This is a genomic window from Arthrobacter sp. USHLN218 (assembly GCF_037144715.1).
Classification (GTDB): domain Bacteria; phylum Actinomycetota; class Actinomycetes; order Actinomycetales; family Micrococcaceae; genus Crystallibacter.
Genome location: NZ_JBBCYT010000010.1, coordinates 54,584 through 110,955 on the forward strand (window position 1 = coordinate 54,584; position 56,372 = coordinate 110,955).

The 56,372-nt window shown below is 68.9% G+C and carries 52 protein-coding genes, 3 tRNA genes and 1 riboswitch (2 of these 56 running past the window's edge); of the genes, 31 read left to right on the forward strand and 24 right to left on the reverse strand.

From position 1 onward, the window contains the following. Nucleotides 1-322, reverse strand: partial view of an NCS2 family permease gene (locus tag WFH44_RS19160; protein WP_336715934.1) — the 5' portion only. It extends 1,139 nt beyond the left edge of the window; 322 of the gene's 1,461 nt are visible here — the first part of the coding sequence; it begins with the start codon at nt 320-322; the stop codon falls past the left edge of the window. Nucleotides 323-398: 76 nt separating this feature from the next. On the opposite strand from WFH44_RS19160, the gene WFH44_RS19165 reads away from it, so the two are divergent. After that, nucleotides 399-986 (forward strand): copper resistance CopC family protein, encoded by a 588-nt coding sequence (locus WFH44_RS19165; RefSeq protein ID WP_336715935.1) that lies wholly within the window; start codon nt 399-401, stop codon nt 984-986. Between the two features lie 6 nt (nt 987-992). Here WFH44_RS19165 and WFH44_RS19170 read toward each other — a convergent pair whose 3' ends face one another. After that, nucleotides 993-1,535, reverse strand: a complete 543-nt coding sequence (locus WFH44_RS19170; RefSeq protein WP_336715936.1) for an FAD-dependent monooxygenase — start codon at nt 1,533-1,535, stop codon at nt 993-995. Between the two features lie 129 nt (nt 1,536-1,664). Here WFH44_RS19170 and WFH44_RS19175 point away from each other — a divergent pair, with 129 nt between their 5' ends. Continuing rightward, nucleotides 1,665-2,681 carry a universal stress protein gene (locus tag WFH44_RS19175; RefSeq protein WP_336715937.1) on the forward strand — a complete coding sequence of 339 codons (1,017 nt, stop codon included), beginning with the start codon at nt 1,665-1,667 and terminating at the stop codon, nt 2,679-2,681. Nucleotides 2,682-2,723: 42 nt separating this feature from the next. Here WFH44_RS19175 and WFH44_RS19180 read toward each other — a convergent pair whose 3' ends face one another. The 3 genes from WFH44_RS19180 to WFH44_RS19190 all read right to left on the reverse strand — a co-directional run bounded on the left by WFH44_RS19180 (nt 2,724) and on the right by WFH44_RS19190 (nt 5,931). Next, nucleotides 2,724-4,301, reverse strand: a complete 1,578-nt coding sequence (locus WFH44_RS19180; RefSeq protein WP_336715938.1) for a C40 family peptidase — start codon at nt 4,299-4,301, stop codon at nt 2,724-2,726. A 335-nt stretch (nt 4,302-4,636) separates the two neighbouring features. Then, entirely contained in the window at nt 4,637-5,569 is a 933-nt protein-coding gene (locus tag WFH44_RS19185; protein ID WP_336715939.1) for a cation diffusion facilitator family transporter, read from the reverse strand. 2 nt (nt 5,570-5,571) lie between these two features. Continuing rightward, a complete protein-coding gene (locus tag WFH44_RS19190) occupies nt 5,572-5,931 on the reverse strand; it encodes a metallopeptidase family protein (protein ID WP_336716050.1) in 360 nt (119 codons plus the stop codon). 128 nt (nt 5,932-6,059) lie between these two features. On the opposite strand from WFH44_RS19190, the gene WFH44_RS19195 reads away from it, so the two are divergent. The 15 genes from WFH44_RS19195 (at nt 6,060) to WFH44_RS19265 (ending at nt 16,118) form a co-directional block, all read left to right on the forward strand. After that, nucleotides 6,060-6,132 (forward strand) — tRNA-Glu (locus WFH44_RS19195). Between the two features lie 83 nt (nt 6,133-6,215). After that, nucleotides 6,216-6,289: transfer RNA gene (locus WFH44_RS19200), tRNA-Asp, on the forward strand. Between the two features lie 56 nt (nt 6,290-6,345). Then, nucleotides 6,346-6,418 (forward strand) — tRNA-Phe (locus WFH44_RS19205). Nucleotides 6,419-6,577: 159 nt separating this feature from the next. Beyond that, the gene (locus WFH44_RS19210) at nt 6,578-7,144 is read left to right on the forward strand and encodes a hypothetical protein (protein ID WP_336715941.1); all 567 of its coding nucleotides are present in this window, start codon (nt 6,578-6,580) and stop codon (nt 7,142-7,144) included. Nucleotides 7,145-7,286: 142 nt separating this feature from the next. Then, on the forward strand, nt 7,287-7,835 hold the full coding sequence (locus WFH44_RS19215) for an Asp23/Gls24 family envelope stress response protein (protein WP_336715942.1): 549 nt from the start codon (nt 7,287-7,289) through the stop codon (nt 7,833-7,835). After that, a complete protein-coding gene (locus tag WFH44_RS19220) occupies nt 7,832-8,023 on the forward strand; it encodes a DUF2273 domain-containing protein (protein ID WP_262107706.1) in 192 nt (63 codons plus the stop codon). The genes WFH44_RS19215 and WFH44_RS19220 overlap by 4 nt, the downstream gene beginning before the upstream one ends. Continuing rightward, entirely contained in the window at nt 8,020-8,397 is a 378-nt protein-coding gene (locus WFH44_RS19225; RefSeq protein WP_336715943.1) for a hypothetical protein, read from the forward strand. Before WFH44_RS19220 ends, WFH44_RS19225 begins: the two co-directional genes overlap by 4 nt. Next, a complete protein-coding gene (locus WFH44_RS19230) occupies nt 8,394-9,014 on the forward strand; it encodes a hypothetical protein (RefSeq protein ID WP_336715944.1) in 621 nt (206 codons plus the stop codon). The genes WFH44_RS19225 and WFH44_RS19230 overlap by 4 nt, the downstream gene beginning before the upstream one ends. Further along, on the forward strand, nt 9,011-9,622 hold the full coding sequence (locus tag WFH44_RS19235; RefSeq protein WP_336715946.1) for a hypothetical protein: 612 nt from the start codon (nt 9,011-9,013) through the stop codon (nt 9,620-9,622). Before WFH44_RS19230 ends, WFH44_RS19235 begins: the two co-directional genes overlap by 4 nt. A 211-nt stretch (nt 9,623-9,833) precedes the next feature. Then, the gene (locus WFH44_RS19240; RefSeq protein ID WP_336715947.1) at nt 9,834-11,189 is read left to right on the forward strand and encodes an ABC transporter substrate-binding protein; all 1,356 of its coding nucleotides are present in this window, start codon (nt 9,834-9,836) and stop codon (nt 11,187-11,189) included. A gap of 88 nt (nt 11,190-11,277) precedes the next feature. Beyond that, the gene (locus WFH44_RS19245) at nt 11,278-12,243 is read left to right on the forward strand and encodes a carbohydrate ABC transporter permease (protein WP_336715949.1); all 966 of its coding nucleotides are present in this window, start codon (nt 11,278-11,280) and stop codon (nt 12,241-12,243) included. Next, complete coding sequence (locus tag WFH44_RS19250; protein WP_336715951.1) at nt 12,240-13,202, forward strand: carbohydrate ABC transporter permease; 963 nt, start codon at nt 12,240-12,242, stop codon at nt 13,200-13,202. The genes WFH44_RS19245 and WFH44_RS19250 overlap by 4 nt, the downstream gene beginning before the upstream one ends. Beyond that, complete coding sequence (locus WFH44_RS19255; protein ID WP_336715954.1) at nt 13,199-14,215, forward strand: LacI family DNA-binding transcriptional regulator; 1,017 nt, start codon at nt 13,199-13,201, stop codon at nt 14,213-14,215. Before WFH44_RS19250 ends, WFH44_RS19255 begins: the two co-directional genes overlap by 4 nt. Before the next feature lie 165 nt (nt 14,216-14,380). Then, the gene (locus tag WFH44_RS19260) at nt 14,381-14,824 is read left to right on the forward strand and encodes a YciI family protein (RefSeq protein ID WP_336715956.1); all 444 of its coding nucleotides are present in this window, start codon (nt 14,381-14,383) and stop codon (nt 14,822-14,824) included. A 25-nt stretch (nt 14,825-14,849) separates the two neighbouring features. Next, nucleotides 14,850-16,118 carry an RNA polymerase sigma factor gene (locus tag WFH44_RS19265; RefSeq protein ID WP_336715958.1) on the forward strand — a complete coding sequence of 423 codons (1,269 nt, stop codon included), beginning with the start codon at nt 14,850-14,852 and terminating at the stop codon, nt 16,116-16,118. 44 nt (nt 16,119-16,162) lie between these two features. Here the strand turns inward: WFH44_RS19265 and WFH44_RS19270 are convergent, their stop codons facing one another. From WFH44_RS19270 to WFH44_RS19315, 10 genes are all read right to left on the reverse strand, one after another. Next, complete coding sequence (locus WFH44_RS19270) at nt 16,163-16,990, reverse strand: hypothetical protein (protein WP_336715960.1); 828 nt, start codon at nt 16,988-16,990, stop codon at nt 16,163-16,165. 2 nt (nt 16,991-16,992) lie between these two features. Next, nucleotides 16,993-17,796 (reverse strand): exodeoxyribonuclease III, encoded by an 804-nt coding sequence (locus WFH44_RS19275; RefSeq protein ID WP_336715962.1) that lies wholly within the window; start codon nt 17,794-17,796, stop codon nt 16,993-16,995. 63 nt (nt 17,797-17,859) lie between these two features. Next, nucleotides 17,860-18,684 carry an ammonia-dependent NAD(+) synthetase gene (gene nadE / locus WFH44_RS19280; RefSeq protein WP_336715964.1) on the reverse strand — a complete coding sequence of 275 codons (825 nt, stop codon included), beginning with the start codon at nt 18,682-18,684 and terminating at the stop codon, nt 17,860-17,862. A 120-nt stretch (nt 18,685-18,804) separates the two neighbouring features. Then, on the reverse strand, nt 18,805-19,800 hold the full coding sequence (locus tag WFH44_RS19285) for a sugar phosphate isomerase/epimerase family protein (RefSeq protein WP_336715966.1): 996 nt from the start codon (nt 19,798-19,800) through the stop codon (nt 18,805-18,807). 36 nt (nt 19,801-19,836) lie between these two features. Beyond that, complete coding sequence (locus tag WFH44_RS19290; protein ID WP_336715968.1) at nt 19,837-21,057, reverse strand: Gfo/Idh/MocA family protein; 1,221 nt, start codon at nt 21,055-21,057, stop codon at nt 19,837-19,839. Between the two features lie 57 nt (nt 21,058-21,114). Continuing rightward, nucleotides 21,115-21,963 (reverse strand): sugar phosphate isomerase/epimerase family protein, encoded by an 849-nt coding sequence (locus WFH44_RS19295; RefSeq protein WP_336715970.1) that lies wholly within the window; start codon nt 21,961-21,963, stop codon nt 21,115-21,117. 51 nt (nt 21,964-22,014) lie between these two features. Next, a complete protein-coding gene (locus WFH44_RS19300) occupies nt 22,015-23,238 on the reverse strand; it encodes a substrate-binding domain-containing protein (RefSeq protein ID WP_336715972.1) in 1,224 nt (407 codons plus the stop codon). Next, the gene (locus tag WFH44_RS19305) at nt 23,238-24,353 is read right to left on the reverse strand and encodes an ABC transporter permease (RefSeq protein WP_336715974.1); all 1,116 of its coding nucleotides are present in this window, start codon (nt 24,351-24,353) and stop codon (nt 23,238-23,240) included. The genes WFH44_RS19300 and WFH44_RS19305 overlap by 1 nt, the downstream gene beginning before the upstream one ends. After that, complete coding sequence (locus WFH44_RS19310) at nt 24,350-25,387, reverse strand: ABC transporter permease (protein ID WP_336715976.1); 1,038 nt, start codon at nt 25,385-25,387, stop codon at nt 24,350-24,352. Before WFH44_RS19310 ends, WFH44_RS19305 begins: the two co-directional genes overlap by 4 nt. Beyond that, nucleotides 25,384-27,030: a sugar ABC transporter ATP-binding protein gene (locus WFH44_RS19315; RefSeq protein WP_336715978.1), complete on the reverse strand. Its 1,647-nt coding sequence runs from the start codon at nt 27,028-27,030 to the stop codon at nt 25,384-25,386. Before WFH44_RS19315 ends, WFH44_RS19310 begins: the two co-directional genes overlap by 4 nt. A gap of 116 nt (nt 27,031-27,146) precedes the next feature. Here WFH44_RS19315 and WFH44_RS19320 point away from each other — a divergent pair, with 116 nt between their 5' ends. After that, nucleotides 27,147-28,343 carry an ROK family transcriptional regulator gene (locus WFH44_RS19320; protein ID WP_336715980.1) on the forward strand — a complete coding sequence of 399 codons (1,197 nt, stop codon included), beginning with the start codon at nt 27,147-27,149 and terminating at the stop codon, nt 28,341-28,343. A 3-nt stretch (nt 28,344-28,346) separates the two neighbouring features. Here the strand turns inward: WFH44_RS19320 and WFH44_RS19325 are convergent, their stop codons facing one another. Then, the gene (locus WFH44_RS19325) at nt 28,347-28,766 is read right to left on the reverse strand and encodes a VOC family protein (RefSeq protein WP_336715982.1); all 420 of its coding nucleotides are present in this window, start codon (nt 28,764-28,766) and stop codon (nt 28,347-28,349) included. Between the two features lie 144 nt (nt 28,767-28,910). Between WFH44_RS19325 and pyrE the strand changes: the two genes are divergently transcribed. The 8 genes from pyrE to WFH44_RS19365 all read left to right on the forward strand — a co-directional run bounded on the left by pyrE (nt 28,911) and on the right by WFH44_RS19365 (nt 36,770). Further along, nucleotides 28,911-29,477 (forward strand): orotate phosphoribosyltransferase, encoded by a 567-nt coding sequence (pyrE, locus tag WFH44_RS19330; protein WP_336715984.1) that lies wholly within the window; start codon nt 28,911-28,913, stop codon nt 29,475-29,477. Between the two features lie 25 nt (nt 29,478-29,502). Further along, complete coding sequence (locus WFH44_RS19335; RefSeq protein WP_336715985.1) at nt 29,503-30,513, forward strand: thioesterase domain-containing protein; 1,011 nt, start codon at nt 29,503-29,505, stop codon at nt 30,511-30,513. A 70-nt stretch (nt 30,514-30,583) separates the two neighbouring features. Further along, the gene (hrpB, locus tag WFH44_RS19340; RefSeq protein WP_442892937.1) at nt 30,584-33,265 is read left to right on the forward strand and encodes an ATP-dependent helicase HrpB; all 2,682 of its coding nucleotides are present in this window, start codon (nt 30,584-30,586) and stop codon (nt 33,263-33,265) included. A gap of 112 nt (nt 33,266-33,377) precedes the next feature. Then, complete coding sequence (locus tag WFH44_RS19345) at nt 33,378-34,019, forward strand: TrmH family RNA methyltransferase (protein WP_336715988.1); 642 nt, start codon at nt 33,378-33,380, stop codon at nt 34,017-34,019. Nucleotides 34,020-34,274: 255 nt separating this feature from the next. After that, nucleotides 34,275-34,472 carry a hypothetical protein gene (locus tag WFH44_RS19350; protein ID WP_336715990.1) on the forward strand — a complete coding sequence of 66 codons (198 nt, stop codon included), beginning with the start codon at nt 34,275-34,277 and terminating at the stop codon, nt 34,470-34,472. A gap of 84 nt (nt 34,473-34,556) precedes the next feature. Continuing rightward, the gene (fbaA, locus tag WFH44_RS19355; protein ID WP_264796153.1) at nt 34,557-35,603 is read left to right on the forward strand and encodes a class II fructose-bisphosphate aldolase; all 1,047 of its coding nucleotides are present in this window, start codon (nt 34,557-34,559) and stop codon (nt 35,601-35,603) included. 2 nt (nt 35,604-35,605) lie between these two features. Continuing rightward, nucleotides 35,606-36,025, forward strand: coding sequence for a DUF3151 domain-containing protein (locus WFH44_RS19360; protein WP_336715991.1), 420 nt, complete (start codon nt 35,606-35,608; stop codon nt 36,023-36,025). Between the two features lie 118 nt (nt 36,026-36,143). Then, complete coding sequence (locus WFH44_RS19365; RefSeq protein ID WP_336716052.1) at nt 36,144-36,770, forward strand: thymidine kinase; 627 nt, start codon at nt 36,144-36,146, stop codon at nt 36,768-36,770. A 64-nt stretch (nt 36,771-36,834) separates the two neighbouring features. Here WFH44_RS19365 and WFH44_RS19370 read toward each other — a convergent pair whose 3' ends face one another. Then, nucleotides 36,835-37,689 carry a DUF72 domain-containing protein gene (locus WFH44_RS19370; RefSeq protein ID WP_336715992.1) on the reverse strand — a complete coding sequence of 285 codons (855 nt, stop codon included), beginning with the start codon at nt 37,687-37,689 and terminating at the stop codon, nt 36,835-36,837. 176 nt (nt 37,690-37,865) lie between these two features. Between WFH44_RS19370 and WFH44_RS19375 the strand changes: the two genes are divergently transcribed. The 4 genes from WFH44_RS19375 (at nt 37,866) to WFH44_RS19390 (ending at nt 41,889) form a co-directional block, all read left to right on the forward strand. Beyond that, on the forward strand, nt 37,866-39,155 hold the full coding sequence (locus WFH44_RS19375; protein WP_336715994.1) for an adenylosuccinate synthase: 1,290 nt from the start codon (nt 37,866-37,868) through the stop codon (nt 39,153-39,155). Between the two features lie 172 nt (nt 39,156-39,327). Next, nucleotides 39,328-40,134, forward strand: a complete 807-nt coding sequence (locus WFH44_RS19380; RefSeq protein ID WP_336715995.1) for a carbon-nitrogen hydrolase family protein — start codon at nt 39,328-39,330, stop codon at nt 40,132-40,134. A 346-nt stretch (nt 40,135-40,480) separates the two neighbouring features. Then, nucleotides 40,481-41,026 carry an RNA polymerase sigma factor gene (locus WFH44_RS19385; protein ID WP_336716054.1) on the forward strand — a complete coding sequence of 182 codons (546 nt, stop codon included), beginning with the start codon at nt 40,481-40,483 and terminating at the stop codon, nt 41,024-41,026. Next, a complete protein-coding gene (locus WFH44_RS19390) occupies nt 41,023-41,889 on the forward strand; it encodes a hypothetical protein (RefSeq protein WP_336715996.1) in 867 nt (288 codons plus the stop codon). The genes WFH44_RS19385 and WFH44_RS19390 overlap by 4 nt, the downstream gene beginning before the upstream one ends. 95 nt (nt 41,890-41,984) lie before the next feature. Here the strand turns inward: WFH44_RS19390 and WFH44_RS19395 are convergent, their stop codons facing one another. From WFH44_RS19395 to sfnG, 4 genes are all read right to left on the reverse strand, one after another. Further along, a complete protein-coding gene (locus WFH44_RS19395; protein ID WP_336715997.1) occupies nt 41,985-47,849 on the reverse strand; it encodes a peroxidase family protein in 5,865 nt (1,954 codons plus the stop codon). A gap of 169 nt (nt 47,850-48,018) precedes the next feature. Then, a complete protein-coding gene (locus WFH44_RS19400) occupies nt 48,019-48,519 on the reverse strand; it encodes a CoA-binding protein (RefSeq protein WP_336715999.1) in 501 nt (166 codons plus the stop codon). Beyond that, nucleotides 48,516-49,991, reverse strand: coding sequence for an O-acetylhomoserine aminocarboxypropyltransferase/cysteine synthase family protein (locus WFH44_RS19405; protein WP_336716001.1), 1,476 nt, complete (start codon nt 49,989-49,991; stop codon nt 48,516-48,518). Before WFH44_RS19405 ends, WFH44_RS19400 begins: the two co-directional genes overlap by 4 nt. Further along, on the reverse strand, nt 49,992-51,173 hold the full coding sequence (sfnG, locus tag WFH44_RS19410) for a dimethylsulfone monooxygenase SfnG (protein WP_336716002.1): 1,182 nt from the start codon (nt 51,171-51,173) through the stop codon (nt 49,992-49,994). A gap of 117 nt (nt 51,174-51,290) precedes the next feature. Next, nucleotides 51,291-51,390, reverse strand: a riboswitch (SAM riboswitch). Nucleotides 51,391-51,882: 492 nt separating this feature from the next. Here sfnG and WFH44_RS19415 point away from each other — a divergent pair. Then, nucleotides 51,883-52,716, forward strand: a complete 834-nt coding sequence (locus tag WFH44_RS19415) for an endonuclease domain-containing protein (RefSeq protein WP_336716003.1) — start codon at nt 51,883-51,885, stop codon at nt 52,714-52,716. 237 nt (nt 52,717-52,953) lie between these two features. Here WFH44_RS19415 and acs read toward each other — a convergent pair whose 3' ends face one another. The 3 genes in view from acs to WFH44_RS19430 are tightly spaced (each overlapping or abutting the next) and all read right to left on the reverse strand, a layout consistent with a single transcriptional unit that may run on beyond the window. Further along, entirely contained in the window at nt 52,954-54,945 is a 1,992-nt protein-coding gene (acs, locus tag WFH44_RS19420) for an acetate--CoA ligase (protein WP_336716005.1), read from the reverse strand. Further along, complete coding sequence (locus WFH44_RS19425; RefSeq protein ID WP_336716006.1) at nt 54,936-55,859, reverse strand: ABC transporter permease; 924 nt, start codon at nt 55,857-55,859, stop codon at nt 54,936-54,938. The genes acs and WFH44_RS19425 overlap by 10 nt, the downstream gene beginning before the upstream one ends. Then, nucleotides 55,859-56,372, reverse strand: partial view of an aliphatic sulfonate ABC transporter substrate-binding protein gene (locus tag WFH44_RS19430; RefSeq protein WP_336716007.1) — the 3' portion only. The gene runs 536 nt beyond the window's last position; 514 of the gene's 1,050 nt are visible here — the last part of the coding sequence; its start codon lies off the right edge, out of view — the gene reads right to left on this strand; its stop codon occupies nt 55,859-55,861. The genes WFH44_RS19425 and WFH44_RS19430 overlap by 1 nt, the downstream gene beginning before the upstream one ends.

The following is a 56,372-nucleotide window of genomic DNA, read 5'->3' on the forward strand; positions in this document are numbered from 1 at the left end:
TCACGGCGATGAACGCGTTGACACCCAGGCCGGTGGCAAGTGCGAAGGGGTACTTGGACCAGACGCCCATGATGATGGTGAGCACGCCGGCCACCAGCGCGGTGACGGCGGCGACCCGGGCTCCGCCGAGCTCGTCGCCGTTGCCGTCCGCGCCGCCGAGGATCAGCGGGTTCAGCACCACGATGTAGCTCATGGCGAAGAAGGTGGCGAGACCGCCGCGGATTTCGCGGGAGAAGTTGGAGCCCCGCCGGGTGATCTCGAAGTAGTGGTCGATCTTGGCGGGTACGCCTGACCTGTGGCGCACCGTTCCCTGTAGGGGCATCGGAGGTGTTCCTTCACAGTGGTTGGGGGTTGGAAGTTCCCCTGAATCTTAACCCTCGTCGTAGGGTGGAGGCGTGATGAAGAGTATTCCCGCTGCTGCCCGGTACCTGCTGGCAGCTCTCCTGGCTGCCGCCGTCGTGCTTTTTCCTGCTGCCGCCGCACAGGCGCATGATGAACTGGCGGGCCATGCCCCGGAGCAGGGCGAAACGCTGGACAAGATGCCCGACGCCGTCACGCTCGACTTCACGGGAGTTCCCGTCGCGCTGGGGTCCGTGGTGCAGGTCCTGGACAGCTCCGGCACCGACTGGGCCGACGGCGACGTGCAGATCCTGGACAAGCGTGTTACCCAGCCGGTCAAGGACGGCGCCCCGGCCGGCGGCTACACCGTCAACTGGCGCGTGGTCTCCTCCGACTCGCATCCGATCGAGGGAACTTTCGGGTTCACCGTCGGCGCGGGCAGCACGGCCGGCGCCTCGACCGCTCCGGGCGCGGGTACGCCGCAGCCGCTGGAGACCGGCGAGGCTAATACGGTCAAGGAGCCGGGCACCGAGGTGGCCGGCCAGTCCGTGCCGTGGAGCGTGGTCGTCATGGCCGGCGTGCTGGTGGTGCTCGCGGTGGTTATCGGCGTGATGGCGAAGCGCCGCCTGGGCCGCGGCGAGGAGTAGCGGGGCTCAGGCCAGCAGCAGGCGGCCGCCGGCGATGGAGTCGCTGACTACCTTGGCCTGCCGGATGATCTCGCGCGTGCTCGGGGCGAGCAGTTCCGTCACGCCCACCAAGTAGATGCCGAGCGCCTTGAGCGAGGCTACGATGTCCCGCCCCGAGGAGATGCCGGCGCTGCGCAGGAAGCGGCGCACCTGGTTCTGCGGGCAGTCGGTGATGACCAGCGAGTCGGCCCGCAGCACGCCCAGTTCCGTCTGGACTACCCACTGGCTGCCGGCGCCGCCGCGCTTGACGGTCCGGGCCACCGTGCTGTGCCGCACGTCCAGGGCGTGGCTGGAAGCGTAACCGCGCAGCAGCCGGAGCAGCTCGGAGCGTTCCGTGATGGCCGCCGTGTCCCGCACGCCGGCCCGCCGGCGGGGAGCCCGTTCCATCCCCTCGAGCACGACCGACGGAATCCCGTGGCGGCTGAGTTCACTGGCGACGGCGAGGCCGGGCAGGCCGGCTCCTATGACCACCGTGGTAGTGGACTCGATGGGTGCTTCTGCTGCAGACACAGCAAATACCGTACAACGTCCGCACGGTCTTCCCAACCGCGGCGGGACGTGGGAAGACTGTGTCCACGGCAGTAAGCTGAAGGTACTTGGCGACGCAGCCATTGCCCAAACTCGAGGGAGGCGGAAGCAATGACAGAAGCAACATCCCGTGGTGCCCGCACCAATCTGGAACGCCGAGGAATCGTGGTGGGAGTCGACGGGTCGGACCAGAGTTACTGCGCCCTCGCCTGGGCCGCCAGCGAGGCCCGCCAGCGCCGCGTCCCGCTTCATGTCGTCACCGCCTACACCGTTCCCGTCTTCGCCGCCTCCAGCATGGATGCCGGCTACGCGACCCTCGACGACGCCGTCATCCGCGAAGGCGCGGAGGCGGTACTCGAACAGGCCGTGGCCAGGGTCAAGGGAATGGACGTCGAAGTCCTCGGCAGCGTCGAGACGGGGGACGCAGCCGGCGTGCTGCTCGAGCTGTCCGAGCAGGCCGAGCTGGTGGTCGTGGGCACCCGCGGCCGCGGCGGATTCATGGGCCGCCTGCTGGGTTCCGTCAGCAGCGCCGTTCCGGCCCACGCCAAGTGCCCCTCCGTGACGATTCCGCTGTCCTGTGCGTCCCGGCTCGAGGGCGTGGACATCGAACCGCCCAAAACCAGGGAAATTCCGGTGCGGCCGGAGGACGTCGAGAAGGTCGTGCTGGTCGGCGTGGACGGTTCGGAGCAGGCCCGCGCGGCTACCCTCGTGGCCGCCGAGCAGGCCTCCCGCTGGGGCCTGCCGCTGCGTGTTGTCTGCGCGCTGCCGCCGTTCACCGGATCGCTGGCCTGGGTGCCGGCGCCGCTGGACCGCGAGGCCCTGTACGCAGACATCAAGGCGCAGCTCGATGCGGGCGTCGCCTGGCTCTCCAGCCATTTCCCGGGCCTGCAGATCACCGGCGAAGTCCAGGACGGGGCACCGGTGGAGCTGCTGATCGAAGCCACCGGCAAGGCTGAACTGCTGGTCATGGGCACGCGCGGCCGCGGAGGGTTCGCCGGCATGCTTCTCGGCTCGACCAGCCAGGGAGTGCTCCACCACGCCCGCGGCCCGGTCATGGTGGTCCCGGACGTGTACGATCCGCGGCTGGAGGACCGCAAGAACTTCGGCTCGCTGCCGGACGAGGCCTGACCGCGGTGGCGAGGGCTTCCGCGGGCCGGGCTTGCGAAAGCCCTAGCTCCAGCGTGCGCCGAAGGTGTGCAGGGTCCCGTACATGTAGCCGATCGGCGTGACGCGCAGGCCGTCGTTGGGGTTCATCGCGTGCACCACCTGGCCGTTGCCGAGGTAGATGGCCACGTGCCAGAAGTTGCCCTCCGTGCCCCAGAAGACCAGATCGCCGGCCTGCAGCTGGGAGAGCGGCACCTTGTGCGGTGCCTGGGCGTACTGGGCCGTCGCCGTGCGCGGGATCCACTGCCCGGCCGCGCCGAAGGCCTGCTGGGTCAACCCGGAGCAGTCGAAGCCCAACGGCCCGTTGCCGGCCCACTGGTAGAAGGACTTCTTGTTGTTGGCCTTGCCGACGGCGTAGTTGATCGCGGTCTGCGCCAGCGAGTAGTTCGGGGCCGGTGCGGGGGCCGGCTTCGGCGTCACAACGGGCTGGGGTTTCGGCGCAGGGGCCGGTGCGGGAGCCGGGGCCGGAGCGGGTTCCGGCTCGGGGGCGGGCGGGGCCGCCGGGGGAGCGGGCCGGGAACTTGGCGCCGCCGGGGTGGCCGGCCGCGCGGGAGCGGCGGGAGCTGAAGGCGCGGGCGCGGCAGCCGGACGCGAGGGCGTCGTCTGCACGGGTGTGATGTCCCGGCTGGCGGGGACCACGGCGGCCGGAGCGGCGGCCGGCGCGCCGGGCTGCGCCGCGGACGCCGGCGCCTGCGGGGCTGCTGCTGCCTGCCGCTCGGACTCCTCGATCAGCGCCTGCAGCTTCCTCTCGCGCTCGGCGTCTTCCAGCGCCGCGATCCGGCGGTCCTCTTCCTTGACGCTGGTCTCGCGCAACTCAGCCAGGTGCTCCAGCAGCCCCCGGCGCTGGTCCTCCTGCCCCGCCACCAGCTCCGCCTGGGCATCGCTGGCGGCCTTGGCGCTGGATTCTGCGGCGCTGGCCGCCGCGGAAGCGTCGTCGGCGGCCTCCTCCGCGCGGGAGACATAGAGTTCCCACTCCGCCCAAAGCGTTGCCGCCTGCTCGGCGGAGTCCAGGGTCTGCGACCGGTTCGCTGCGAGGGCGCCCATGGTCGAGGCCCGGTACAGCACGTCGTCGGCGTTGCTGCTGTCCAGGAGGGAGGTCATCACGGGATTGACCCCGCCGTTGCGATAGAGCTCGCTGGCCAGCTGGCCGACCTGGCCCTTCACAGATTCGAAGTACTCGGCGGCCTGCCGGGCCTTCCCGCGGGCGTCGGCGAGTTCATCCCGGCGCTCCTGCTGCTCGAGCAGGGCAACGCTGTAGGTGTTTTGCAGCTCGGTGGCCTCGAAACGCGCCGACTCCAGGTCTGCGGTGGCGGTCCGAAGCTGCTCCTCGATCCGGTCGACCAGTGCCTGGGTGGCCTTGGCATCGCCCTTCGCCGCGTCGATCTCGCGCGCGCTTGGCGCCGACGGCTGCAGCGCGATGCCCAGGCCTGCGGTCGAGACAACCGGAAGCCGGCCGGCGGGGGCGGCCACCGCGGGCAGTTGGCCGGCGGCGAGGATCACGACGGCGGACGCCAGCGCGGCGGCGGCACGCACCGTCGTCGGGCGTCGCCGGGTGGAGCGCGGCGTGCGGGAAGACAGCCTCATCAAAGTCCTTACGCGAGCGTGGAATGCACGCGCTCCCCCCAAAGGAGCCGACGGTTACGGAACCGGACCGGCCGGGCCGCGCCCCAGGGCGCTGGCGTAGGGCCGGGCTGCACTCACAACTCTCTGAGGATATGCATCAACTGTCACGTTGGCAACAATCGTCCCACTAGCACCGTAAATAACAGCTGTGTACTTTTGTCGCATTTGTTTCGGCGTGTCGGGCCCCGGCCTCCTGGAGCGCAGCGTCAGGCCGGGCGAACGGTGCGGGCTTAGGCCGGACGGGGAAGGTCGTGGCGGGCCGAATGCGCTGCGCCGTGCGGGCGTATGCCGGAGGCCTAGTCGTGGTGGCGCAGTTCGTGGTTGGCGTGCGAGAGAGGCTCGATCTGGAAGGTGCAGTGGTCGGTGTCGAAATGGCTGCCCATGCAGGCCGACAACCGGTCCAGTGCGTGGTCTATGCCTTCGGCGTGCAGCGTCTCGTCCTCGACCACGACATGCGCCGAGAAGACCGGGACGCCGGAGGTGATCGTCCAGATGTGGATGTCGTGGACGTCGACCACGCCGTCGGCGGACATGATGTGCTCGCGTACCTGAGCCACGTCCACGTTCTTGGGAGTGGCTTCGAGCAGCACGTTCACCACGTCACGCAGCAGGCTCCACGCCCGGGGCAGGATCAGCACCGCAATCAGCACGGAAGCGATGGTGTCCGCCTGGGTGAAGCCGGTCACCGCGATCACCACGCCCGCGGCGATCACGGCCACCGAACCGAGCAGGTCCCCGAGCACCTCCAGATAGGCGCCGCGGACATTGAGGCTCTCCTTCTGGCCGCCCTGCAGGATCAGCAGGCAGACCAGGTTCGCCACCGCGCCTGCGGCGGCCGCCAGGAGCATTGTTCCGGTGTGGATCTCCGGGGTCTGGCCCAACCGCCGGATCGCCTCGGTGAAAATAACGACGGCGATCACCACCAGCACCACGGCGTTGAGCAGCGCGGCCAGGACCTCGGCCCGCTGGTAGCCGTAGGTGCGCTTGTCTGTCGGCGGTTGCGTGGCGATCCAGGCCGCCATCAGTGCGATGAAGACGCCCGCCGCGTCGGAGAGCATGTGGCCCGCGTCGGCGAGCAGCGCCAAGGAGCCGGAGACCAGGGCGCCGGCGACCTGGACCACCACCACGCCGAGGGTGATGCAGACGACCCAGATGAGTTTGCGGCGGTGCCGCCCTGTGGCCGTGCCCTGGGCATGCCCGTGGATGCCGTGGCTGTGTCCGTGTCCCATCGTCAGCCCCAGCCCAGCTCGTGCAGCCGCTCGTCCGCGATGCCGAAGTGGTGGGCCACCTCGTGGATTACGGTGACCAGGACCTCGTGGACGACCTCCTCGCGGGAATCGCACATCCGCAGGATCGGGCCGCGGAAGACGGTGATCCGGTCCGGCAGCGAGCCGGCTTCCCACCAGTGGTCCCGCTCGGTCAGCGGTGTTCCCTCGTAGAGGCCCAGGAGCTCCGTCTCCGGGTCTTCCCAGGCCTGCGGCTCGTACTCCTCTTCCACGAAGATGCCCACGTTCGTCATCTCGCGCGCGATCTCTTCCGGGATGCGGTCAATCGCGTCGTTGACTGCATCCTCGAATTCCGGCAGCGGCATGTCGATGGGCACATTCAAGACTCTACCGGCCGCCCCAGCAACCGGGTTTTTGCCCGTTTTGGCATTTTGCACCAGTAGGCCCTATAGTTTTAGAGTCCACAGCGGGAAACGCCAATGTGGTCCTAGAAGCCCCCATCGTCTAGCGGCCTAGGACACCGCCCTTTCACGGCGGCGGCACGGGTTCGAATCCCGTTGGGGGTACGCAGGAAGCCATCCGGCTCCGGCAGGAGGAAGTGGTAAAAACCGCTCCGAAAGCCTGATAGGATGGATGCTTGTAAAAACGAGGCCCTGTAGCGCAGTTGGTTAGCGCGCCGCCCTGTCACGGCGGAGGTCGCGGGTTCAAGTCCCGTCAGGGTCGCTGAAGGTTTCCGGACGCGGTTCGGAAACCTCGGTGATCATCGGTAGATGTTCCCAGGCTCTGTAGCTCAGTTGGTAGAGCGTTCGACTGAAAATCGAAAGGTCACCGGATCGACGCCGGTCGGAGCCACACTTCGAGAAAGTCCCCGCCTCATGGAGGCGGGGACTTTTTTCATCCCGGGCTACTCGACTTCTCCTGCAATCGCTCCTGTATCTCTGCTGGGATGCAATGCGATCCAGACTGAAACGTTCCCATGTAGTTCCCAGCCTTCGGCAGTAGCCTGTTGGGGTGGTGGAAAGGGAACATTCGGGGAAATCGCGCCTGAACCGCCCCCTCTCGATTGCCGCGGCAGCGCTGGCCGCGGCCTCAATGCTGGCCCTGTCGGCATGCACCGAAGCGGAGAATACGAGTGCGGGCGAAGTGGCAAGCCCGGCACCGCAGTCGACCGGAACGCCGGGCTCGGACCTGCCGTCGGTGCTGCCGGAGGGAAAGACCCTGCAGCCGGAGGGCGGAACGGCAAACGCAGCCGCCGGCAACCCGGCCAAGGGCGACGGCAAGCAGTGGGGTTCCTACAAGTCGGCCACCGAGGCGTGCGCCGCACTCGCCGGCGGCGTCGCGGTGATCACCCTTGCACCACTGAACCTGTTCTCCGGCGTCGATGAGAAGCAGCTGCAGGACCTGGAAGCCGAAGTCCGCGGTCTGGCGAAGGACGCGCCGGCTGAGCTGCGCGAGCCGCTGGGCGAGGTCCGGGCCGAAATCGGCAAGCACGACAAGCTGGAAGAATTCGATTACGAAGCGTTCCAGGACGCGCTCGAACCCTTGGACGACTGGCTGGATACCCACTGCGACTTCTGAGGCCGCCCGCCGCCGTCGTACATTGGCGTTAGGCTTGCAGCAGACGACAGTCGCGGGCGCTTCGTACCCCGCCAGGCGAAGGGGAGACCAGATGGAGGACCGGAAGCTTCCGGCGGGAGCACCGCCGGCTTACCGTCCGGCCGTGGGCGGTACCCGCCCCATGGAGCAGACACACCCGGCCACCCCGGCAGCCACCGCACGCACCGGGGCTACGGCTGCGGGGGCAGCAGCCTCGGCCGTTGCCCCCGAGCCTGATCCCGCCGGCGATGCCTCCCTCGACGCAGGGGTGCCTGCGGCGCCCGGGCGGACCACTATCTCCGACACCGCGGTCGCGAAGGTTGCCGCCGTGGCCGCCCGCAACGTGCAGGGAGTGTACGCGCTCGGCTCCGGCACGGCGCGCGCCCTCAGCGCGCTGCGCGACGCGGTCGGCGGCAGCGACATCGGACAGGGGGTGCGCGTCGAGGTCGGCCAGACCCAGGTCGCCGTGGACATCAACCTCGTGGCGGTGTACGGCGTGCCGCTGCAGCAGCTGGCCAATGAGGTTCGCGCCGCGGTCTATACGGCCGTGGAGGAATTCGTCGGCCTGGATGTCATTGAGGTCAACGTTGAAATCAACGACGTGCACGTACCCGGGCTCGGGGAGGCCCGGTCGGTGACTGATAGGCCAGCACGGGAGGCAAGCCAGCCATGAGCTACACCGCAATCGGAATGGCCGCGGGCGCGGCCCTGGCCTGGGCCGCGCTGGTCTACGGTTTCTGGGGCTTCCTGCTGATGGCCGTGTTCCTGCTCATCGGAGGCCTGCTCGGCCGGGTGGCCGAGGGCAAACTGGACCTGCGCAGCGTGCGGGATGCGCTGACCGGACGCCGTTCCTCTTCATGACCGCCGCGGACACCGGCCGCAGGACGACGTACTCCGGCCACAACCGGGTCAGCACCCAGGCGCTCACCAGTACCGCCCAGGGCGTGGCCTCAGAGGTGCTGGGGATCGCCCCCGACCTGGTCCGGGCCGTCTGGCGCGATGACCACGGGGCGCTGGCCCTGTCGCTGGCGCTGCCGATCGGAATTCCGTCGCTCAACCGCGTGCTGCGCGATCCGCAGCTGGTCGACCGCTTCGGAGGCTCGGTCTGGGAACGTGTGCACGCCGCCAGGGGCGAGATCCTCGCCCGGATAGCGGAACTGACCGGCTCGGCGCTGAGCCGCGTGGACATCCGTGTGACCGGAGCCAGGGTGCAGGACGGAGGGCGGGTGCGGTGACGCAGACCCACTACGACGACGTGCCGCAGGAGCAGGACGCGCCGGAACGGTTCCGGGACCGGATCACCGCCCGCGAACTGCACAGCTCGCGGGCGGCCGCGTCCATCGTCGCCGCTGTGCTGGTGGGCGGCCTCTGCCTGGTCGTCCTGCTGGAGGCACTGCTCAAGGCCATCGGGCAGCGGTACTGGCTGGTGGATCCCCGGGACGCCGCGGCGTGGGTCCACGAGCTGCCAGGGAACGTTCCGCCGCTCATCCTCGGCGCGTCCGGACTCCTGCTCCTGTTCGTCGGGCTGGTCTTTTTCCTCAAGGCGGTGCTGCCGGGCCGGCTGCCGCGGCACCGGATTCCCAGCCGCCGCGGCATCGTGGTGGCCGACAACGAGGTCATCGCCTCCTCGCTGGCCCGGCGCGCCCGTACCGCGGCCAACGTCTCGCGCGAACAGGTCCTGGTCACGGTCTCGCGGAACCTGGTGGAGGTGCAGCTGCGCCCCACCTCCGGGATGCCCGTCGATGAAGCGCTGGTGCAGGGCGTGGTCGAGGACGAACTGTTCCGGACCCGGATTGAGCCGATGCCCGAGGTCCGGGTCCACGTCTCCAGCTCGGGGGTGGTGGGCCAGTGAACCAGACCCCGCGGACGCTCAACCGGATCCTGCTCGCGGTGATCGGCCTGGCGCTGGCACTGGCAGGCGGCCTGGCCCTGGCCCTCGTGGCCGTGCCCGGGCTGTCCGGCTGGTGGCGGAGCACCACCGAACGCGCCGGCGCCGCCGTCGAGAGCCTTCTGGCCGCCACCACGTTGCCGGGCCAGCGCGACAGCTGGCTCTGGATCATCCTGGCGCTCGTGACGCTGCTGGTCCTGCTCGGGATGATCGTATGGATCGCCCAGCAGGGCAGGGGCCGGGCCAGCACCTTGGCCGCGGACGACATCGACGACGGGGGGCCCGGCTCGGTGGCCCTGAGCGGGGCACTGGCGGAGCAGGCGCTCAGGGGTGCCCTGGCCGAGCGTACCGACATCGTGCATGCGACGGTCGCGACCTACGAATACCGCGGCGTGCCCGGCCTGCGGGTGAAGGTGCTGGCGCGCAAGGGCGCGGCGCCGCAGGTCCTGGCCGAGCAGATCTCCGACCAGATCGAGGCGCTGGAGCTGGTGCTCGGGCGGCAGATCCCCGTGGTGGTCAGCATCGGCGCCAGCGCCCGGACCCGGCTGGGCCGCGGCGACCGCGTGCACTGACGTTCTGCCGGCCCGCGTCCTTCCGGCGGCGTCTGACGGCTAATCGTTTTTGTGACTACGGTCACGATTGTGTATCGAATCATCCCCCGCCAGACCCGGCCCCTTGTCGGCGGCCAGCGTAAACGTTTACGTTAGCGCTACTCGATGCCTAACTGGTGGCCCGGGTGCGTCCTGCGCGGATGCCCGGGCGGCCTGACCAAGGGGGAACACCATGGGAATTTCTCGCACCAAGAGGGGGGTCCTGCCGCTGGCCGCGGTCAGCGCGCTGACCCTCGCCCTCTCCGCCTGCGCCGGCAGCGGATCCGATGAAGGCCAGGGCGGCAGCGAGGCCGCCGCGGACTGCGCCGCCTACGAGAGCTACGGGACGTTCGACTCCAAGGAGGTCAGCGTCTACTCGACCATCACCGACCTGGAGGCCGAGCGGCTGGAAGATTCCTGGGTGGACTTCGAGGGGTGCACCGGCATCGACGTCGTCTACGAGGGATCCAACGAATTCGAGACGCAGATCGGCGTGCGCGCCAAGGCTGGCAATCCGCCGGACGTCGCGATCATCCCGCAGCCGGGCCTGCTGGCCCAGCATGCCAAGGCCGGCTACCTGAAGCCCGCACCGGCCGAGGTCGAAGCGCTCGTCGACGAGAACTGGTCGGAGGACTGGAAGAACTACGGCACCGTGGACGGCACCTTCTACGCTGCACCGATGCTGGCCAGCGTCAAGGGCTACATCTGGTACGTGCCGGCCACCTTCAAAGAGAAGGGCTGGGAGGTTCCCAAGACCTGGGACGAGATGATGGCCCTGACCAAGACCATCGCCGACGAGGGCAGCATGAAGCCCTGGTGCGCCGGATTCGAGGCCGGCGAGGCCACCGGCTGGGCGGGCACCGACTGGATCGAGGACGTGGTGCTGCGGCAGGCGGGCCCGGAGGTCTACGACCAGTGGATCAGCCACGAGATTCCGTTCAACGACCCGCAGATCGCCAAGGCTTTCGACGCCGTCGGTTCGATCGTGAAGAACGAGGACTACGTCAACGGCGGCTTCGGCGACACCCGCTCCATCCTCTCCACCACGGTGGAAGAGGGCGGCCAGCCCGTCCTCGACGGCAGCTGCGCGATGCACCACCAGGCCACGTTCCAGGCAGCCAACTGGCCGGACGGCACCAACGTGGCCGAGGACGGCGACGTGTGGGCGTTCATCACCCCGGGCCAGGAGGAAGGGGCCGGCGCGATCACCGGCGGCGGCGAGTTCGTCGCCGCTTATGCGGACCGCGACGAGGTGAAGGCGTTCCAGCAGTACATGGCCTCCGCCGACTTCGCCAACAACCGGGTCCGGCAGGGCGCGGCGATCAGCGCGAACAAGGGGCTGGACGCCTCGCTGGCGCAGAACCCGCTGGACAAGCAGTCGATCGAGCTGCTGCAGGACGAGAACACCGTCTTCCGGTTCGACGCCTCCGACCTGATGCCCGGCGCCGTCGGCGCCAACTCCTTCTGGGGCGGCATCGTCGAATGGATCAACGGTGCCTCCACCGAACAGGTGCTGGACTCGATCGAATCCAGCTGGCCCAAAGAGTAGCCGCTGACCGGCGCGGCCGGTCCGGTTCCCGTGGGGGACCGGGCCGGCCCCCGTCGTCGTTAGCTGCCGGCACCAAGGAGGTTGCCCCATGGAAGACTTTGGCGAGAAATTCGTCCAGGTCGGCGTCGCGCTGGCCGTTTTTGCCGCCGTCATCGGCCTGATCATGCTGCTGGTGGACCGCGCGCCGAAGTCCTTCCGGGACAAGGCGACCATCATTGGGTTCCTGGCCCCGGCCGCGGTGCTGCTGGCCGTCGGGCTGGTGGGCCCGGCCGTGCAGACCACGCTGCTGGCGTTCACGAACAGCAGCGGGGACCCGAACGGCCTGGACAACTTCGTCTGGATGTTCACCCAGCCGGAGGCGCTGGTCACGCTGCGTAACACCCTGCTGTGGGTGGTGCTGGTGCCGCTGCTGTCGACGGCGGTGGGGTTGGCGTACGCGGTCTTCATCGACCGGGCGCGCGGGGAGAAGTCGCTCAAGGCGCTGGTGTTCATGCCGATGGCCATCTCGATGGTCGGTGCCGGCGTGATTTGGCGGTTCGTGTACGCCTACCGCGGCGGCGAGCAGGACCAGATCGGCCTGCTGAACCAGCTGCTCGTCTGGGCCGGCGGCGAACCCAAGCAGTTCCTGCTCGACGCTCCGGAAAACACGTTCTTCCTGATCGCGGTGATGATCTGGATCCAGACCGGCTTCGCCATGGTCATCCTGTCCGCGGCAATCAAGGGCATTCCGATGGAGATCGTGGAAGCGGCCCGCCTGGACGGGGCGAGCGCCTGGCAGCAGTTCCGCAACATTACCGTGCCGTCGATCCGCGGGGCGCTGATCGTCGTCGTCACCACCATCACCATCGGCACGCTGAAGGTCTTCGACATCGTGCGGACCATGACGGCCGGCAACTTCGAGACCTCCGTGATTGCCAACGAGATGTACACCCAGGCCTTCCGGGCCGACGAGCCCGGCAGGGGCGCCGCGCTGGCGCTGGTGCTGTTCCTGATGGTGCTGCCCGTGGTGATCTACAACGCCCGGCAGCTGAAGAAGCAGAGGGAAATCCGATGAGCGCGATCCCAGCAGACTCGGCCGCGGCCACCGCGACCATCACCGAGGAGGTCGTCGAGGCGCCGCTTCCGCCGCTGACCCGGCGGGTGAAGCAGCGCCTGACCTCGCGCGGCGCCACGGCGGCGGCGATCATCATCGCGACGCTCTGGACAATCCCCACCTTCGGCCTCCTGGTCTCCTCGTTCCGGCCGAAGGACAGCATCCAGGACAGCGGCTGGTGGACCTTCCTCGGAGATTTCCAGTTCACCCTGGAGAACTACGCGGACGTGCTCGCGTCCGGGCGCAGTTCCTCGCCCAACCTTGGGCAGTACTTCATCAACTCGCTAGCCATCGTGATCCCGGCGACGATCTTTCCGCTGGTCATCGCCTCGATGGCGGCCTACATCTTCGCCTGGGGCAGGTTCCGCGGCAAGGACACGCTGTTCATCTTCGTTTTTGCGCTCCAGATTGTCCCGCTGCAGATGGCGCTGATACCGCTGCTCTCGCTGTTCATCAACCTCAAGATCGGGGAGTTCCAGCTGCTGCCGTCCGGCTCCTACGCCCAGCTCTGGATCGCGCACACCATCTTCGCGCTGCCGCTGGCGATCTTCCTGCTGCACAACTTCATCTCCGAGATCCCCAACGAAGTCATCGAGGCCGCGCGGGTGGATGGTGCCGGGCACGCGACGATCTTCTGGCGGATCATCCTGCCGCTGTCCGTGCCGGCGATCGCGTCCTTCGGGATCTTCCAGTTCCTCTGGGTCTGGAACGACCTGCTGGTGGCGCTGGTATTCTCCGGCGGGACGGCCGACGTCGCCCCGATCACGCAGCGGCTGGCCGAGCTCACCGGAACCCGGGGCAACGAGTGGCACCGCCTGACGGCCGGGGCCTTCATCTCGATGATCATCCCGCTGGCCGTGTTCTTCGGGCTCCAGCGCTACTTTGTCCGCGGCCTGCTGGCGGGTGGCCTCAAGGGGTGACCGGGACCGGGATCGACGGCGTCGCCCGGGCCCTCGGGGTGTCCACCGCCACGGTCTCACGTGCCCTGCGCGGCCTGCCCGGCGTGTCCGCGGCCACCCGGGACCGCGTGCTCGCCGCTGCGGAGGAACTGGGGTACGTGCCGTCGTCGTCCGCGGCGCACCTGGCCTCCGGCCGGACGATGGCCCTGGGCGTGCTGCTGCCGCGGATCGACGAGTGGTACTTCGCGGCGGCGCTGGAGGGAGTGGACCGGGCCCTGCGCGCGGCCGGCTACGACCTGGCGGTCTTCAGCCTCGGCGGCAGCGGCCGGAACCGCGAACGGGTCTTCCACCGCTCGATGCTGCGCAAGCGCATCGACGCGCTGCTGGTGATGTGCATGGAGCTGACGCCGGAGGAGCTGGCGGCGCTGCAGCAGCTGGACTACCCGAGCCTCACGGTGGGCGGTTACGTGGAGGGACTGCGGAACGTGAGCATCGACGACGCCGCCGCGGCCGGGGATGCGGTGGATCATCTGGTGTCCCTGGGGCACCGGAAGATCGCGTACCTGGCGGGCGGGGACGGCCACGGCGTGCATTTCTCCGTGCCGGCGCGGCGGGAGGCGGCCTTCCGCCGGAGCCTGGCCCGCCACGGGCTGCCGGTCCGGCCGGAGTGGATGGTCTTCGGCGATTTCCGGTTCGGCGCGGCGAAGGCGGCGGCGGAACGGCTGCTGGGCGCGCCGGGGGAACGGCCGACGGCGGTGTTCGCCTCTTCGGACGAAATGGCCTTCGGCGTGCTGGCGGCCGCGCAGGAGTGCGGCGTGCGGGTTCCGGAGGAACTGTCGGTCATCGGGATCGACGACCATGACTTTGCCGGGCCGCTCGGCCTGACCACAGTGCGGCAGGATCCGCGGGAACAGGGCAGCTGTGCGGCCGGACTGCTGCTGGCCGAGCTGCGCGGCGGCCCCGCCCAGTCCAATCCGCCGTGGCAGCCCCACCGGCTGGTGGTCCGCCGCTCCACCGGCCCGCCGGCCGGGTAAGCCGGGCTCGGCTGGCCGCCTAGTCCGGTCCCCGGTAGCGAGGAAACGGCCGCGGCGAAAATTATTCGCCGGCCCTGTCGATTTCCGATCCGCCCGTTCGACGCCATAGTAGAGGGACGCACATCGGCTCCCTCGTCCAGCAAGTCTCACAGCAAGGAGAGAACCATGAAATACATGCTCATCATGCGCAGCACCGACGAAGCCCTCGCCGCCTCCAAGGACATTCCGTTCGAAGAGATGATCAACAAGATGGGCGCCTACAACGAGTCGCTCATCAAGGCCGGCGTCATGCTGGCCGGCGAAGGCCTGGCCGACGTGTCCGAGGACGCGAACTTCGTCGTCGATTTCTCCGATGAACCGCCGGTCATTTCCGACGGGCCCTACGGCGAAACCCACGAGCTGTTCAATGGCTTCTGGATCATCCAGGTCTCCTCCAAGGAGGAGGCCATCGAATGGGCCAGCCGCTGCCCGCTGGGACCGGGGGTCAAGCTGGAAGTCCGGCGCGTTACGGAGGCCGCGGACTTCGCGGACTTCGCCGACAACGAGTACATCAAGAAGGAAGAAGGCTGGCGCGCGGAGGAAGAGCAGCTCCGCGCCCGGAACGGCTAGGTCCAACGGGCCCGCGGAGATCGCCATGCCGGAAACGTCTTCGGCCGAAGGGATCCGGCGCCGCCTCGACGCGCTCTGGCGCATCGAGGGCGCCCGGATCGTCGCCACCCTGGCCCGGGCCACCCGCGACGTCGGACTGGCCGAGGACCTCGCCCAGGAGGCGGTGGCCGACGCCCTGGCGCAGTGGCCGGCATCGGGGGTGCCGGCCAACCCGGGCGCTTGGCTCACGGCCGTGGCCAAGCGCAAGGCCATCGATGCCTGGCGCCGAGCCGAGCGCCTCGACGCGCATTACCGCGAGCTGGGCCGCGGCCTGCGGGAAGACGTCGAGGCCGAGTGGCAGCCCGTGGATGACGACGTGCTGCGGCTCGTGTTCATCTCCTGCCACCCCGTCCTCTCGCGCGAGGGGCAGCTGGCCTTGACCCTGCGCATCGTCGGCGGCCTGACCACCGAGGACATCGCCCGGCTCCTCCTCGCCTCCGTCCCCGCCGTGCAGCAGCGGATCGTGCGGGCGAAGAAGACGCTAGCCGCCGCCCGCGTGCCGTTCGAAACCCCCGAACCGAACGAATGGGGCGAGCGGCTCAAAGCGGTCCTGGCCGTGGTGTACCTGCTGTTCACCGAAGGCTACGCCGCTACCTCCGGGGACAAGTGGTTCCGCCCGGACCTCGCCAACGAGGCGCTGCGGCTCGGCCGCGTCCTCGCCGGGCTGGTTCCGCGAGAACCCGAGGCGCATGCCCTGGTGGCCCTGATGGAGTTCCAGGCCTCACGGTTCGGCGGCCGCCTCGGGCCCGGAGGCGCACCGGTCCTGCTGGCGGACCAGGACCGCAGCCGCTGGGACCAGGCGCAGATCCGGCGGGGCCGGGACGCACTGGCGCGGGCCGACTCGCTGGGCCGGGGCCGCGGCAACTACGCGCTCCAGGCGGCCATCGCCGAATGCCATGCGACGGCGCCGCACTTCGACCAGACGGACTGGGCACGCATCGTGCTGCTGTACGAGGCGCTCGGGCGGCTGGCGCCGAGCCCGGTGGTGGAGCTCAACCGGGCCGTGGCGGTGTCGATGGCGGCCGGGCCGGCAGCGGGGCTGGCCCTCGCGGACCGGCTCACCGCCGAAGGGGCCCTGCGCGGGTCCCACCTGCTGCCCAGCGTGCGGGCAGAACTCCTGGCCCGGCTCGGGCGGACGGAAGAAGCCCGCGCCGAGTTCGCCGCCGCGGCGGCGCTCGCCAGGAACGACCGCGCTCGGGAAACCCTGGAACGAAAAGCCGCGGACGCGGCACCCGGGGGAGCACCGCCGTCGTAATTGGCCGGCGGCTGGAGGGGACCGGGAGGGGAGACGTGCGCCGGTCAGGACGCGCGGGCGAGCTGCCGGATCTTGATCCAGCGGGTGGCCAGCCGGCGGTAGGCCGCGGCGGCGCCCGTCATGTCGCCCTCGGCCAGCGATTCGATGCCGGCCTGGACGTCGCCGGGCGACTCGTCCGGATAGACCAGGTCCGCGACCCGGCCGTAATCGAGTTCGAGCATGCCCGTCAGCGTGAAGGTCTGCATCCACTCGGTGATCTCGGTCAGCTCGTCGAGCAGGTCCAGCCCGGGCGCGGCGACCGCCAGCGACGCCGCGGCGTAGCGGGACCGGTCGATGCACTGGCTCAGGGGCGCGCTGATGCGGACCGTCTCGATGCCGTGCTTGCCCTCCACGACTTCGGTGTGGTCATCCTCGCGGAAGAGGACGAACCAGCCGAAGGGGATGCCCCAGGTGCTGCTGCGGGTGTGCAGCTTGGCCAGCGAGTCGGCGAAGCTGTCCGGGTCCAGCCGCTGCTGCTGCGCATCCCGCGCCGCCTCGGGCAGCAGCAGGCCGAGCAGCGGGTTGTGCAGGCTGTGCGAGATGGATTCGGCGGCCAGCGTGCTGCGGACGGCCAGCTGGTTCGGGCAGTAGTACGGGGTGGTCAGGCCCTCCGGCGAGGGGTAGTGCAGCACCCTGACCAGGTCGTCGCTGCTATGCGGGAAGGGGTCGGACACCGTCCGGGTGATCCGGCCCAGCGACAGCCCTCGGTCCAGCTCCTCCGTGTCACTGCGGTCCCGGTTGCGCTGGTCCATGATGAGCACTTGCTGCTCATCGGCGAACGCGTCGAGCGGTTCGAAGACGCGCAGATAGGAGACGTACGGGAAGCTGGCCATTCTCAGTCCAGCTCCACGATCACCGGCGCGTGGTCCGAAGCGCCCTTGCCCTTGCGTTCCTCCCGATCGATCAGGGCGCCGGAGACGCGGTTGGCCAGGGCCGGGGAGGCCAGCAGGAAGTCGATGCGCATGCCCTGCTTCTTCGGGAAGCGCAGCTGGGTGTAGTCCCAGTAGGTGTAAACGCCGGGCCCCGGGTGGAAGGGGCGGACCACGTCAACGAACCCGGCCTCTTCGAAAGCATGGAAGGCGGCCCGCTCCGGCTCGGTCACGTGGGTGTAGCCTTCCCGCCGGAACAGGTCGATGTCCCAGACGTCCTCGTCCCGCGGCGCGATGTTCCAGTCGCCGGCCAGGACGATCTGCGCCTCCGGATCCGCCATCAGCCAGGCGGCGGCGTTGTTCCGGAGCACGTCCAGCCACTTCAGCTTGTACGGCATGTGCGGATCCCCGATGGCGCGGCCGTTGGGCACGTAGAGGCTCCAGACCCGGACGCCGCCGCAGCTTGCCGCTATGGCCCTGGCCTCGGCATGGACCGCGTCCTCGGTCTTGCCGAAGTGCGGCTGGTCCAGGAACGTGCGCTCGACGTCCTCCAGCCCGACGCGGGAGGCGATGGCGACGCCGTTCCACTGGTTCAGCCCGAAGTGCGCCACCTCGTAGCCGTTCTTCTCGAAGAGGTCCCAGGGAAAGTTCTCGTCCGTCGCCTTGGTCTCCTGGATGGCAACGACGTCGACGTCGGAGCGCAGCAGCCATTGTTCCAGGCGGTCGGCACGGGCACGGATGGAGTTCACATTCCAGGTAGCAATCTTCACAACTGCTACGTTACCCAACCGGCCGGGCTTAGAGCGCGCCGCGGCCGGCCTGTGGCGGAAGGGTCAGCTCTTCCACCATTTGTCGAAGATGTTCACCGGCACGGTGCGCTTGTGCCTGGTCTGCAGGTAGCGCCGCTCAATGCTCTCCGCGACCGCCTCGGGCACGTCGCGGCCTTCGAGGTAGTCGTCGATATGGTCGTAGGTCAGGCCGAGCTCGTCCTCGTCGGTCCGGCCGGGCTGGTCGTCGAGCAGGTCCGCCGTGGGCGCCTTCCGGTAGAGCCGCTCCTCGGCGCCCAGGTGCTGCAGCAGTTGCCGGTTCTGGCGCTTATTCAGGCCGAACAGCGGCAGCACGTCGGCGCCGCCGTCCCCGTACTTCGTGAAGAAACCGGTCACGGATTCCGCGCCGTGGTCCGTTCCTATCACCAGGTAGTCGTGGTGGCCGGCGATGGCATACTGCGCGGTCATGCGGACGCGCGCCTTGATATTGCCCCGGTCGAAGTCGCTGATTTCCTCGCCGATGCCCTTTTCGAACTCCTCCGAGAAGCCGTCGACCGCCGGGCCAATGTTGAAGGTCAGCGAGGTCGCGGGCGCAATGAAGCGCAGCGCCGCCTGGGCGTCTTCCTCATCGTGCTGCACGTTGTGCGGCAGGCGGACGGCGGCAAATCCGGCTTCCATGCCCCCGGCCGCCAGTTCGTCCACGGCCAGCTGCGCCAGCTTGCCGGCCAGCGTCGAATCGAGGCCGCCGCTGATGCCGAGCACGAAGCCCTTCATGCCCGTGGCTTTCAGGTAGTCCTTGAGGAATGCGACCCGCTTGCGGACTTCCTCCGCGGGATCAATGGCGGGCCGGACGCCCATTTCGTCGATGATGGTGCCCTGGAGTTCACGCATATTCACAGCGTACTCGTTTGCCTGTTTCGGGAAAGTTACGACGGCGGATTGGTCCGATACCGATCCCGCGGCGGGACGGGCCCGGCCCGACCCGAGCCGCGGCGCAGGCGTCGCCGGCCGCTATTGCGTGAACGCGGCGTCGAAGGACCCGGCCGGCGGCTCGAAATCGAACCCTTTCAGGAAGGCCAGGGCCTCCGGCGCGCCCTGCATCCTGTCCATCCCGGCGTCCTCCCATTCGACGCTGATCGGCCCGCGATAACCGATGCCGGCCAGGGCGCGGAAGCTCGCCTCCCACGGGACGTCGCCGCGTCCGGCCGAGACGAAGTCCCAGCCGCGCCGCGGATCCCCCCAGGGCAGGTGCGATCCGAGCCGGGTGTTCCGCCCGGTGATGCGCAGCTTGGTGTCCTTGCAGTCCACATGGTAGATCCGGTCCTTGAAATCCCAGATCAGCGAGACCGGATCGATGTCCTGCCACATCATGTGGCTGGGGTCCCAGTTCAGCCCGAAGGCCTCGCGCCGGCCGATGGCCTCCAGTGCCCGGGCCGTCGACCAGTAGTCATAGGCGATCTCGGAGGGGTGGATCTCGTGCGCGAACCGCACGCCGCACTCGTCGAACACGTCCAGGATCGGGTTCCACCGGTCCGCAAAGTCGCGGTAGCCCGCGTCGATCACGTCCTGCGGCACCGGCGGGAACATCGCCACGTACTGCCAGATCGAGGAACCCGTGAAGCCCACCACGGTCTTCACGCCGAGCCGCTGCGCCAGCCGCGCCGTCAGCTTCATTTCCTCGGCGGCACGCGCCCGGACTCCGTCCGGATCGCCGTCACCCCAGACCTTCGCACCGACGATGTTGCGGTGCCGGAAGTCGATCGGGTCGTCGCAGACAGCCTGGCCTTTCAGATGGTTGGAAATCGCCCAGACCTTCAGCCCGTGCCGCTCCAGGATGTCCAGCCGGTCCTGGATGTAGGCGTCGTCGTCCCACCGCCAGGCGTCCAGATGGTCTCCGGAGACGGCGATCTCCAAACCGTCAAAGCCCCACTGCCCGGCGAGCTCGGCAACCTTCTCGAACGGCAGATCGGCCCACTGGCCGGTGAAGAGCGTGTAGTTGCGTGGCATGGCGGCGGGATGCTCCTTTGCATAGGGGTCGACGGGTCAGCGGGGTGCGCCGGCGGCTTCGGTGCCGCCGCAGCTTCGGGGGCCGGAGGCGGGGAGTCCGACGGCGGCTCCGTCCTTGGCCGCGCTGCTTTCGATCGCGGCGAGAACCCGCTGCACGGCCAGTCCGTCCGCGAAGGAGGGCTCGGGCCGGCGGCCGCTGGCAACGGCTCCGAGGAAGTCGGCGGCCTGGCTGGTGAAGGTATGGTCCCAGCCGAGCACGTGACCCGGCGGCCACCACGCCTCGATATAGGGGTGGGCCGGCTCGGTGACCAGGATCCTGGCCGCACCCTGCAGCGCGTCCGGAGCTCCGGCGTCGTAATAATGCAGTTCGTTGATCCGTTCCAGATCGAAGCGCAGGCTGCCGCGCGAGCCGTAGGCCTCGATCTGCAGCGCATTCTTCCGGCCGGTGGCGCACCGCGAGGCCTCGAGGGAGACCACGGCGCCCGAATCCAGTTGCAGCGTCGCCCAGACCGCATCGTCCACCGTCACCGGCTCCGGCCCGGACGGTCCTTCGCGTTCCGGAACAAACGTCGACAGGCGGGCGGACACGCCGGTGACGCACGCTCCGGTCAGGAAGTGCACCTGGTCAACCGCGTGCGACGCCAGGTCGCCCAGCGCCCCCGAGCCCGCCGTCTCCCGGCGCAGCCGCCACGTCATCGGCGCAGCCCGGTCGGCGAGCCAGTCCTGCAGGTAGGCGATCCGCAGCTGCCGGAGCTCGCCCAGCCGGCCTCCTGCGATCATGGCCCGAGCCTGCGCGAGGGCCGGGACCCTGCGGTAGTTGAAGCCGACCATGGACATCGTCCCGCCGGCCGCTGCCCGTTCCGCGGCCGCCGCCATCAGCTCGGCCTCGGCCACGCTGTTGGCCAGCGGCTTCTCGACCAGCACGTGCTTGCCGGCTTCCAGCGCGGCGACGGCCAGCACGGCGTGTAGCTGGCCCGGCGTACAGATATCCACAATGTGGATGTCCGTCCGCTCAAGCACGCGCCGCCAGTCGGTGGCGCTCTCGGCCCAGCCGTACCGGTCCGCCGCCGCCGCCACCCGGCCGGGATCCCGCCCCACGATGATCCGCTGTGCGACGGCGGGGGACCCGTAGAAGGCATTGACGTTCCGCCACGCATTCGAGTGGGCCTTGCCCATGAACGAATGCCCCACCACGGCCACCCCCAACGGGGCCGTGATGGCTGCCGGGCCGGCCTGGCCAGACGCGGTTGCGGTCATCGTCTTCCTCTCTTCCTAATCACGGCGGCTTTTCCTCATGGCTGCGGCGGGACGCCGTCAGAGACTGCGCAGGAACGCTAGCCCGTCCGCGGCCAGCCGGTCCTGGGTTGGTGCAAGCGGCCGCCAGATCGATGCAGCGACGGCGATCGATGCGTTGTCCGCGGTGAAACTCTCGATATTGATCGGCCCCGCGTAGCCGACGTCGTCCAGCGCCTTGATGATCCCGGCCCAGTCCGTCTGGTCCCCGCCGGGAGCTCCGCGGTCATTGCCGCAGACCTGCAGGTGCACTAGGTGCTCGCCGGCGGCGCGGATGGCGGCGGCGCTGGAGCGCTCCTCGATGTTCAGGTGGTAGCTGTCCAGGGCAAGGCCGACGCCGTTTCCCAGCAGCGGCCCGAGCGCTTCCAGCGCCTGTTCCGTGGTGTTGAGCAGTGAGGTTTCGTAGCGGTTCAGCGGTTCTATGCCCAGTACGACGCCGGCCTCCGCGGCTTCGGCGGCGAGCGGCGCCAGGTTTGCGCGCAGCTGGCGGTACGCCTCTGTGCGTTCGGCGGCGTCCATCCGCCACACCCGCCCCGTGTGGGAGTAGAACGGCCCGCACACGGCCGGAGCGCCGACGTCGTACGCCATCCGAATGCATGCCCGCAGGTACCCCTGCGTGGCCGCGACGGCCGGGCCGTCCGCCAGCAGCAGCTCCCGGCCCGGCGCCATCGCACCGACGATGAAGGGTTTGAGCCCGGTGTGCTCCAGCGCCCCGCGGACGGCGGCGGCACTGAAGTCCCCGGCGTTCTCCAGCGGCAGTTCCACCGCGTCGAACCCCAGGGCCGCGATGTGCTCCAGCAAAGAGGGCAGGCCGGCGTCGGTCAACGGTGACGCCCACACCCAGGTGTTGATCCCGATCAGCCGCTGCACGGCCTGCCTCCCTTCGCTGCTTGGATGGTGCTGGTTGGTGTTAGTCCGGCGTCAGGGCATCTGCCGCTGCTGCCAGACCTCCGGGTAGCCGGGCAGGTCCTCACCGCCGAATTTGGCGTAGTGCCCGTCCGGCATGCCATCGTTGCGCTCCAGCCAGTTGTCGAGCTCTTCAGCGGGGATCGGTTTCTGCGGCAGCACCCACTCGGCGGGAACTTCTTCGCCGGCGAAGATCTTCTGGACAGCCAGCAGCGGGGTGCGCCACTGGAAGTTGGAGTAGACCGGGGCGATGGCGTCCATCCCGGTGTCCTTCCACTTACGCAGGAAGCTCAGCTCGTCTTCGCCGGTCATCACCGGCAGGTCCTTGCCGGCATCCTCGAAGGCCTCGATGGCCGCGACCGCCCCGTCGCCGGCATCCATCCAGATGCCCTGGACGTCACCGGTGGCCAGTTCGTCGGAGATGATCTTCTTGATCTCGGTAGGATCGGCACCGGTGAAGTAGTCCGTTGCCTCGATGCCCTTCTCCGCGAAGATCTTCTCCGCGGCCGCCCACCGCTGTTCCAGCACGTCCACGCCGGGCAGGATGCGCAGCGCGACAACCTTGTCGCCTTCCTGCAGCCGCTCGGTCAGGAAGTTCGCGCTGTCGATGCCCCAGGCGAAACCGCCGATCGGGTGGATGAACGTGGTCGCGCAGTCCGTCTCGACGCCGCGGTCGAAGACCACCACCGGCTTGCCGGTTTCGCAGGCACGTTCCACCGCGGGCGTCAGGGCCGCCGTGGAGTTGGGCGAGATGATGAACGCGTCGCAGTTGCCCTCGTTGATGAAGTAGTCGATATCGGCGATCTGGGTATTGTCGTTGTCCTTGGCATCGCGGGTTTCCATCTCCGAAACCACGCCCTCGTCCTGCAGCACCTTCAGTTGCTGGTTCATGGTGATCCAGCCGGTCTGCCGCCAGGGGTTGGAGATGGACGCGTTGGCGAAGCAGACCTTGTGGCCGCCGCCAGCGGCGAACTTCGACGTGTCCGTCATGTCGCCGGCGATGTACTGGAGCCAGGGCTCGTCCGGGTTGCCTTCGAAAGTGGCGGTGCGCTGTTGGTTCTGCTCGTCGTATAGCGCCTGGTCAAACCACTCGGCCTGCTCGGTCGCGCCGGGCGAGGCGCCTTCCGAAGCAGCTCCGGTATCCCCAGTAATGGATGAGTCGGTCGTGCACGCGGTCAGCGCCAGCAACGATGATGCCGCTGCGAGCGTGACCGCTGTCCGGATCCTCTTGGTGCGCATCAGTATCCGTTTCCTCCCTGTTCGGTGCCCTTGGCGGGCGTTGCTGACGTTGCGGTAAGACGGTGTTGCCCGGCGCGCGCTGGAAGGGCGCTGCCCCTGCGCCGGCGCTGCCACGACCTGGCCGCTGCGGCCACGGCGGCGATGATGATGACGCCCTGCACGGTGTCCCGCCAGGTGGATTCGACCCCCAGGAAATTCAGCAGCGTGAAAAGCGACTCCAGCGCGAAGGCGCCGGCGGCGGCCGAGAGCAGCCAGCCGCGGCCGCCGCCCAGCACCACTCCGCCCAGGACGACGGCGGTAATCGCCGTGAATTCGTATCCCCGGCCGACCGAGGGGTGCACGCCCGCGTACCCGACCAGCAGGATTCCGCTGACCGTCGCCGCCAGCGAGGAGAGCATAAAGGCCTTGGTCCGGACCCACCAGACCCGGGCGCCGGTCAGCGCCGCCGCGGCGGAGTTATCTCCGGCCGCGATGAGTGTCCGGCCGTAGGGCCGGCGCATCAGCCAGAATCCCAGTGCGGCTGCCGCGGCCAGGATAAGGACCGGGTACGGGATGACGCCGAAGACCGGTACGTCCTGGATCCCGCCGCGGCCGATCTGGCGGAAGCTGTCGGCCGGATTCCCCTGGGCTGCGCCGCCGGTCCAGAACATGACCAGCCCGAACAGGGCGAGCATCATGCCCAGCGTGACAATGAAGCTGGGCACCTTCAGCAGCGTCGTCACCAGGCCGTTGATCAGTCCGATCAGCGCGCCGAGGACCAGCATGAGCAGAAGGACCGGAACGACCTTGGCGTCGTCGTCCCCGATCAGGTTTCCGGCCACAATGACCTGCATCGTGACCACGGAACCCATGGAGAGGTCGAACTCGCCGGCCACGATCACGAAGTACTGGCCGATTGCAGCGATAGCGATCGGCGCGGTGCGGCCGATGAAGCGGATGAAGGACTCGGGTTCGCCGAAGGACGGATTGACAACGATGATCGCAGCCAGCAGCGCCACTAACAGTAGGAAGACGGCGCCCCCGGGGGTGGCCAGGCCGCGCAGGAAGCGTTCGCCGGCGCCGGCGCGGTTCTGCTGCAGGACGGGGGCGCCCTCGGTCGGCAGGGTCCGGCTCATGCCGCCACCTCCTGCTTCCTGGCCGGTTCGTCCGGCTGGCCGTGGCCGAAGCGGGGCGGGCGCCTGACGATGCTGCGCCGGGCGTAGACGGCCACGGCGACCACGATGACGACGCCGCGGACGACGTCCTTCAGGAACGGGTTCACCTGCATGACCGACATGATGTTGTCCAGCATTGCGAAGATGAGGACGCCGCCCAGGGTTCCGGTGATGGTTCCCTTGCCGCCCGAGAGCAGGGTTCCGCCCAGGACCACCGCGGCGATGGACAGCAGATCGTAGCCGCCCTGGGATCCGACAGTCGGGCTGCCTACGCCGAGGCGGCTGGCCAGCAGCAGTCCGGCCATGCCGGCAAGGAGCGAGCAGAGGACGTGGGCCGTGATGATCGGCGTTTGGACGCGGATGCCGGACATTCGGGCCACATTCAGGTCGCCGCCGACGGCGTAGATGTGGTGGCCCGTCCGCGTGCGGTGGAGCAGCAGCATTGCCAGGACGGCGCAGCCGAGCATGATCAGGGTCGAGATCGGCACCGGCCCCAGGCCCGTGGCGCCGACCAGCCGGAAGGCGAACGGAGTTTGACCGAAGCTGCCCTTGAAATTAGTGGCCAGATAGCCGCTGATGATCAGGCCCATGCCCAGGGTGGCGATGAAGCCGTGCACTTTGAGGCCGGCGACAATGAGGCCGTTGGCCAAGCCGACCACTGCGGCGGCGGCCAGGGCCAGCAGCACGCCGGGCAGGATGTTCGCGCTGCTGTTGGCCATGACGCCCGCAGCAATCAGGCTGGTCAGGCTGGCGACGTACGGCACCGACAGGTCGAGGCTGCCGACCAGGATGACCAGGGTCTGCCCGATGGCGATGAAGCCCAGCACACTGGTGCCCGTGAGGATGCTGGAGATGTTCCCGGGGCTGAAGAAGTTCCGGCCGGTAGTGGCGACCAGTACGGCTCCGACGACGAGCGTCAGGAGGGCGACGAGGTAGACGATCTGGGTTGAGGACAGGCGGGCGAAGAAACCGCCGGCCTTGCGGGTGCTGTTCATGCCGGTTCCCCCTCACCTTCGCCGCCCGGCGGCGGGAAGCTGCCGGGACGTGCGCTGCCGCCGTCGTTGTATCCGCTGCCGTTCCGGGCGCCCGTGGCCAGCTGCAGGATCGCCTCTTCGCTGGCGCCGGCCGGCAGCTCGCCGGCGAGGCGGCCGTCCCGCATCACGAGGATCCGGTCCGACATGCCGATGACCTCGGGCAGTTCACTGGAGACCATCAGTACGGCCGCGCCTTCGGAAGCGAGCTGGCGCATCAGGCGGTAAACGGCCACCTTCGCGCCGACGTCTATGCCGCGGGTGGGCTCATCCAGCAGGACGATCCGCGGACTGATCGCCAGCCACTTGGCCAGGACCACCTTCTGCTGGTTGCCGCCGGAGAGGTACTGCACTTCCTGGTCCAGGTCCCGGGCGACGACTTCGAGGGTCGAGAACATGCCTGGGACTTCCTGCCTCACGGCGCCAGTCCGGCGGGGGAAGACCGAGCGGATCACGCTGAGCGCGTTGTCGAGCAGGGACAGGTTCAGGCTGAGCCCCTCGGCCTTGCGGTCCTCGGTGATCAACGCGATGCGCCCGCGGATGGCCTGCCGGGGCGAACGTGGAAGCAGCTCGAGGCCGTCAACCCGCATGGTTCCACGGGTGAAGGGCTGCGCCCCGAAAACGGCCTGCACGAGCTCGGTGCGGCCGGAGCCCTGGAGCCCGGCAACGCCCACGATCTCTCCGGCCTCCACTTCGAGGTTGATGCCGTCGAGCTGGTCATTGCCCGCGTCGGAAAGTTCCAGCAGCGCCGTGGCGGACGGCGCCCCCTCGTCCTTCGGCAGCTTGTCCGGAAAGTAGGCCGACATCGGCCTGCCGACCATCATCCGGACCAAGGCGGAATCATCCAGCCCGGCGGCCGGACGGGTGTCGACGATGCGGCCGTCCTTCAGGACAGTGATCGTGTCGCACAGGTCGAAGATTTCGCGCAGGCGGTGCGAGACGTAGAGGATGGCGGTGCCGCGCTCGCGCAGCCTCTCGATGATGGTGTACAGAAGGTCCACCTCGGGACCGGCCAGGGCGGCCGTGGGTTCATCCATCGAGATGATCCGCGCGTCATAGCTGATGGCCTTGGCGATCTCGACGATCTGCTGCTCGGCCACCGAAAGCGATCTGACCTGCGCCGTCGGCCGGATGCTGGTGATGCCTAGGGAAGCGAGTAGATCTGCCGTCGTCCGGTTCATGAGTCCGCGGTTCACGAACAGGCCCTTGCGCGGTTCGCGGCCGAGGTAGATGTTCTCCGCCACGGACCGGTCCGGCAGCAGGTTGAACTCCTGGAAGACCGTGGACAGGCCCGCCTCGTGCGCCTGGGTGGGATGGCTGAAGTGGACTTCGCGGCCGTCGATCAGGACGGTGCCGTGGTCCCGCTGGTAGACGCCCGCGAGGACCTTCATCAAGGTCGACTTTCCCGCGCCGTTCTCGCCGACAAGGCCGTGGACCTCCCCGGCATGCAGGCTCAGGGCTGCGTCTTGGAGCACGGGAATGCCAAAAAAGCTCTTGCCCAGCCCGCGGACTTCCAGCACCGGCACTCGTCCGGGACGCCCTGCCGGCGCCTCGCCCGCCCCCGCCGAGGGGTCCGGAGCGGTGTATTCGCTGATGACCTTACCCACGCGCCCTACTGTGGCATGAGTCACATACTTTTGTCGAGAGTCAATCAAAAGTCGCGGCAAGGGGAGGGGTTAGTTCAGGGCAGACGAACCGAAGAGCGGCATGTTTTACTGAAAGCGTGTTGAAGCCCACTGCTCCGCCGGCCGGGAACGCCTTCCCGGCGCTGCCCGGTGCGAGCGACATTTTCCAGCTGCTGCGTGACGGCAGGCCGCGCACGCGATCCGAGCTGGCGCAGCTGACGGGCCTGGCACGCTCCACGGTCGCGTCCCGGGTGGAAGCGTTGCGGAAGCTTGGCTACATCGCCCCCTTCGGAGGAGCCGCCTCCACCGGCGGCAGGCCGCCGTCGTTGTTCGCCTTGAACCCGTCAGCGCGGGTGGTGGCGGGGGCGGACCTCGGCGCCACCCACGCCCTGGTCAGCCTGTCGGACCTCGCCGGCGAAGTGCTCGCCGAAGAGCGGGAGGCGCTGAACATCGCGGACGGGCCGGAAAAGGTGCTGGACTGGCTCGGTTCGGCGATCCGCCGCCTACTGGAGCAGGCGGGGCGGGCCGCTGAGGACCTTGGAGCCATCGGCATCGGGCTGCCCGGGCCGGTGGAGCATGAAACGGGACGGCCCATCAACCCGCCGATCATGCCGGGGTGGGACCGCGCGGACGTTCCGGCGATTGTGCAGCGCTACTTCAACGTGCCCGTGTTGGTGGACAACGATGTCAACATCATGGCGCTGGGTGAGCAGGCGGCCGCTTGGCCCGAGGTCCGGGACCTGATGTTCATCAAGGTCGCGACCGGAATCGGGGCCGGGATCATTTCCTCCGGTCAGCTTCAGCGCGGCGCCCAGGGCACGGCCGGAGACCTCGGCCACGTCCGGGTTCCGCGCGGCGGCGAGGTGCTGTGCCGCTGCGGCAACACCGGCTGCCTGGAGGCGCTCGCGGGCGGACCCGCGCTGGCCGCCGTCCTGGCCGGGGAAGGGCGGGCGGCCGAAACCAGCCAGGACGTCATAGACCTCGTGCGGGCCGGTGACCTGCAGGCGATTCATGTGGTCCGCCAGGCCGGCCGGGATATCGGCGACGTCGTGGCGACCTGCGTGAACCTGGTCAATCCCTCGGTGATAGCGATCGGCGGCAGCCTGGCCCAGGCGGGCGAGCACTTGCTGGCCGGCATCCGCGAGGTGGTCTACCGGCGATCGCTGCCGCTGGCCACCGAGCATCTGCGCATCGTACCGTCGGTGGCCGGGCAACGGGCCGGCGTGCTGGGGGCGGCCTCGCTGGCCATCAGCCACGTGCTCTCGCCCGAAGCCATCGAGGCCGCCACGCGCTAGCCGCTACTGCTGCGGCTGGCCGGCGATGTTGACCAGCCAGTTGATGCCGAACTTGTCCGTCAGCATGCCGAAAGTGTCTCCCCACGGCGCCTTCGAGAGCTGCTCGGCAACGTTGGCACCCTCCGCCAGCTTGTCCCAGTAGCCGCGCAACTCCGCTTCGTCGTCGCCGCTGAGCGAGATGGAGATGTTGTCCCCCGGGTTGTAATCCATGCTGTTCGGAGTGTCCGCACCCATCAGGACCAGGCCGTTCGGTGCCTCCAGCATGGAGTGCATCACCTTGTCCTTCTCGGCCGGATCATCGCTGGCGCCGTAGTCGCCGAAGGTGCTCGTGTTCAGGTCGCCGCCGAAGACCGAGTGGTAAAAGGCCATGGCTTCCCGGGCGTTGTCGCGGAAACTCAGGTATGGATTGAGACGCGTGGTCATATCGTGTCCTTCTCTTGAGCTCTTTGGGACGTACGGGTCCCAGTATTCAGGGCGGAGCGAATGAGCGGAAGCCCCCAGCCGCGGGCATCCGGCCCTGGGCAACGGTCGGCAGGGTGTGGGCGCGCGACTATTAGACTGGTGGGCATGACCCAGACTTCTTCCGTGGACCGCGCCCGCCTGCTCGAATTAATCAAGGAACTGGCGGTGGTCCGTGGAAAGGTCACGCTGTCCAGCGGCGCCGAAGCGGACTACTACATCGACCTGCGCCGGGTCACACTGCACCACGAGGCATCTCGGCTGGTGGGCCGGGTGATGCTGCAGATGCTGGACGAGGCGGGCATCGATTTCGCGACGGCGGGCGGCCTGACCATGGGCGCGGATCCGGTCGGTACGGCTGTGATGCACGCCGCGACGGACGCAGGACGGGAGATCGACGCGTTCGTGGTGCGCAAGGCCCAGAAGTCCTACGGCATGGGCCGCCAGGTGGAGGGTCCGGACGTGAAGGGCCGCCCCGTCGTCGTACTGGAAGATACCTCGACGACCGGCGGTTCCGCGCTGACGGCGGTGGAGGGCGTCCGCAACGCCGGCGGCGAGGTCAGGGCTGTGGCGGTGATCGTGGACCGCGATACCGGTGCGAAGGAGCGGATCGAGAAGGAAGCCGGCGTGCCCTATCTGTTCGCATTCGGCAAGGACGAGCTGGGCCTCGACTAGGCCGCTGGCGGCGGCCGGCAACACGATGGCTTTTCGCGAGGACGAGCACGCCCGCCGGCTGAGGCTGGCCGCCGGGATGCACCGTGTCTCGCGGCGCTCCTTCCTGGTCGGGTCCGTCTTCGGGCTGGCGACCGCGGCCGACCTCGTGGCCACCAAGACCGTCCAGGAGCAACGCCGGCTTCCGCAGATCCTGAACCTGCCGGATACATACGCCGAAGAGAATTTTCCAAGCACGAGCTGGATACTCTTTCCCGGATACAAGACCAGCTGGGAAGAGGGCCTGTTCATCCTGAACTCGCTGCGGCCTGCGCTCACGCAGCGCGGACAGATGGCGGTGGCGGGATATTCCAACCAAGGCATGGATCTCCAGCACCTCGCGGAGGTGCTGGACCGGTACGTCCACGAGCGGCAGCTGCGGCATCTGTATTTCTACGGGCACAGTTTCGGCGGCATGGTCGCGGTGGAGATGACCGCGCGCATGCTGGCCAAGGGCGTGGACGTGCGGCTGATCATGATGGATTCCAGCCCATACAGCCGCTTCGACGTGCTGGACCAGGCGATGTTCGAAAGGGTCGTCTTCTTCTATGAGGCCGGTTACCGTGTGCCCAGCTACCTGCGCGGCGGCTACGAGCTCGGCGAACGGATCGTCAACAAGCACGAGCGCAGCTGGCGCCAGGTTTTGGAACAGACCCTGGAGCAGTTGTCCCCGCTGGCCGTTTCCAGCACGCTGATCCAGTCGCAGTCCTCGTACATCTACCACTTCGACGCCAAGCGCTTCCAGCACAGCATCGGGGACACCAAGATTGCCTGGATGGGCAACCCCGACGACGGCACGGTGGACTATCGAACCGCGCGACGCAGCTGGAGCGTGAACTTCAAGGCGAACCTGCTCACGGCCGACCTCGTCACGCATGGGGCGCTCCCGGCGCACGCGTCGCCGCAGTGGAATCCGGGCATTTACCAGCCGCTGATCGAGGGGGTCGAGGACGAGTTCTTCCCCATGCCCGGCGGCGGCAAGAGCGTGTCGGTGTACTAACCCTCCACAAGCCGGCACCGTCCACACAGCGAGGGGCGGCCGGAGCTGCTGCCACCTGCCGGAGGGGAGAATGGGAAGCGTGACAGCCTCGCCCCGCGTTCCCGATGCCCGTGACCCGTTCGACCTTGCCGCCATCGGCCGCGGACTGGTTTTCGCGCGGTCGCTGGACGAGCTCGCGGCGGCGCTGAACGAGGGCGCGCCGGCGGGCACCGCGGTGGTGCAGGCGCCGCCGGGCACCGGCAAGACCACGCTGGTCCCGCCGCTGGTGGCCAACCTCGCCGCCGGCAACACCTCCGCGGGGCGGCGCTCCCGGCCCCGCGTGGTGGTTACGCAGCCGCGCCGGGTCGCCGCCCGCGCCGCGGCACGCCGCCTGGCCTTTCTCGACGGCGGCCGGCTGGGCGACCGGGTCGGCTACACAGTGCGCGGGGAGCGCAGGACCGGCCCCGGCACGCTGATCGAATTCGTCACGCCCGGAATCCTGCTGCGCCGCCTGCTCGCGGATCCCGGGCTGGAGGGGACGGCGGCGGTGGTCCTGGACGAGGTGCACGAGCGCGGGCTGGAGACGGACCTGCTGGTGGGCATGCTCGGCGAGGTCCGGCAGCTGCGCGATGACCTGGCGCTGGTGGCCATGTCCGCCACCCTGGACGCACCGCGCTTCGCGTCCCTCATCGGGAAGTACGACGGCGGCGGGCCGGCCCCCGTGGTCGACTGTCCTTCCGCGCTGCATCCGCTGGAGGTGGACTGGGTCCCGGCGCCGGGTCCGCGGCTGGACGAGCGGGGCGTCACCCGCGTCTTCCTGGACCACGTGGCGGACACGGCGGCCGAGGCACACCGGCGCGCGGTGGCCCGTGACCCCGGTGTCGATGCGCTGGTCTTTGTTCCGGGTGCCCGCGAGGTCTCCCACGTTGCGGCGCGGCTCGGCGGGAGGGCCGCGGGGACCGAGGTGCTGGAGCTGCACGGCCAGGTCAGTTCCGCGGCGCAGGACCGCGCCGTCTCCGGCCGCGAACCCGGCGGCCGCCCGCGCATCATCGTCTCCACGGCGCTGGCCGAATCCTCGCTGACGGTACCGGGTGTGCGGCTGGTGGTCGACTCCGGACTTGCCCGCGAGCCGCGCCGCGATTCGAACCGGGGGATGTCCGGCCTGGTGACGGTTTCCGCCTCCCGGGCGTCCGCCGAACAGCGGGCAGGCCGCGCAGCCCGGCAGGGACCGGGCACCGTGGTCCGCTGCTATGACCAGAGAAGCTTCGCCGCGGCGCCGGCCCATCCCACCCCGGAGATCGCCGCCGCTGACCTGGCCGGGGCTGCGCTGGTCCTGGCCTGCTGGGGCGCCCCCGGAGGGAAAGGCCTGGCGCTGCCCGATGCGCCGCCGGCGGGAGCCATGGAGGAGGCCATGCAGGTGCTGCGCGGTCTCGGCGCAGCGGCACCGGACGGGCTCGAGACCGAGCTGGGCCGGACGCTCGCCCGGATCCCGGCGGACCCGCGGCTGGCCCGGGCGCTGCTGGTCGGCGCCCGGCTGCTCGGCGGCAAAACCGGCGCCGGCCGCGCGGCCGAGGTGGTTGCCATGGCCGAGGGCGAGGCTAGGGCCCCTGGGGCGGACCTCACCCGGCTCCTCCCGGAGCTGCGTTCCGGCCGGAATCCCGCGTCCGGCCGCTGGCGGGAAGAAGTGCGCCGCATGGAAGCCATCGCCCGGGAGGAAGCCGACGGCGTCGTGTCGGACGCCGTGCTGCACGCGCCCGTCGCGGACGCGGAAGCCGTCGGGCTCGTCATCGCGCTGGCCTTCCCGGAGCGAGTGGCGCGGCGGATGCCGGGGCAGGCCCAGGCTCAGGAGAGCTACCTGCTGGCCTCCGGAACCCGCGCCGGGCTTCCCGCCGGAAGCTCGCTGGCCGGCCACGACTGGCTGGCGGTCGCCGAGGTGTCCCGGGCGCAGGGACGCGACGCGGCCGGCACGGGCGCCGTGATCCGTGCCGGCGCGCCGCTGGGGGCGGACACCGCGGAAGCGGCCGTCGGACACCTGCTCAGCGATGAGGTGCAGGCGAGGTTCGACGGCGGGAAGGTCGCCGCGCGGCGCGAGCGGCGGCTCGGGGCGATTCTGCTGGCCTCCACGCCGGTGAAGCCGTCGGCGCGGGAGGGCCACGCCGCCGTGACCCGGGCGCTCGCCGTCGAGGGCCTGGGCGTCATCGGCTGGTCCGATGCCGCCGACGCGCTCCGGCGCCGGCTCGCCTTGCTGCACCGCGAACTGGGAAGCCCGTGGCCGGACATGGCCGAGCCGGCGCTGCAGTCGCGGCTGGAGGAGTGGCTGGCGCCGGAGATCGACGCGCTCGCCGGCGGAACTCCGGTGGGGCGGATCAGCTTGGCGGACCCGCTGCGCCGGCTGCTGCCCTGGCCCGAAGCCGGCCGACTGGACGAGCTGGCGCCGGAGCGCCTCGAGGTGGCCAGCGGTTCGCGGGTGCGGATCGATTATCCGGACGTGGGGAACGACGGCGGCCGGCCCGTGGTGGCGGTCAAGCTGCAGGAGTGTTTCGGCTGGGCGGAGACGCCCCGGCTGGTGGACGGACGGGTACCGGTGCTGTTCCACCTGCTCTCCCCGGCCGGCCGGCCGCTCGCGGTGACGGACGACCTAGCCTCCTTCTGGTCCGGTCCATATGCTCAGGTCAGGGCCGAGATGCGCGGCCGGTACCCGAAACACCCATGGCCCGAAGACCCGTGGACGGCTCCGGCCACGGCGAAGACCAAGCGGCGGATGCAGGCGTGACCGGCGGCCACGCTCCGCTGCGCAGGCAGGACGCAACGCGAGCCGCAGGTCTGCGCCGGACCCTGCCCCCGCCGTCGTTAGCCCGGCCTGCGGGGTCGCCTACCCTTGAAAGGTGGAAGAGAACGATAACGCCGCCCCCGCCGTACCGAGCGTGGGCGTGGGGCCATGGGAAGGTCCGCTGCCCGAGGGCGGGCACTGGGATCCCGAACTGCTGGCCAACGGGGACACCCGGAACGTGGTGGACGAGTACCGCTACTGGAAGCACGAGGCGATCGTCGCGGACCTCGATTCCCGCCGGCACAGCTTCCATGTCGCGATCGAAAACTGGCAGCATGACCTGAACATCGGCTCGGTCGTGCGCACCGCCAACGCGTTCATGGCCAAGGAAGTCCACATCATCGGACGACGGCGGTGGAACCGGCGCGGGGCGATGGTCACCGACCGCTACCAGCATGTGCGGCACCATCCGACCGTGGAGGAATTCGTCGCCTGGGCGCAGGGCGAGGGCCTGCGCATCATCGGAATCGACAACTTCCCGGATTCCGTGCCGCTGGAGACCTACGACCTGCCGGAAAACTGCGTGCTGGTGTTCGGCCAGGAGGGCCCGGGGCTGACGCCGGAGGTGCACCAGGCCGCGGACGCGACGCTGTCCATTGCCCAGTTCGGCTCGACCCGTTCCATCAACGCGTCCGCGGCGGCGTCGATCGCCATGCACGCGTGGATCCGGCGCCACGTCTTCGGCCAGAAGGTCTGACCCACGCCGGGCCACCGACCTTCGACTCTGTTGGACCTCGCTGCCCGGGCCGATCATGGACACAGGCGTCGTGGATACACGCGTCGTACCGGGCAGAATCGGGGCGCCATGACAGCAGGACAGGGACGGTTCGATCAGGCACACCCTGGTGCGGCATCCCTGGACGGGAGCCGGGAGGGCCGCCGGCTTGGCATTGCGTGCACCGTTTTCGGGATGCTCGCGGCTCTGGCTTTTCTGTGGCTGTGGGTGTTGTCCGTGAGCCCTGCCTTGAATCCGCCCGACTGGATCCGGATCCTCGGTATCGCCGGGTTCCCGATCGGCATCGTCGGCTCCGCGGCCGTTGCCGTCGCGGCCCGCGGCACAGCAGCCGGACGGGCGTGGATCGCGGCCGGTCTGTCACTGGCTGCCGCCGCGCTCGTCGGCTTCGTCATCCTGGTCGCGGTCCTGGGCTGAGGACGCTTCACAGTTCTTTGTCCATGCCGCGCGTGCCGGCCCGCTGGCTAGGATGGGACATGGAGGCGTGAAGTCCTCAAGAACTTGTCTCTCTATCAAGGAGTCCGCATGCCTGTTGCAACCCCTGAGATCTATGCCGAGATGATCGACCGCGCCAAGAGCAGCGGCTTCGCCTACCCTGCCATCAACGTGACGTCGTCGCAGACGCTCAACGCCGCGCTGCAGGGCTTCGCCGACGCCGGTTCCGACGGCATCATCCAGGTTTCGACCGGCGGCGCCGCCTACTGGTCCGGCGCCGGTGTGAAGGACATGGTCGCCGGCTCGCTGGGCTTCGCCGCGTTCGCCCGCGAGGTCGCCAAGAAGTACCCGGTCAACGTCGCCCTGCACACGGACCACTGCCCGAAGGACAAGCTGGACGGCTTCGTGCTGCCGCTGCTCGCCGAGTCCGAGGCCGCCGTCAAGCGCGGCGAGGATCCGATCTTCCAGTCGCACATGTGGGACGGCTCCGCCGAAACCCTGGAAGAGAACCTGCGCATCGCCGAAGACCTGCTGGCCCGCACCGCGGCCGCCAAGATCATCCTCGAGGTGGAGATCGGCACCGTCGGCGGCGAGGAAGACGGCGTCGAGAACGAGATCAACGAGAAGCTCTACACCACCGTCGACGACGGACTGAAGACCATCGAGGCCCTCGGCGCCGGGGAGAAGGGCCGCTACATCACGGCGCTGACCTTCGGCAACGTCCACGGTGTCTACAAGCCGGGCGGCGTCAAGCTGCGCCCCGAACTGCTCAAGCAGATCCAGGACGAGGTCGGCGGCAAGATCGGCAAGGACAAGCCGTTCGACCTGGTGTTCCACGGCGGCTCCGGTTCCTCGGCGCAGGAAATCGCCGACGCGGTCTCCTACGGCGTCATCAAGATGAACGTGGACACGGACACCCAGTACGCCTTCACCCGCCCGGTGGCCGGGCACATGTTCGCCAACTACGACGGCGTGCTCAAGGTTGACGGCGAGGTCGGCAACAAGAAGACCTACGACCCCCGCGTGTGGGGCGCCGCCGCGGAGAAGAACATGGCCGCCCGCGTTGTCGAGGCTGCCCAGCAGCTCGGCTCCGCCGGAAAGTCGGTCAAGTAGACGTGGCCGAATTCCGCAAGAACCTGCTCGGCCCGGACGCCACCGAACTGCCGGAGGAGACCGAGGTGCTGGCCCGGCTCGACGCCGGAGACGAGGCCATTGACCTCGCCGCCAAGCACCCGACGTCGTCGTTGGTCTGGGCCGTCCTGGCGGACGAAGCCTTCGCCGAAGGCCGGACCATCGAGTCCTACGCCTTCGCCCGCGTCGGCTACCACCGGGGCCTGGACGCGCTGCGCCGCGCGGGCTGGCGCGGCGCGGGGCCCATCCCGTGGGAGCACGAGCCGAACCGCGGTTTCCTGCGCGCCCTCTACGCGCTGGGCCGCGCCGCAGCGGCCATCGGCGAGAGCGAGGAAGTCGCCCGGATCAATAAGTTCCTGGACGAGTCCGACCCCTCGGCGAAGGCCGCGATCGAAGGCGCCTGAGCGCTGAGCGGAACTTCAACAGGAAACGGGAGCTGCCTGCGGGCACGCTCCCGTTTCCTGTCTTCGCGGCCGTCCTTCGCGCATTAGAATCGACGCCGGACCGTTTGAAAGGACGATGTTGGCCAAGCTCTATTTCCGCTACGGCGCCATGAACTCCGGGAAATCCACCGGGCTGCTGCAGGTCGCGTTCAACTATGAGGAGCGCGGGCAGCGGGTGGTGCTGGCCAAGCCGCACGTCGACACAAAGGGTGACACGGCCATCGTGTCCCGCCTCGGCGTCAAGCGCGACGCGGACTTCCTGATCCGGCCCGGCGAGCCGGTGCGGGAGCGCTTCGCGCAGATGGCCTCCGGCGAGGACCCGGACGCGCTGCTCGAACATGTCGACGTCCAGCCGGTGGCATGCCTGCTGGTGGACGAGGCACAGTTCCTCGAACCGGAGCAGGTAGACGACCTGTTCCGCATCGCCGTCCTGGACAACGTGCCGGTCCTGGCCTACGGCATCCGCACCGACTTCCGCACCGAGGCGTTCCCCGGCGCGCGCCGCCTGCTGGAGATCGCCCACACGCTCGAGGAGCTGAAGACCATCTGCCGCTGCGGGCGCAAGGCCGTCTTCAACACCCGCCGGGTGGGCGACGAAATCGTGTTCGACGGCGACCAAGTGGCCATCGACGGCCAGGACGTGTCCTACGAGTCGCTCTGCGGCACCTGCTACCTCGAGGCATCGGGCAGCCGGCTCGGCTCCTGAACCCGGGGAATAACGACGAACGGCGCGCACTTCCGCGGTTCGGCCCGGCTGCAGCCCCGGGAACCTAGGGCCGCGGGCCGAGCCGCTCGGCCAGCCCCATGGCGTTGTAGGGCGCGTGCACCTTCACGTCGTTATCGAAATACACGTACGCGTCCCGGCCCCTGCCGTCCGGGCAGCCCGTGCCGTCCAGCCAGCCGTGCACCTTTACGGCCCAGCGGTCCAAGTCCTCATCACTGTACCCGCTGACGTAGAGCTCGTCCTTTCCATGCAGCCGCACGTAGACGAAGTCCGCCGTGACCTCGTCCAGCATCGGCCACGTCCCGGCGCTGTCGGCCATGACCAGGGCCGTGTTGGTCCGCCGCAGCTGCTCGTAGAACCGCTCGTCGATGAAGGTGGTGCTGCGCACCTCCATCGCATGCCGCAGCGGAAGGTCCTCGGCCACCTCGAACCAGGACCGGTCCTTCACCTTGTCGGTGTGCTCGGACGCGAGGCGCGCCGCCGCCGTCGTTGTCCTTGGCAGGAGCGCCAGGAATTCCTCGACGACGGCGGGGTCATAGCCCAGGTTTTCCGGGGTCTGCCAGAGGAACGGGCCCAGCTTGCCGCCGAGCGCGAGCATGCCTGAGGCGAAGAAGTTGGCCAGTGCCGGGCGGGTGTTGCGCAGTCGCTGCATGTGCGTCACGTAGCGGCCGCCCTTGACCGCGAAGACGAACCCGGACGGCGTGGCGTCGCGCCACTGCTGCCAGTTGGAGGGCCGCTGCAGCGAGTAGAAGGAGCCATTGAGCTCGAGGGAGTCCAGATGCCCGGAGGCGTATTCGAGCTCCCGCCGCTGCGGCAGCCCCTTGGGGTAGAACGTGCCGCGCCACGGCGCGTAGCGCCATCCGGAAATGCCGATCCGCGCGACCGGCTCTGCTGCCGCCATAAGCCGAACGTACCTCCAATGTCTCCCGATTCCGGCCGGCGGCGGCAGATCGGCTAAACTTGGCTGGTAAGAGCCCCAAAACTCCGCGCGAGTACGGGGCGTTCTCATGCGTGGCGGGGCTGCCGGCAGGCCGAGTCCTCCTTCAGGTTCCCGCTGCATCGATGGGGGAGGATCCCATGCCAGCAATTGTGATCGTCGGGGCCCAGTGGGGCGACGAAGGTAAGGGCAAGGCCACCGACCTGCTCGGCGGGCGAGTGGACTACGTCGTGAAGCCCAACGGCGGCAACAACGCCGGACACACCGTCGTCGTCGGCGGAGAGAAGTATGAGCTGAAGCTCCTTCCGGCCGGCATCCTCAGCCCGAACGCCACCCCGATCATCGGCAACGGCTGCGTGGTCAACCTCGAGGCCCTCTTCGAGGAGATCGACGGACTCGAGGCCCGCGGCGCGGACACCTCCCGCCTGCGCGTCTCCGCCAACGCCCACCTGGTGGCGCCCTTCCACCAGACCATGGACAAGGTGACCGAGCGGTTCCTGGGCAAGCGGGCCATTGGCACCACCGGCCGCGGCATCGGCCCGGCCTACATGGACAAGGTCGCCCGGCTGGGCATCCGCGTCCAGGACGTCTTCGACGAGTCCATCCTGCGCCAGAAGGTCGAGGGCTCGCTGCGCCAGAAGAACGAGCTGCTGGTCAAGGTCTACAACCGGCGCAGCGTCGAGGTCGAAGAGATCGTGCAGTACTTCCTGTCCTTCGCGGACCGGCTGCGCCCGCTGGTGATCGACTCGACCTACGCGCTGAACAAGGCGCTGGACGAGGGCAAGGTCGTGCTGATGGAGGGCGGCCAGGCGACGTTCCTCGACGTGGACCACGGCACTTACCCGTTCGTGACCTCCTCCAACCCCACCGCCGGCGGCGCCTCGGTGGGCTCGGGCATCGGCCCCACCCGGATCACGCGGAGCGTCGGCATCATCAAGGCCTACACCACCCGCGTCGGCGCCGGCCCGTTCCCCACGGAACTGTTCGACGAGATGGGCGAGCACCTGCAGAAGACCGGCGGCGAGTTCGGCGTGAACACCGGCCGCCCGCGCCGCTGCGGCTGGTACGACGCCGTGCTGGCCCGCCACGCCTCGCGCGTCAACGGCTTCACGGACTACTTCGTCACCAAGCTGGACGTCCTCACCGGCATCGAGCGCATCCCGGTCTGCGTGGCCTACGACGTGGACGGCGTCCGCCACGACGAGATGCCGATGACCCAGACCGAGTTCCACCACGCCAAGCCGATCTTCGAGTACTTCGACGGCTGGACCGAGGACATCACCGGGGCCCGGTCCCTCGAGGACCTGCCCGAGAATGCACGGAACTACGTGCTGGCACTGGAGAAGATGTCCGGCACGCGGTTCTCCGCGATCGGCGTCGGCCCGGACCGGGACCAGACCATCGTGGTGCGGGACCTTATCGCGGAGTAACCGCCGGGCGCAGGACTTCGCCATGAACGACGACGGCGGAGTCCTGCGCCGCAGCGCAGGTTCCGTGCCCGCCTGGCCGGGTGCCGCCGTCGTACTCCCGGCCGGAGCGCCGTCGAGGGGCAATGTCTGTAGTCTGGTTAAACATCCACCGCCAGCAGACGGGAGCGCACTAATGAAGGTCAGTGTCGGACAGTTCGATCCGTCCGGGGACGTCACCGAAAACGTCGCGGTGATGCGCAGCCTCGCGGAGGAAGCCGCGGCCGCCGGCGCCGAGCTGATCCTGTTTCCGGAAGAGTCCATGTTCACCATCGGCAAGGTCGAAGGGGACCTGGCCGCCGCCGTCGACCAGCACTGGAGCAAGTTCGTCCAGCAGCTTTCGTTCGTCGCGGCGGAGACCGGCATCGCGCTGATCGCCGGCGGCTACGAGTCCAGCGGCGAGGAGCGGCCGTACAACACGCTGGTGGTCGTGGATGGCAGCGGCCGGATCGTGGAGACCTACCGCAAGCTGCACCTCTATGACGCGTTCTCCTACCAGGAGTCGAAGCGGATCAAACCGGGCGACGGCGGACTCAAGCTGGTGGAGATCGGCGGCCTGCGCATCGGCATCATGACCTGCTACGACCTCCGCTTCCCGGAGCTGGCGCGGGGCCTCGCGGACCAGGGCGCGGACCTGATCTGCGTGGCGGCGGCCTGGTTCAAGGGCGACCACAAGATCGACCATTGGGAAATCCTCCTGAAGGCCCGGGCCATCGAGAACACCTGCTGGGTCGCCGCGGCCGGCACTTCCAGCAGCCACACGGTGGGCCACTCCGCGATCCTCGACCCGATGGGCGTGGTGCAGGACTACCTCAATGAGGACCCGCGCGGCATCGTTACGGTGGACGTGACGCGGCGGCGGATCGACGAGGTTCGCGAGTTCCTGCCGGTCCTGCGCAACCGGCGGCTGGCCAGCAAGGTCGAGGTCGTCGAGGCCCACTGACGCCTTGTCCCGGGACTGCCGCCGGGACTGCCGCGGGGACGGCCAGCCGGCCCCGGAGCTAGCCGCCTGCCCGGGTTCGGGCCCGGCCGGAATCGTCTGAAGTCCGCCCCAAAAGATTTTCCGGAAAAACTTTTGACCCGGGCGTAACCTTTCCGCCACCCGGGGCGATTACGTAGGTGTAGAGGCCGCGCCGGAGCTTCCCCCCCAACGAGCTCGGGCGCGGCCTCACTCATCCGCATGGTCAGCAGTGCCGGGTAGCAATCAGCCGGTGCGTTCGTTGGAAAGAGCGCAGCTATGATTAGGGTCGCCGCACCGATTGTGACGCGAAGGACCGCCCGTGGACGCCATGTTGACAGAGGACGACCTGTCAACAGCCGTTGCCGGAAGCGGCCCCGCGGCCGAGAAGATCTACCGCAGCCTGGCGCCCCAAGTCCTTGGCTACCTCAGAACCAAGGGGCTCGAGGACCCGGAGGGCACCACGCAGGACGTCTTCCTGACGGTCTTCCGCAAGCTGGACAGCGTGACCGGAGGCGTTGAAGGCTTGCGGACCTTCACGTTCTCGGTGGCCCACGCCAGGGCGGTCGACGCCTCGCGCAAGCGGGCCCGCCAGCCGCACGTGGCCGAATACGACCCGGACATGGACCTGCGGACCAGCGAGTCCGCCGAGCAGCTGGCGCTTGCCGGCCTCGGCGGGGACACCGAATGGCTGCTCGGGACGCTGAACCCGGATCAGCGGGAGGTCCTGTCGCTGCGGATCATCGCGGACCTGCCCATCGAACAGGTAGCCCGCATCATGGGCCGGTCCGAGGGCTCGGTAAAGCAGTTGCAGCGCAGGGCGCTGGCGAAATTGAAGGAACTGGTCATGGACAGCCATGTAGGAGAAGCACGATGAACAGGCAGCCCGAGGACGAGCTGGACGCCTTGTTGTCCGGAGGCGGGGACAACCCCGCACTCTCCCGCGCCCTGGCTTCGCTGCGCGACCTGGGAACCGGCCCCGCGCCGGCTCCCTCCGCCGAGCTGTCCGCGCTCTTCGGCTCCAACGTCGTGCCGCTGCGCCGGCGCAGACGGCGCGGCGCACTGCTCGGTGTGGTCGTCGCCGCGTCCATGGGACTCGGAGTCGGAACCGTCGCGGCCGTCAACCCGGACTTCCGGCACGGCCTGCAGGATGCCGTGGACGGTGCCGTGGTCCTGGTGCAGCCCGGCGTGCAGGCGGAGGAACCGAACGACGGCGGCAATTCCGCGGGTGCGCCCGTCCCGGAGGCCACGCGGGACACGGGCGGCCCGACCGCCGAGGTAACCACACCGGCAGCTGACGCGAAGGATGACCCGGCGGCCGACCGGGCGGATGAAGCCAAGAAGGCCGCCGAGGAGGCTAACGATGTACCCGGCGAGGCTGCCGGGGGCGCCGGACGGACCGATGATTCCGCCTCCCGCACAGGCATCGCCCCCGGCAACGGCCAGCCGGTCCCGGGGCAGGCCAAGAAGGACGAAGTCGCGGAGCAGCCGGAGGGCAAGGCCGACGACTCCAAACGTGCCCCGCAAAGCGTCACCGTCGACCCGCCCGGCAAAGCCGCCCAGGCCCCCGGGCAGCTGAAGGAGAAGGCCAAGGAGGCTCCGGGGCAGTTGAAGGAGAAGGCCAAGGAGGCTCCGGGGCAGTTGAAGGAGAAGGCCAAGGAGGCTCCGGGGCAGTTGAAGGAGAAGGCCAAGGAGGCTCCGGGGCAGCTGAAGAAGTCCGCCGGGGAGACGACGGACTAGGCCAAGCGAGCCAGGACCAGCCGGAGACGATGCGACCGGGCAGCCAAGAGGCCAGGCCCCGGAGGTCGGGAGCCTGGCCTCTTGTGGTGCGGTGGCTAGAACAGGATGCTCATCGCCGTCCAGCCGCTCCTGCCGATGACCTTTGAGGCCTTCCAGCCGCCGGTGCCGTTGCCCGGATAGAGCAGCAGGCGTCCGTCCTTGTGGCTCGAGACGACGTCGGGGCTGCCGTCGCGGCTGAGGTCGCCGGGGCTGAAGATGGCGTTCGCGCCGTTCCAGCCGGTCCCGGCCTGGACCTTGCCCGAGAGCCTGGCTTTCCCGTTGCCCGGGTAGAGCCAGAGCCGTCCGTCGCTGGTCCGGGTCATGACGTCGACGTTGCCGTCCCCGTCCCAGTCGCCTGGGCTCAGCAAGCTGGTGACCGAGTTCCAGCCGCTCGACCCGGTGATGATCCGCGTCTTGAGCCGGCCCGTTCCGTTGCCCGGGTAGGTCCAGAGCTTGCCGCTAGCGTCACGGGCCATGAGGTCCGTGTTGCCGTCACCGTTCATGTCGCCGCCGCTGAACAGGGTGTTCATGGCGTTCCAGCCGCTGCGGCCGAGCAGGATCCGGCGGTCGAGTCCTCCGGTGCCATTGCCCGGGTAGAGCCAGAGCTGTCCGGTTCCCACCCGGTCCTTCGCGATGACGTCGGCGTCGCCGTCGCCGTTGAAGTCGCCGGTGCTGGTGATGGCGGACATGGCGTTCCAGCCGCTGCGGCCCATCAGGGTCCTGGTCTCCAGCCCGCCGCTGCCGTTGCCTGGGTAGAGCCAGAGGCGTCCCTGGCCGTCACGGGCCACGACGTCCGCGTCGCCGTCGCGGTTGAAATCGACCGTCCTGGCCGGGCCGTTCTCGGTGGTGAAGGTCCAGCTGTCGGTGGCCATGGCGTTGTCGAAGGTGTCGCGGACCGCCGCGGCGCCTCCCGTGACCGTCACCCGGTATTGGGTGCCGGCGCGCAGTTCGGCGGCGGGATCGAGCAGCGCGGTCATGGTTGGCTTGTCGTAGCTGACCGTGGCCTTGACCGGTTCATTCGTGGCCGCGTTGCGCAGCACCAGGCTGGTGCCATCGAGGCCGTCCACCGGTTCGCTGAAGGTAATAGCGACGTTGGAATCCCGGCGGACGCCCTTGGCCGAAGCCGCGGGGAGTCGGTCGGAGATGGTCGGGGCCACGGTCTCCGTCGGGGTCGCCGCCTCGGAGATATCCGAGTAGAGACCTTCTCCGACGGCGTTGACTGCGGCGACCTGGAACCGCACCGGGCTGCCGGCCGGCAGGTCTGTGACGACCAGGCTGGTAGCGCCGGCTGGCGCCGGGCGGAGGTCGCCGACCTGGTTGCCGCCCGCGTCGAGCACGAGGACGTTGAAGCCGGTGATTGTGGACCCGCCGTCGTCCTCCGGGGCCGTCCAGTTGGCGGTGGCCTGCTGGTCGCCGCCGCTGACGGCGCCGATGGTCGGGGTGCCGGGGGTGACCGGAGCCGGGACGACCTCGTCGCTGAAGCCCGAGTACGGGCCGGGGCCAACATTGTTCACTGCCCGGACCTGGAAGCGGTAGGCGGCGCCGTTGGTGAGCCCGTCGACCAGCAGCGAGCCATCGGCCGCATCCGCCGTCCGCAGCGCGCCGACCTGGTTGCCGTCGGCGTCCACCACCCGAATTTCGAACCCGGTGATGGAGGAGCCGTCCGGAGCGGTCCACGCCACCACGGCGGAGGCGTTGGCGCTGGTGGCCGTCACCGCCCTCGGAGCCGTGGGAGCCTGCGTGTCGGAGAAGATGAGCTTCTCGATGTTGCGGAGCGTGTCGGTGCCTTCATCGACGACGGCGCCTCCGCCACCGCCCCCGCCGCCTCCGGCCGGGACGTCGTGGGTCACCGTGGTGACGCTGCCCGGGTCGCCGATCGCGGCGCCGGCAGGCATGGTGGTCACGGTGTAGTTCGCCTCGATGTCACCGTAGACCGCCACATCCGTGTCGCCCGCAGCGCCGCCGTCGAGGATTTCGCGCACGGCGACAATGTTGCCCGGATCCACCTTGCCGGCGAAGACCGCCTGCTGCAGGGTCTCGCTGCTGCCTGACAGGTACGGCTTGGACAGCGACGTCGCGGAACCGATCTCGGTGGCGGGATCGTCCCGGTTCGTGCGGACGCTCAGCCGCACGTTCAGGTACTTGTCGCCGTCGAGGATGTCGTCCGCGCCGCGTCCCTGGAGGGTGTCGCTGCCGCCGCCGCCGAGGAGGATATTGCCTTCGCCCCAGACGTTGGTGCCGGTGGCAGCGCGGGCCGGGAGCAGGTCGCGGATGCCGGCTACCCGATCCGCCCCTGCCTCATCCAGCCAGTTGTTCCCGGAGAACCCTTCGCCCACGGCCAGGCGCGGAACCACGCTGTCGCCCCGGAGAACGTCGTTCTTCGCTCCACCGGAGGCCCCTTCGACCTCTGCGTACCGGTCGCGCAGCACGTCGACGGGCAGCGGCACGCCCAGCAGCCGCAGCTCGAGGTCCGCGTCGCCGGCGAGCGGGTCAAGCTGGTAGCTGGTCCAGTCGAAGCCCGCCGCGCCGGCGTTCCGCTCGATGCCGGGTCCGGCGAGCATGATGTCATCGCCGCCCTCGGCGTCATAGTCGTCGTCGCCGTTCTGGCCGGAGATGACGTCGTTGCCCGGGGTGTTCGGGTCGTCGAAGAACGGGGCGCCGGAGTCGCCCTGGAGCAGGTCCGCCCCGTCGCCGCCTTCGATCCAGTCGTCGCCCGAGTCGGCGAAGACCGTATCGGCGCCGCTGCCGGCGATGATCAGGTCATCGCCGTTCCCGGCGAAGTGCTCGTTGGTGTTCAGCCCGCCGTTGAGCAGGTCGTGGCCGTCGCCGCCGAGCAGGATGTCCAGGCCGGGACCGGAGTCGATCGCGTCGTTGCCCGGGCCGCCCTTGTGGACGTCGTCGCCCGCGCTGTCGGTAATGATGTCGTTGCCTTCGCCACCCAAGGCGGTGTCGGCGCCGTCGTTGCCTTCGAGCCGGTCGTTGCCGGGGCCGCCCCAGAAGGTGTCATTGTCGACGCCACCCCAGGCCCGGTCGGTGTTGTCCGTGCCGTTGTAGACGCTCTGGCCGTTGATGCCCGCGGGGTCCACCGAGTTGGTGGTGCGGTAGCGGATGGTGCCGTCCGGCATGCGGATCAGCAGCTCCGTCTCGTTGCACTCCGAGCCGGCGTCGTCGGCCACCGAGGTGCCGGTGCCAGCCAAGTTGCCCAGCTGGAACTTGCAGTCGGCGGTCGAAAACGCGTCCGCGGTCATCGAGTGCGCCGTGGTGTTGCGCATGATGATCTCGGAGAACGAGTTGCCCTCAAGCTGGGAGAAGAGGTTCATGCCCGGGGTGCGGATGAGGTAGTAGAAGCGGTCGCCGTTCTGCAGGTCCGTCATCTGCTTCTCGAAGACGTAGTTGAAGGTGGAACCGAGCAGGCCGCCGAACAGGTTGGTGCGTTCGGCCAGGCCGCCGACCCAGAGGTCCACCTCGTCCAGGCCCGTCGCCTTGCCTTCCCAGGTGCCGGAGCCGGTCATGAAGTCCTCGGCATCGGCCGGGATGGACTCGGCCGGGGTGCCGATGGGCGGGTCCACCAGCAGCTGGGCCGCGGCCCGCTTGTCCGCTAGCGCCGTCTTGGAGGTGATGCTTTCGTGCGTGCCGTAGGCGGCGACGAAGTTCACCAGCGACTTGGGATGCTTGATGTTCAGGCCGAAATCGGTCCAGCTCTGGTAGGGGGTGAGCTGGCTGTCGTTGGTCTGGGCATGCAGCTGCTTGCGCAGGTTGTTCAGTGAGGGAACGCCGGTCTCCCGGGCCCGGGCCAGGTTGATCGCGGCCAGGTCGAGGGGCAGCCCCAGCAGGTTGCTGCGCAGGGTCTTGGTGACGAACTCGTCCAGCTCATTACCGACTTGGTTGGACATGCCCACGGCGATGGTGCCGGCCGCCTGGTCCGGGCTCAGGTCGCCCGCGCTGCCGCCGTCGGTGTAGGACAGGGGGTTCAGGAAGCCATCGAGCAGCGAAATGTCGTTGGCGGAGCCGTCCTCGTTGGTCCGCGAGATGGTGTCGGTCAGCATCGAGTGGCCGAAGCGGTACACGGCGTGAGCGAACTCGGCGGTGATCGCGGGGTTCACGTCGTCGTGGTACCCGGAGAAGGGTTCGATGAGCGGCTGCACCTTGCGGGCAAACTCCTCGAAGGCCAGGTGCTGGTATTCCATCTCCGTGACGAAGCGGGCCGCCTGGAACAGGCGCTCGCCGTTCCAGCCGTCGGCGCCGGCCGCGAGCTTCCACTCCGCCAGGGCGGCGGTGCCGCGGGAGGAGGACGCGGCATCCTCGGTCAGCACGCGCTGGATGTCCTCGACCAGCCGGTTGTGTTCGGAGTGGAAGACCTGGTGGATCATGCTCAGGCCGATGTTCTCGTTGACGCGGCCGTCGCCGGCGACGAAGTGGCGGTTCAGCATTTCGTCGTCGTATGTCCCCGCCGCCTGCCGCGCGGTCGCGGGCGTAAACGTCGTGTCCGGATCGGCGACCAGCCCCGGATTTGGCATGGCGTTGTGGGCAATGTCGTCCAGGAACGCCTCGCTGATCCGTTCCACGTTGGCCGGGGCCGGCACCGGATCGGCGAGGTTGCCCTCGACCAGGCCGGTCGGCGTGACGTACTGCGGCAGTCCGCGCTCAGGCCCGGGCACGAACTTCCCGTACGGGTCGGTCAGGATCATGGGAATGCCGAGGACGTCGGCGTCCACTAGCCGCAGCCCGAGCCGTTCCGCCGCCTGCTGCTTCAGCAGTTCCCAGGTGCCCATGCCGCCGTCCGCGGACGTCAGCAGCTCGCCGGTGGAGACCGGCTTGCCCTCGGCGTTGGCCGTGTAGCTGCGCAGGAAGACCTGGTGCGCCGGGTGCGATGCGTAGGTCTGCGACTGGTCCACGTACGGGTTCGTACGGTTGGTCGCTTCCTGGATGTCGTCGGCGGTGCCCATCTTGCCGTCGGGGCCGGGCTGGTTGGTGGCCCGGGTTACGGCCATGAAGCGCAGCTGCGGCGGCAGGTCATCCGCCGTGCCGAGCTTGCCGTCCTTGCCGGGGATCAGCGGATCGTCGTCCTTCAGCGGCACGTAGACGGTGCCGCCGGACTTGCTCGCCAGGTCCAGGCCGTGGTCGAAGAACTGGCCGAACAGCGTGAAGAGGCCGTTGTACGGCGGCGACAGGCCGACGTCGGTGGTGATGTTCGGGATGAACAGCGTCTCGCCGGCGGGCACGCAGCCTTCCGGTGCGCCCGGCTCGGTGTCGGTGGGCTGCGTGGTGCAGGGGACGACGCCCTCATTGCCCTGGCTGCGGACCGGGAAGGCAGCCGCATTCACGGCGGCGGGGTTCGTGGAGGTCTGGTCCACGATGAGGTTGCTGATCACGCGCGGCTGGGAGTCCCAGACATCGTTCTTCGAGGCGTAGCCCGGATCGGCGCTGGCGGCGACGCGCGGAGACTGCGAGTCCTCGGCCTTCCGGTATTCCGGCGTGGCCAGCCGCGGGAAGGCCTTGTTGGCCGCGCCGTAGTCCGCACGGTCCTTCTGCAGGTTGTTGCAGGAGCCGTCAACGGTGCGCAGCCCGTAGGACACCAGCGGCCCCGGCACCTGGTTGGCACCATTGCCAAGCAGCGCGCCGCAGGGCCCGGTGTCCGACGTCGTATTGGCCACGTGGGCCTCGGAGATCTTGATCTGCTTGAGAATGAACGCCAGGTCGGATGGCGTGACCGTGAATCCCTGGCCAACGACGGCGTGGGCCGGGCCGGCGAGTGCGGGCATCCCCAGCGATGTGGTCAGGACGAGCGCCAGCACGCCTGCGACGCCGCGGCTGCCTGCCCTGCTGTTCTTTTGGCCGGTACCCGGCGTGCTGCTCTCGCGGACGGATATTCTGCGCCCCCGCGCATCCGCCCGCTTCCCCTTGGTGCGGCGAGTAAACATCGAAGACCCCTTGGCCTCAACTGCGAGCCACAGCACGCGACCGGATTAATCGTTCATTGCCCTGGCCCGATCCATGGTCCCGAGGAGACCTTGGTAAAAACCTTGAAATGGGGGAGGGCCGGCACCCCCGGGTTGGGGATGCCGGCCCTCGCTGCCGGTTCGGCGGGTACTATGCCGTGAGCTGGCGCTTGGACGAGATCACGCCGGTGTCGAAGCCGGCCAGGTGCAGGCCGCCGTGGAAGCGGGCGTGCTCGATCTTGACGCAGCGGTCCATCACCACGTTGAGCCCGGCCTCCTCGGCCTTGGCGGCGACCTCCTCGTGCCAGGAACCGAGCTGCAGCCAGATGGTCTTGGCGCCGACGGCGAGGGTTTCCTCCAGCACGCCGGGCAGGTCGTCGTGCTTGCGGAAGACATCCACCAGATCGGGTACCTCAGGCAGGTCGGCCAGCGACTTGTACACCGGCTGGCCGAGGATCTCCTTGGCCACCGGGTTGACGAAGTAGACCTTGTACTTGCTCGACGAAAGCAGGTAGGTCGCCACGAAGTAGCTGGCGCGGCTGGGCTTGTCCGATGCACCCACGATCGCGATGGACGTGGTGTTGCGCAGGATGTTCAGGCGCTCCGGGGCGGACGGCCCGACCCAGGTGCGCTCGGGGGCGGAAACGCTCACTTTGCAGCTCCTTCTTCGGCTTCGACGAGCTCCTCGACGGACTCGACCACGCGGGTCCCGGGCTCCGTGCGGGCGGCGCGGGCCGCCGGGACGGTGCAGGACTCGCCGGCGTAGGTCGGCGACGCGAACTCGGAGGTGTCGAAGACGTCGTCCTCATGCTCGCGGCTGGGGCCGTGCTCGGCGCCTGCCTGCTGGGACTCGGCCAGCGCCTGGTCCAGGTCCCACAGGATGTCTTCGACGTCCTCCAGGCCGACCGAGATGCGGATCAGGTCCTCGGGCACGCCTGCGGCGACCATCTGGTCGGCGGTCAGCTGCTGGTGGGTTGTGGACCCCGGGTGCAGGACCAGCGTGCGGGCGTCGCCGATGTTGGCCAGGTGGGAGGCCAGCTGCAGCGACTCGATGAACTTCTGGCCGGCCACCCGGCCGCCCTTCACGCCGAAGGAGAAGACGGAGCCGACGCCCTGCGGCAGGTACTTCCGGCCGCGTTCGTGGTGCGGGTGCGAGGGGAGCCCGGCGTAGTTGACCCAGGAGACCCGCTCGTCCGCTTCCAGCCATTCAGCCACCCGGCGCGCGTTGGCCAGGTGCTCGTCCATCCGCTGCGGCAGCGTTTCCACGCCCTGCAGGAGCTGGAAGGCGGACTGGGCGGAGAGCGACGGGCCGATGTCGCGCAGCTGCTCCGAGCGCAGCTTCGTCAGGAAGCCGTACTCGCCGAAGTTGCCCCACCAGGAGACGTTGCCGTAGCTCGGCACCGGCTCGGTCATCTGCGGGAACTTGCCGTTGCCCCAGTTGAACCGGCCGGATTCGACGACGACGCCGCCGAGGGTGGTGCCGTGGCCGCCGAGGAACTTGGTGGCGGAATGGATGACGATGTCGGCGCCGTGTTCGATCGGGCGGATCAGGTACGGCGTGCTCAAGGTGGCGTCCACGACCAGCGGAATGCCGGCGTCGTGCGCTACCTTGGCCAGGCCCTCAAGGTCCGCGATGTCGCCGGACGGGTTCGCCACGATCTCGGTGTAGACGGCCTTGGTGTTCTCGCCGATGGCCGCGGCGAAGTCCGCCGGGTCCGTGCTGTCGATGAACGTGGTCTCGACGCCGAAGCGGCGCAAGGTCACGTCCAGCTGCGTGATGGTGCCGCCGTACAGCTTCGAGGAGGCCACGATGTGGTCCCCGGCGCCGGCCAGCGCGGCGAAGGTGATGAACTCCGCGGCCATGCCCGACGACGTGGCGACCGCGCCGATCCCGCCCTCGAGCGAGGCGATCCGCTCCTCGAACGCGGCGACCGTGGGGTTGCCAATACGGGAGTAGATGTTGCCGTACTTTTGCAGCGCAAAGAGGTTGGCGGCGTCGTCCGTGTCCTTGAAGACGAAGGACGTGGACTGGTAGATGGGCACCGCGCGGGCGCCGTGCTCGGCGTCGGGGGTTCCGCCGGCGTGCAGGGCCCGGGTGCGGAAGCCGAATGTGCGTTCAGCCATTTAGAGGGCAGCTCCTTCGAAGTTGGTGGCGGGCAGCAGCGCCGTGTTGAGCTCGGTGCCGTTGGCGCGTGCGAGATCCGCCTCGAGTTCGCGGACGATCGGCAGTACGTCGCGGCCGAACGCCTCGACTTCCTCCTGGAAGTGCAGGTAGGCGGTCAGCATGAGGTTCACGCCGATCTTCTTGAACTCAACAATACGTTCGGCGATCTGCTCGGGCGTACCAATGAGTCCGGTCTTGAAGCCGTCGTTGTACTGGATGAGGTCCTCGAACGTAGAATCCGCCCACATCCCCTTGCCGTCCCGGGTGGACTGGCCGGCTTCTTTGACCGCGGCGGCGAAGCCTTCGACGGCGGGGCGGTGCGCCTTCTCGACGATCTCGCGCAGGGTGTCGCGGGCTTCCGCTTCGGTGCCGCGGGCGATGACGAAGCCGTTGAGGCCGAACTTCGGGGTGCGGTTGACGGTGGCAGCGGCGGCGCGGACCCCGGCGATGTTGTCCTTGAAACCCTCGAGGTCCTTGCCGTTGGAGAAGTACCAGTCGGCGGTGCGGCCGGCGGCGGCCTGGGCGGCGGTGGAGTTGCCGCCGAAGAAGATCTCCGGATGCGGCCGGCCGGGAACGTCCACCGGCGCCGGGTTCAGGGTGAAGTCCTTAATGTTGTAGTACTTGCCGGACTGGCTGTAGTTCTGTTCGGTCCACAGGCCGCGGAGGACGTTGATGAACTCCTCGGTGCGGACGTAGCGCTCATCGTGCTCGAGCCACTCGAGGCCGAAGTTGATGAATTCGTCCTTGAGCCAGCCGGAGACGACGTTCACGGCTGCGCGGCCGCCGGAGATGTGGCCCGCGGTGATGATGAACTTGGCGAGGACGCCGGGGTGCCACATGCCGGGGTGGACCGCGGAGATGATGTTCAGCCGCTCGGTGGCGCCGAGCAGGGCGAGGGAGAAGCTGGTGGCCTCATGCTGCTTGTCCGCGCCGTAGCTGGCGGCGTAGCGGGTCTGGGTCAGGGCGTACTCGAAGCCGGAATTCTCTGCGATGCGGGCGAGCTTCTTGTTGTAATCGAAGTCCCAGCTGGTGCGCTGCTCGATCGTGGAGACGACGAGGCCGCCGGAGACGTTGGGGACCCAGTAGGCGAACTTCAGCGGGGTTTCGAGGTTGGCCACGGTGGTGTTGACGGTCGTGCTCATGGCGAATTCCTTGATAGTCGGCGCACAAAGCGCGTGAACGGGAATCCCGGGCAATGACGGTCCATCAGGCGCCTGCCGAAGGGCCGACGCCATCCGGATCAAAGATTGCTTGCGCTCTCTCCATCGCTTCTGGCGGTAGCACCTTTCCGGGACGGGGAAGTCCGGAGGGTTGCTGCGGCGTCAAAGAGCCAGATCTCTCAGCCGCTCGGGATGGTCCCTGCCATTCTGCCAGCCCCGCCGGCGCGGCTCAAAGAATGTTGAGCCGCATTGCGTCCCGCCGGGAATTCCCCGAATGCCGCCGACCCTCGCACAGGCCGCCGCACCCCGCGCCGCCGCGGGGGCCCTCCGGCCGTCCGGGCCCCCTGCGTCTACAGCGCTCGTGTTCTGTGGCGCCCTGTATCCCGCCGCCCCTCACGCCGCCGCGGGGGCCTCCGGCGGCCCGGGCCCCCTGCGTCTATGGCGCTCGGGTCTTGTGGCACCCAGTCTGCCGCCGCCCTTCCCGGCAGCCGCCTGTCCGCCGAAAGAACGCGCGAACTTCCCTCGGTTGAACATTCGTTTCCAACTTTAGACTTCAAGCTTCGCTCTGACCTGCGGGTTTGCTGGAGCTTCACCGGAAGCGAGGGAAGTTGGCGCATGCACGGTTCGTGTGTTGTCCACAGCACAGCCGCTGACGGTGGATTCAGCGGAGCGCTTTCGGCAAGCTCCTGCCATGGAAGACCACGAACGTCTCGCGGCCGACGTCGTCCGGCTGGGTGGTACTGCCCGTTACGCAGACCTTATGCGGGCGGGTCACAGCCGTTTACGGATCCAAGCTGCTGTCCGGTCGGGGGCGGTCCAGTTGGTGCGTCGGGGGCTGGCGGGCGTCGCGGACGGAGCGCCGGAAATCCGGACGGCATTGAAGGTCAACGGGCTGATCACCTGCATCTCAGCGGCGAAGGAGCTGCGGCTTTGGACCATTAAGGATGCGGAGTGCCTCCATCTCTGGTCGGATCATGGAGGCCTGCCGAAATCGGTCGCTACGCACCGTAGTGCCTTGGTGGGAGATCGGCTGCCGGGTGCCTATGTACCAGTCGTCGACGCCGTGCTGCACGCCTTACGGTGCCGTCCTCCATTGGAGGCGCTTGTCCTCGCTGAGTCTGCTGTCCGCCGCGGGGCTGTTAGCCAGGCGGAGCTCGTACGTCATTTACCTGGTCCACGGAACGGTGCACGCCGAGCCGTCGTGCACCGCATCGGGAAGGACGCGGACTCGCCGTTGGAGGTCATAGCGCGTGAGCTGTTCCGGGCAGCCGGTCTTCGCGTCGAGACACAGGTCGAGATCCGTGGCCTGGGTCGAGTGGATCTGCTCATCGAAGGGCGGCTCATCGTGGAGCTTGACGGCATGGACTTCCACTGGACGCGGGACGCATTCCGCAAAGACCGCCGTCGGAACAACGAAGGCGTCCTGAGCGGACTGCCGACACTCCGGTACGTCTACGAGGACGTGGTGTTTCGACCACAAGCTGTACTGGCGCAGGTCGTGTCGGTGCTCCGCCGCGGGGCCTGAGCCACGCGCGTCACGAACTTCCCTCGCTTATGCGTTCGTTTCCTGCTTTAGCCTTCAAGTATCGTCCTGACCTGCGCTTTTGCGGTAGGCCGCCCGGAAGTGAGGGAAGTTGGAGACAGGCCGGGCCGGAGATGGCGGGCGTGGGGCGCGGCGGGGTCAAATGGTCGGCGGGGCGGCGGCGGGTGGCCGGCGGCGGAGCGGGGGCCGGGTCCGGGCGGGTGGCCCGGACCCGGCGGCCTAGCGGGTGCAGATCTGCTTGATGTCGGCGATGCAGGGTTCGTTCTGCAGGCTGGTGGTGTCGCCCAGGGCGGTGCCTTCGAACAGCTGGGTCAGCAACCGGCGCATGATCTTGCCGCTGCGGGTCTTCGGCACGTCGGGCACAAACACGACATCGCGGGGCTTGGCGATCGGCCCGATCTGGGTCGAAACGTGGGCCCGCAGCGCAGCAACCGCCGCCGCCTGCTCCGGTGTCGGGTCCGCCGCGACCGAGGCGGCGATCAGCGACTTGTCCAGCGGCACCACGAACGCGGTGGCGGCGTGGCCGGTCTTCGCGTCGTAGGTCGGGCACACGCCGGCCTCCACCACGGCGGGGTGGGAGACCAGGGCGGACTCGATCTCGATGGTGGACAGCCGGTGCCCGGAGATGTTGATGACGTCGTCCGTCCGGCCGAGGATCCACGTGTCGCCGTCCTCGTCGAAGCGCGCGCCGTCGCCCGCGAGGAACCAGCCCTGGGCGGCGTACTTCTCCCAGTAGCTGGTGAAGTAGCGTTCCGGGTTGCCCCACACGGTCCGGGCCATCGAGGGGCCGGTCCTGGTGACCACGATGTTGCCCTGCACGTTGGCACCCACCCGGACGCCGCCGTCGTCGACAATGTCCGTGGCCACGCCCGGCAGCGCGCGGGTGGCGCAGCCGGCCTTGAACGAGGCGTCCGTCTGGCGCGGCGAGAGGATGGTGGCGCCGGTTTCGGACTGCCACCAAGTGTCCACCATGGGAACGCCCGACGACGGCTGTCCGGGTACCAGCGAATCGCGCCCAACCTGGGTGCGCAGCCAGCGCCACGCCTCCGGGTTCACAGCCTCGCCCACCGTGCCGCAGAGACGGACCGAGCTGAGGTCGTACTCGGCCGGGACGCCCTCGGGGAACCAGCCCATCAGCGAGCGGACCAGCGTGGGCGCCGTGTAGTAGCTGGTGACGCCGTAGCGCTGGATGATCTCGAAGTGGCGGCCGGGATGCGGCGCGTTGGGCACGCCCTCGTAGATGACCTGTGTGACGCCGTTGCTCAGCGGCCCGTAGATCTCGTAGGTGTGCGCGGTGACCCAGGCCAGGTCGGCCGTGCACCAGTGGACGTCGGCGTCGCGCTGGGCCGGGTCCGGGTTGGAGAAGAGGTACTCGTGGCTGAAGGAGGCCTGCGTCAGGTAGCCGCCGGTGGTGTGGACCAGGCCCTTCGGCTGGCCGGTGGTGCCGGAGGTGTACATGATGAACAGCGGCGTCTCGGCGTCGAAGGCCTCGGCCTCGTGGACGCGCGGCTGGGTGTCGACGACGTCGTGCCACCACACGTCGCGGCCCTCGGTCCACGCGATGTCGCTGCCCGTGCGGCGCAGCACCAGCACGTGCTCGATCGAGTTCTCGCCGGAGACGGCGGCGTCCGCGTTGTCCTTCACCGGCACGGCCGTCCCGCGGCGGAACTGGCCGTCCGTGGTGACCAGCAGCTTCGCGCCGGTGTCCTCGACGCGGAAGCGCAGCGCCTCGGCGGAGAACCCGCCGAAGACCAGCGAGTGCACCGCACCGATCCGGGCGCAGGCCAGCGTGATGACTACGGTTTCCACCAGCACCGGCAGGTAGACGACCACACGGTCGCCCTTCCCGATGCCCAGGGCCAGCAGCGCGTTCGCGGCCTGGGAGACCAGCTCCTGCAGCTCGCGGTAGGTCACCGTGCGGCGGTCGCCCGGCTCGCCCTCGAAGTGCAGCGCCACCTTGTCGCCCCGGCCGGCCGCAACGTGCCGGTCCGCGCAGTTGACCGCGGCGTTGAGCTTGCCGCCGTCGAACCAGCGCAGCTCGGGGCCGCGCCGCGCCTCGGCATCCACGGGGGTGGCGGAATGGGCGGTGTGCCACGGCTCGGCCCACTCCAGGCGCCGTGCTGCGTCCTCCCAGAACGCGATCCGCTCGTCTTCGGTCTGCGGCTCCGGCCAGGTGATGACCGAGCTCTCTTCAGTGATGCTTATGCCCATCGTTTTACTGCCCATTTCTCCGCGACACCCAGCAGGGCGTCAGTAATCTTGCCGATGACTGCCAGCAGCACGATCGCCAGCAGCAGCCGGTCCGTCCGGCCGTTGTTCTGTGAATCCGTCAGCAGGAAGCCCAGGCCCATCGATGACGCGATGAGTTCCGCGGCCACCAGGAACAGCCAGGCCTGCGCCAGCGCCAGCCGAAGTCCGGAAAAGACGGAAGGAACGACGGCGGGGAGCTGGACCGTGGTCAGCAGCTTCAGCCCCTTGAGTCCGAAGGCCCTGCCGGCCTCCACCAGGTTGCGGTCCACATGGCGCAGGGCCAGCGACACGGTGGTGAAGACGGGGAAGAACGCGCCGATCATGATCAGCGTGACCTTCGAGTCCTCGCCGATCTTCATCCAGAGGATCAGCAGCGGGACCCAGGCCAGTGACGGCACGGCCCGCAGGGCGCCGATGGTCGGCGCCAGCAGCACGTCCGCCACGCGGGACAGGCCCACCAGGGCGCCGAACGCCAGGCCAAGCCCGGCCCCGAGGCCGAAGCCGATCAGCACGCGCTGCGTCGAGATGGCCACGTGCTTGCCCAGTTCGCCGCGCTGGATCAGGTCCGCCGCCGCCTCGAACACCATGGCCGGCGGCGGCAGCTGCACTACACTGAAAAGTCCTGCCGACGTGCTCCACTGCCAGGCGCCGATCAGCGCCGCCGGCAGGAGCAGTCCAAGCAGCAGGCGCGCCCAGCCCTTGTCCAGCACTCCGGCCGGGGACCATCCGTTTGCCGGGGTGCGGCCGCCCTGATCAGGGGCGGGCGGCTGGGCGGCACCTGCGGTGGTTACCGCGATACCAGCAGCCTCGAGGCCTTCCTTGCTGGTGGCGGTAACACTGTTGCCGGTGAGATCGGGATTCCCGGGATGCGTCATCAGGATTCCTTGATCGCGGCCGGATCGGCCGCCTTCACCAGCGAGTCATTGAGGAGGGAGCCGAGCGCGTCGTCGATCTGCTTCTGGCTGGCCACATCGCCGGTCTCCACGAAGGCCGGGCCGATCTTCTCCAGCACGGCCCGCTGCGTCTCGCCCGGCACCGGATCGACATCCAGGTTGCTGCGCTCGGTGATGACCTTCGTCGCAACTTCGGGGTCCAGCCCGGCCACGTCGGCGAGGATCTGCGCGGTCTCTTCGGGGTTCTCCGCCGCCCAGGCACGGGCCTTCTCGTACGCGTTCACCACGGTCTGCGCCACCTCCGGGTCTTCCTTGAGGAAGCTCTCGGTCGCGTTCAGGAAGCCGTAGGTGTTGAAGTCCAGGTTCCGGTAGAACAGCTTCGCACCGTCCTTCTCCGCGCCGGCCATGATCGGGTCCAGCCCGGACCAGGCGTCCACGGAGCCGTTGTTCAGGGCGGTGAGGCCGTCCGCGTGCTGCAGGTTCTGCACGGTCACG

Excerpts from the sequence above, each read along its gene's own strand:
- WFH44_RS19165 (WP_336715935.1), top strand. The coding sequence starts at position 399 with ATGAAGAGTATTCCCGCTGCTGCCCGGTACCTGCTGGCAGCTCTCCTG.
- WFH44_RS19175 (WP_336715937.1), top strand. The coding sequence starts at position 1,665 with ATGACAGAAGCAACATCCCGTGGTGCCCGCACCAATCTGGAACGCCGA.
- WFH44_RS19180 (WP_336715938.1), bottom strand. The coding sequence starts at position 4,301 with ATGAGGCTGTCTTCCCGCACGCCGCGCTCCACCCGGCGACGCCCGACG.
- WFH44_RS19185 (WP_336715939.1), bottom strand. The coding sequence starts at position 5,569 with ATGGGACACGGACACAGCCACGGCATCCACGGGCATGCCCAGGGCACG.
- WFH44_RS19190 (WP_336716050.1), bottom strand. The coding sequence starts at position 5,931 with ATGCCGCTGCCGGAATTCGAGGATGCAGTCAACGACGCGATTGACCGC.
- WFH44_RS19220 (WP_262107706.1), top strand. The coding sequence starts at position 7,832 with ATGAGCTACACCGCAATCGGAATGGCCGCGGGCGCGGCCCTGGCCTGG.
- WFH44_RS19225 (WP_336715943.1), top strand. The coding sequence starts at position 8,020 with ATGACCGCCGCGGACACCGGCCGCAGGACGACGTACTCCGGCCACAAC.
- WFH44_RS19240 (WP_336715947.1), top strand. The coding sequence starts at position 9,834 with ATGGGAATTTCTCGCACCAAGAGGGGGGTCCTGCCGCTGGCCGCGGTC.
- WFH44_RS19245 (WP_336715949.1), top strand. The coding sequence starts at position 11,278 with ATGGAAGACTTTGGCGAGAAATTCGTCCAGGTCGGCGTCGCGCTGGCC.
- WFH44_RS19250 (WP_336715951.1), top strand. The coding sequence starts at position 12,240 with ATGAGCGCGATCCCAGCAGACTCGGCCGCGGCCACCGCGACCATCACC.
- WFH44_RS19260 (WP_336715956.1), top strand. The coding sequence starts at position 14,381 with ATGAAATACATGCTCATCATGCGCAGCACCGACGAAGCCCTCGCCGCC.
- WFH44_RS19265 (WP_336715958.1), top strand. The coding sequence starts at position 14,850 with ATGCCGGAAACGTCTTCGGCCGAAGGGATCCGGCGCCGCCTCGACGCG.
- WFH44_RS19270 (WP_336715960.1), bottom strand. The coding sequence starts at position 16,990 with ATGGCCAGCTTCCCGTACGTCTCCTATCTGCGCGTCTTCGAACCGCTC.
- nadE (WP_336715964.1), bottom strand. The coding sequence starts at position 18,684 with ATGCGTGAACTCCAGGGCACCATCATCGACGAAATGGGCGTCCGGCCC.
- WFH44_RS19285 (WP_336715966.1), bottom strand. The coding sequence starts at position 19,800 with ATGCCACGCAACTACACGCTCTTCACCGGCCAGTGGGCCGATCTGCCG.
- WFH44_RS19290 (WP_336715968.1), bottom strand. The coding sequence starts at position 21,057 with ATGACCGCAACCGCGTCTGGCCAGGCCGGCCCGGCAGCCATCACGGCC.
- WFH44_RS19300 (WP_336715972.1), bottom strand. The coding sequence starts at position 23,238 with ATGCGCACCAAGAGGATCCGGACAGCGGTCACGCTCGCAGCGGCATCA.
- WFH44_RS19305 (WP_336715974.1), bottom strand. The coding sequence starts at position 24,353 with ATGAGCCGGACCCTGCCGACCGAGGGCGCCCCCGTCCTGCAGCAGAAC.
- WFH44_RS19310 (WP_336715976.1), bottom strand. The coding sequence starts at position 25,387 with ATGAACAGCACCCGCAAGGCCGGCGGTTTCTTCGCCCGCCTGTCCTCA.
- WFH44_RS19325 (WP_336715982.1), bottom strand. The coding sequence starts at position 28,766 with ATGACCACGCGTCTCAATCCATACCTGAGTTTCCGCGACAACGCCCGG.
- pyrE (WP_336715984.1), top strand. The coding sequence starts at position 28,911 with ATGACCCAGACTTCTTCCGTGGACCGCGCCCGCCTGCTCGAATTAATC.
- WFH44_RS19335 (WP_336715985.1), top strand. The coding sequence starts at position 29,503 with ATGGCTTTTCGCGAGGACGAGCACGCCCGCCGGCTGAGGCTGGCCGCC.
- hrpB (WP_442892937.1), top strand. The coding sequence starts at position 30,584 with ATGGGAAGCGTGACAGCCTCGCCCCGCGTTCCCGATGCCCGTGACCCG.
- WFH44_RS19370 (WP_336715992.1), bottom strand. The coding sequence starts at position 37,689 with ATGGCGGCAGCAGAGCCGGTCGCGCGGATCGGCATTTCCGGATGGCGC.
- WFH44_RS19375 (WP_336715994.1), top strand. The coding sequence starts at position 37,866 with ATGCCAGCAATTGTGATCGTCGGGGCCCAGTGGGGCGACGAAGGTAAG.
- WFH44_RS19380 (WP_336715995.1), top strand. The coding sequence starts at position 39,328 with ATGAAGGTCAGTGTCGGACAGTTCGATCCGTCCGGGGACGTCACCGAA.
- WFH44_RS19385 (WP_336716054.1), top strand. The coding sequence starts at position 40,481 with ATGTTGACAGAGGACGACCTGTCAACAGCCGTTGCCGGAAGCGGCCCC.
- WFH44_RS19390 (WP_336715996.1), top strand. The coding sequence starts at position 41,023 with ATGAACAGGCAGCCCGAGGACGAGCTGGACGCCTTGTTGTCCGGAGGC.
- WFH44_RS19395 (WP_336715997.1), bottom strand. The coding sequence starts at position 47,849 with ATGTTTACTCGCCGCACCAAGGGGAAGCGGGCGGATGCGCGGGGGCGC.
- WFH44_RS19405 (WP_336716001.1), bottom strand. The coding sequence starts at position 49,991 with ATGGCTGAACGCACATTCGGCTTCCGCACCCGGGCCCTGCACGCCGGC.
- sfnG (WP_336716002.1), bottom strand. The coding sequence starts at position 51,173 with ATGAGCACGACCGTCAACACCACCGTGGCCAACCTCGAAACCCCGCTG.
- WFH44_RS19415 (WP_336716003.1), top strand. The coding sequence starts at position 51,883 with ATGGAAGACCACGAACGTCTCGCGGCCGACGTCGTCCGGCTGGGTGGT.
- acs (WP_336716005.1), bottom strand. The coding sequence starts at position 54,945 with ATGGGCATAAGCATCACTGAAGAGAGCTCGGTCATCACCTGGCCGGAG.
- WFH44_RS19425 (WP_336716006.1), bottom strand. The coding sequence starts at position 55,859 with ATGACGCATCCCGGGAATCCCGATCTCACCGGCAACAGTGTTACCGCC.